Origin of the sequence: Pseudomonas koreensis, from assembly GCF_025447595.1 — a bacterium.
Taxonomy (GTDB): Bacteria; Pseudomonadota; Gammaproteobacteria; order Pseudomonadales; family Pseudomonadaceae; genus Aquipseudomonas; species Aquipseudomonas koreensis_H.
The window spans coordinates 1-55921 of record NZ_JAOEJU010000023.1 but is presented as its reverse complement, the minus strand read 5'-3'; the positions used below and the strand labels follow the sequence as shown (position 1 = coordinate 55921).

56 protein-coding genes and 1 pseudogene (1 of these 57 cut by a window edge) are annotated in these 55921 nt (G+C 56.7%); 35 read left to right on the top strand and 22 right to left on the bottom strand.

What is annotated here, in order from left to right; all coding sequences use genetic code 11:
- The 3 genes in view from N8H71_RS23345 to N8H71_RS23335 are tightly spaced (each overlapping or abutting the next) and all read left to right on the top strand, a layout consistent with a single transcriptional unit that may run on beyond the window.
- Positions 1-5: the final stretch of a hypothetical protein gene (locus N8H71_RS23345; protein ID WP_262195834.1), read on the top strand. Its footprint begins 1675 nt before the window's first position; 5 of the gene's 1680 nt are visible here — the last part of the coding sequence; its start codon lies beyond the left edge, outside the window; it ends in the stop codon at positions 3-5.
- Positions 2-1891: an integrase gene (locus N8H71_RS23340; RefSeq protein ID WP_262195833.1), complete on the top strand. Its 1890-nt coding sequence runs from the start codon at positions 2-4 to the stop codon at positions 1889-1891. Before N8H71_RS23345 ends, N8H71_RS23340 begins: the two co-directional genes overlap by 4 nt.
- A complete protein-coding gene (locus N8H71_RS23335) occupies positions 1888-2316 on the top strand; it encodes a TetR family transcriptional regulator (RefSeq protein ID WP_262195832.1) in 429 nt (142 codons plus the stop codon). The genes N8H71_RS23340 and N8H71_RS23335 overlap by 4 nt, the downstream gene beginning before the upstream one ends.
- Before the next feature lie 436 nt (positions 2317-2752).
- On the opposite strand, the gene N8H71_RS23330 is transcribed toward N8H71_RS23335, so the two are convergent.
- Positions 2753-2968, bottom strand: a complete 216-nt coding sequence (locus N8H71_RS23330) for a hypothetical protein (protein ID WP_262195831.1) — start codon at positions 2966-2968, stop codon at positions 2753-2755.
- Between the two features lie 70 nt (positions 2969-3038).
- Positions 3039-3566, bottom strand: a complete 528-nt coding sequence (locus N8H71_RS23325; RefSeq protein ID WP_262195830.1) for a hypothetical protein — start codon at positions 3564-3566, stop codon at positions 3039-3041.
- A gap of 83 nt (positions 3567-3649) precedes the next feature.
- On the opposite strand from N8H71_RS23325, the gene N8H71_RS23320 reads away from it, so the two are divergent.
- The 3 genes and pseudogenes from N8H71_RS23320 to N8H71_RS23310 all read left to right on the top strand — a co-directional run.
- A complete protein-coding gene (locus N8H71_RS23320; protein ID WP_262195829.1) occupies positions 3650-3934 on the top strand; it encodes a helix-turn-helix domain-containing protein in 285 nt (94 codons plus the stop codon).
- 156 nt (positions 3935-4090) lie between these two features.
- Positions 4091-4534 carry an antitoxin Xre/MbcA/ParS toxin-binding domain-containing protein gene (locus tag N8H71_RS23315; RefSeq protein ID WP_262195828.1) on the top strand — a complete coding sequence of 148 codons (444 nt, stop codon included), beginning with the start codon at positions 4091-4093 and terminating at the stop codon, positions 4532-4534.
- Positions 4533-4688 (top strand): annotated as a pseudogene (locus N8H71_RS23310) (4-hydroxy-2-oxovalerate aldolase); the annotation flags it as partial. The gene N8H71_RS23315 and the pseudogene N8H71_RS23310, both read left to right, overlap by 2 nt.
- A gap of 95 nt (positions 4689-4783) precedes the next feature.
- On the opposite strand, the gene N8H71_RS23305 reads toward N8H71_RS23310, so the two are convergent.
- The 4 genes from N8H71_RS23305 to N8H71_RS23290 all read right to left on the bottom strand — a co-directional run bounded on the left by N8H71_RS23305 (position 4784) and on the right by N8H71_RS23290 (position 9025).
- Positions 4784-5923, bottom strand: coding sequence for a glutathione-independent formaldehyde dehydrogenase (locus tag N8H71_RS23305; RefSeq protein WP_262195827.1), 1140 nt, complete (start codon positions 5921-5923; stop codon positions 4784-4786).
- A gap of 140 nt (positions 5924-6063) precedes the next feature.
- Positions 6064-6789: a DUF72 domain-containing protein gene (locus N8H71_RS23300; protein WP_262195826.1), complete on the bottom strand. Its 726-nt coding sequence runs from the start codon at positions 6787-6789 to the stop codon at positions 6064-6066.
- Entirely contained in the window at positions 6786-7217 is a 432-nt protein-coding gene (locus N8H71_RS23295) for a DNA methylase (RefSeq protein WP_262195825.1), read from the bottom strand. Before N8H71_RS23295 ends, N8H71_RS23300 begins: the two co-directional genes overlap by 4 nt.
- Positions 7218-7237: 20 nt before the next feature.
- A complete protein-coding gene (locus tag N8H71_RS23290) occupies positions 7238-9025 on the bottom strand; it encodes a thiamine pyrophosphate-requiring protein (RefSeq protein ID WP_262195824.1) in 1788 nt (595 codons plus the stop codon).
- Between the two features lie 276 nt (positions 9026-9301).
- On the opposite strand from N8H71_RS23290, the gene N8H71_RS23285 reads away from it, so the two are divergent.
- Both N8H71_RS23285 and N8H71_RS23280 read left to right on the top strand, forming a co-directional pair.
- Complete coding sequence (locus N8H71_RS23285) at positions 9302-9778, top strand: hemerythrin domain-containing protein (protein WP_262195823.1); 477 nt, start codon at positions 9302-9304, stop codon at positions 9776-9778.
- A 50-nt stretch (positions 9779-9828) separates the two neighbouring features.
- The gene (locus N8H71_RS23280; RefSeq protein WP_262195822.1) at positions 9829-10362 is read left to right on the top strand and encodes a cupin domain-containing protein; all 534 of its coding nucleotides are present in this window, start codon (positions 9829-9831) and stop codon (positions 10360-10362) included.
- Here N8H71_RS23280 and cydB read toward each other — a convergent pair.
- The 8 genes from cydB to N8H71_RS23240 all read right to left on the bottom strand — a co-directional run bounded on the left by cydB (position 10344) and on the right by N8H71_RS23240 (position 18726).
- Positions 10344-11345, bottom strand: coding sequence for a cytochrome d ubiquinol oxidase subunit II (gene cydB / locus N8H71_RS23275; protein WP_262195821.1), 1002 nt, complete (start codon positions 11343-11345; stop codon positions 10344-10346). The genes N8H71_RS23280 and cydB overlap by 19 nt on opposite strands.
- 15 nt (positions 11346-11360) lie before the next feature.
- Positions 11361-12734 carry a cytochrome ubiquinol oxidase subunit I gene (locus tag N8H71_RS23270; RefSeq protein WP_262195820.1) on the bottom strand — a complete coding sequence of 458 codons (1374 nt, stop codon included), beginning with the start codon at positions 12732-12734 and terminating at the stop codon, positions 11361-11363.
- 321 nt (positions 12735-13055) lie between these two features.
- On the bottom strand, positions 13056-13433 hold the full coding sequence (locus tag N8H71_RS23265; protein WP_262195819.1) for a Rho termination factor N-terminal domain-containing protein: 378 nt from the start codon (positions 13431-13433) through the stop codon (positions 13056-13058).
- 651 nt (positions 13434-14084) lie between these two features.
- A complete protein-coding gene (locus tag N8H71_RS23260; protein WP_262195818.1) occupies positions 14085-14333 on the bottom strand; it encodes a DUF6555 family protein in 249 nt (82 codons plus the stop codon).
- 410 nt (positions 14334-14743) lie between these two features.
- Positions 14744-15868 (bottom strand): sensor histidine kinase, encoded by a 1125-nt coding sequence (locus N8H71_RS23255; RefSeq protein ID WP_262195817.1) that lies wholly within the window; start codon positions 15866-15868, stop codon positions 14744-14746.
- A 188-nt stretch (positions 15869-16056) separates the two neighbouring features.
- A complete protein-coding gene (locus tag N8H71_RS23250; RefSeq protein ID WP_262195816.1) occupies positions 16057-16281 on the bottom strand; it encodes a hypothetical protein in 225 nt (74 codons plus the stop codon).
- Between the two features lie 119 nt (positions 16282-16400).
- On the bottom strand, positions 16401-17339 hold the full coding sequence (locus tag N8H71_RS23245) for a class I SAM-dependent methyltransferase (protein WP_262195815.1): 939 nt from the start codon (positions 17337-17339) through the stop codon (positions 16401-16403).
- A gap of 16 nt (positions 17340-17355) precedes the next feature.
- Complete coding sequence (locus tag N8H71_RS23240; RefSeq protein WP_262195814.1) at positions 17356-18726, bottom strand: iron-containing redox enzyme family protein; 1371 nt, start codon at positions 18724-18726, stop codon at positions 17356-17358.
- Between the two features lie 190 nt (positions 18727-18916).
- Between N8H71_RS23240 and N8H71_RS23235 the strand changes: the two genes are divergently transcribed.
- A complete protein-coding gene (locus N8H71_RS23235) occupies positions 18917-19441 on the top strand; it encodes a hypothetical protein (RefSeq protein ID WP_262195863.1) in 525 nt (174 codons plus the stop codon).
- 240 nt (positions 19442-19681) lie between these two features.
- Here N8H71_RS23235 and N8H71_RS23230 read toward each other — a convergent pair whose 3' ends face one another.
- Positions 19682-19900 carry a hypothetical protein gene (locus N8H71_RS23230; protein WP_085709514.1) on the bottom strand — a complete coding sequence of 73 codons (219 nt, stop codon included), beginning with the start codon at positions 19898-19900 and terminating at the stop codon, positions 19682-19684.
- Positions 19901-20694: 794 nt separating this feature from the next.
- Here N8H71_RS23230 and N8H71_RS23225 point away from each other — a divergent pair.
- The 3 genes from N8H71_RS23225 to N8H71_RS23215 all read left to right on the top strand — a co-directional run bounded on the left by N8H71_RS23225 (position 20695) and on the right by N8H71_RS23215 (position 22042).
- On the top strand, positions 20695-20880 hold the full coding sequence (locus N8H71_RS23225; protein WP_085709513.1) for a hypothetical protein: 186 nt from the start codon (positions 20695-20697) through the stop codon (positions 20878-20880).
- Between the two features lie 414 nt (positions 20881-21294).
- A complete protein-coding gene (locus N8H71_RS23220; RefSeq protein ID WP_262195813.1) occupies positions 21295-21543 on the top strand; it encodes a DUF6555 family protein in 249 nt (82 codons plus the stop codon).
- Positions 21544-21805: 262 nt separating this feature from the next.
- A complete protein-coding gene (locus N8H71_RS23215; protein ID WP_085709511.1) occupies positions 21806-22042 on the top strand; it encodes a hypothetical protein in 237 nt (78 codons plus the stop codon).
- A gap of 39 nt (positions 22043-22081) precedes the next feature.
- Here the strand turns inward: N8H71_RS23215 and N8H71_RS23210 are convergent, their stop codons facing one another.
- Positions 22082-22369: a hypothetical protein gene (locus N8H71_RS23210; protein WP_262195812.1), complete on the bottom strand. Its 288-nt coding sequence runs from the start codon at positions 22367-22369 to the stop codon at positions 22082-22084.
- A 673-nt stretch (positions 22370-23042) separates the two neighbouring features.
- On the opposite strand from N8H71_RS23210, the gene N8H71_RS23205 reads away from it, so the two are divergent.
- The 4 genes from N8H71_RS23205 (at position 23043) to N8H71_RS23190 (ending at position 28334) form a co-directional block, all read left to right on the top strand.
- Positions 23043-23900 carry an SDR family oxidoreductase gene (locus N8H71_RS23205; protein WP_262195811.1) on the top strand — a complete coding sequence of 286 codons (858 nt, stop codon included), beginning with the start codon at positions 23043-23045 and terminating at the stop codon, positions 23898-23900.
- An 80-nt stretch (positions 23901-23980) separates the two neighbouring features.
- The gene (locus tag N8H71_RS23200; RefSeq protein ID WP_262195810.1) at positions 23981-24298 is read left to right on the top strand and encodes a hypothetical protein; all 318 of its coding nucleotides are present in this window, start codon (positions 23981-23983) and stop codon (positions 24296-24298) included.
- 430 nt (positions 24299-24728) lie between these two features.
- On the top strand, positions 24729-25157 hold the full coding sequence (locus tag N8H71_RS23195; RefSeq protein WP_279309689.1) for a response regulator: 429 nt from the start codon (positions 24729-24731) through the stop codon (positions 25155-25157).
- A 558-nt stretch (positions 25158-25715) separates the two neighbouring features.
- Complete coding sequence (locus N8H71_RS23190) at positions 25716-28334, top strand: SIR2 family protein (protein ID WP_262195809.1); 2619 nt, start codon at positions 25716-25718, stop codon at positions 28332-28334.
- A 164-nt stretch (positions 28335-28498) separates the two neighbouring features.
- On the opposite strand, the gene N8H71_RS23185 is transcribed toward N8H71_RS23190, so the two are convergent.
- Entirely contained in the window at positions 28499-29416 is a 918-nt protein-coding gene (locus N8H71_RS23185; protein ID WP_262195808.1) for a hypothetical protein, read from the bottom strand.
- Between the two features lie 1536 nt (positions 29417-30952).
- On the opposite strand from N8H71_RS23185, the gene N8H71_RS23180 reads away from it, so the two are divergent.
- The 3 genes from N8H71_RS23180 to N8H71_RS23170 are packed head-to-tail and all read left to right on the top strand — an operon-like array spanning position 30953 to position 32158.
- Positions 30953-31429: a YchJ family protein gene (locus tag N8H71_RS23180; protein WP_007955017.1), complete on the top strand. Its 477-nt coding sequence runs from the start codon at positions 30953-30955 to the stop codon at positions 31427-31429.
- 31 nt (positions 31430-31460) lie between these two features.
- Positions 31461-31946 (top strand): LEA type 2 family protein, encoded by a 486-nt coding sequence (locus N8H71_RS23175; protein ID WP_262195807.1) that lies wholly within the window; start codon positions 31461-31463, stop codon positions 31944-31946.
- A gap of 5 nt (positions 31947-31951) precedes the next feature.
- Complete coding sequence (locus N8H71_RS23170; protein ID WP_007955014.1) at positions 31952-32158, top strand: SEC-C metal-binding domain-containing protein; 207 nt, start codon at positions 31952-31954, stop codon at positions 32156-32158.
- 146 nt (positions 32159-32304) lie between these two features.
- Here N8H71_RS23170 and N8H71_RS23165 read toward each other — a convergent pair whose 3' ends face one another.
- A complete protein-coding gene (locus N8H71_RS23165; protein ID WP_262195861.1) occupies positions 32305-32865 on the bottom strand; it encodes a cysteine hydrolase family protein in 561 nt (186 codons plus the stop codon).
- A 147-nt stretch (positions 32866-33012) separates the two neighbouring features.
- On the opposite strand from N8H71_RS23165, the gene N8H71_RS23160 reads away from it, so the two are divergent.
- The 11 genes from N8H71_RS23160 (at position 33013) to pdeM (ending at position 46941) form a co-directional block, all read left to right on the top strand.
- Entirely contained in the window at positions 33013-33657 is a 645-nt protein-coding gene (locus N8H71_RS23160; protein WP_262195806.1) for a glutathione binding-like protein, read from the top strand.
- A gap of 144 nt (positions 33658-33801) precedes the next feature.
- Positions 33802-36252: a penicillin acylase family protein gene (locus N8H71_RS23155; RefSeq protein ID WP_262195805.1), complete on the top strand. Its 2451-nt coding sequence runs from the start codon at positions 33802-33804 to the stop codon at positions 36250-36252.
- A gap of 188 nt (positions 36253-36440) precedes the next feature.
- Positions 36441-37475 (top strand): ligase-associated DNA damage response exonuclease, encoded by a 1035-nt coding sequence (locus tag N8H71_RS23150; protein WP_262195804.1) that lies wholly within the window; start codon positions 36441-36443, stop codon positions 37473-37475.
- Positions 37472-39160 carry an ATP-dependent DNA ligase gene (locus N8H71_RS23145; protein WP_262195803.1) on the top strand — a complete coding sequence of 563 codons (1689 nt, stop codon included), beginning with the start codon at positions 37472-37474 and terminating at the stop codon, positions 39158-39160. The genes N8H71_RS23150 and N8H71_RS23145 overlap by 4 nt, the downstream gene beginning before the upstream one ends.
- 251 nt (positions 39161-39411) lie before the next feature.
- Complete coding sequence (locus N8H71_RS23140) at positions 39412-40194, top strand: transporter substrate-binding domain-containing protein (protein ID WP_007955002.1); 783 nt, start codon at positions 39412-39414, stop codon at positions 40192-40194.
- 56 nt (positions 40195-40250) lie between these two features.
- Positions 40251-40979: an ABC transporter permease gene (locus N8H71_RS23135; RefSeq protein WP_064593908.1), complete on the top strand. Its 729-nt coding sequence runs from the start codon at positions 40251-40253 to the stop codon at positions 40977-40979.
- Entirely contained in the window at positions 40976-41686 is a 711-nt protein-coding gene (locus N8H71_RS23130) for an ABC transporter permease (RefSeq protein WP_085683297.1), read from the top strand. The genes N8H71_RS23135 and N8H71_RS23130 overlap by 4 nt, the downstream gene beginning before the upstream one ends.
- Before the next feature lie 12 nt (positions 41687-41698).
- A complete protein-coding gene (locus tag N8H71_RS23125) occupies positions 41699-42817 on the top strand; it encodes a succinylglutamate desuccinylase/aspartoacylase family protein (protein WP_085605335.1) in 1119 nt (372 codons plus the stop codon).
- Positions 42818-42830: 13 nt separating this feature from the next.
- Positions 42831-43595, top strand: coding sequence for an ABC transporter ATP-binding protein (locus N8H71_RS23120; RefSeq protein WP_007954993.1), 765 nt, complete (start codon positions 42831-42833; stop codon positions 43593-43595).
- Between the two features lie 203 nt (positions 43596-43798).
- A complete protein-coding gene (locus N8H71_RS23115) occupies positions 43799-46285 on the top strand; it encodes a ligase-associated DNA damage response DEXH box helicase (protein ID WP_262195802.1) in 2487 nt (828 codons plus the stop codon).
- A complete protein-coding gene (gene pdeM, locus N8H71_RS23110; protein WP_262195801.1) occupies positions 46285-46941 on the top strand; it encodes a ligase-associated DNA damage response endonuclease PdeM in 657 nt (218 codons plus the stop codon). The genes N8H71_RS23115 and pdeM overlap by 1 nt, the downstream gene beginning before the upstream one ends.
- 39 nt (positions 46942-46980) lie before the next feature.
- On the opposite strand, the gene N8H71_RS23105 is transcribed toward pdeM, so the two are convergent.
- Both N8H71_RS23105 and dcd read right to left on the bottom strand, forming a co-directional pair.
- Positions 46981-47190: a hypothetical protein gene (locus N8H71_RS23105; RefSeq protein WP_085697404.1), complete on the bottom strand. Its 210-nt coding sequence runs from the start codon at positions 47188-47190 to the stop codon at positions 46981-46983.
- Positions 47191-47296: 106 nt separating this feature from the next.
- Positions 47297-47863 (bottom strand): dCTP deaminase, encoded by a 567-nt coding sequence (gene dcd, locus N8H71_RS23100; RefSeq protein ID WP_007954988.1) that lies wholly within the window; start codon positions 47861-47863, stop codon positions 47297-47299.
- Between the two features lie 353 nt (positions 47864-48216).
- On the opposite strand from dcd, the gene N8H71_RS23095 reads away from it, so the two are divergent.
- Positions 48217-48426: a cold-shock protein gene (locus N8H71_RS23095; protein ID WP_002554837.1), complete on the top strand. Its 210-nt coding sequence runs from the start codon at positions 48217-48219 to the stop codon at positions 48424-48426.
- Between the two features lie 119 nt (positions 48427-48545).
- Here N8H71_RS23095 and N8H71_RS23090 read toward each other — a convergent pair whose 3' ends face one another.
- The gene (locus N8H71_RS23090; RefSeq protein WP_085748169.1) at positions 48546-49553 is read right to left on the bottom strand and encodes a DUF481 domain-containing protein; all 1008 of its coding nucleotides are present in this window, start codon (positions 49551-49553) and stop codon (positions 48546-48548) included.
- A gap of 176 nt (positions 49554-49729) precedes the next feature.
- Between N8H71_RS23090 and N8H71_RS23085 the strand changes: the two genes are divergently transcribed.
- The 4 genes from N8H71_RS23085 to N8H71_RS23070 all read left to right on the top strand — a co-directional run bounded on the left by N8H71_RS23085 (position 49730) and on the right by N8H71_RS23070 (position 54476).
- Positions 49730-50071 carry an MGMT family protein gene (locus tag N8H71_RS23085; RefSeq protein WP_262195860.1) on the top strand — a complete coding sequence of 114 codons (342 nt, stop codon included), beginning with the start codon at positions 49730-49732 and terminating at the stop codon, positions 50069-50071.
- A 43-nt stretch (positions 50072-50114) separates the two neighbouring features.
- Positions 50115-51674, top strand: coding sequence for an AmpG family muropeptide MFS transporter (locus N8H71_RS23080; RefSeq protein WP_007954981.1), 1560 nt, complete (start codon positions 50115-50117; stop codon positions 51672-51674).
- A 115-nt stretch (positions 51675-51789) separates the two neighbouring features.
- Positions 51790-53505, top strand: a complete 1716-nt coding sequence (locus N8H71_RS23075) for a proline--tRNA ligase (protein ID WP_115076782.1) — start codon at positions 51790-51792, stop codon at positions 53503-53505.
- Positions 53506-53522: 17 nt separating this feature from the next.
- Positions 53523-54476: a hypothetical protein gene (locus tag N8H71_RS23070; protein WP_207985214.1), complete on the top strand. Its 954-nt coding sequence runs from the start codon at positions 53523-53525 to the stop codon at positions 54474-54476.
- 48 nt (positions 54477-54524) lie between these two features.
- On the opposite strand, the gene dinB is transcribed toward N8H71_RS23070, so the two are convergent.
- Positions 54525-55586, bottom strand: coding sequence for a DNA polymerase IV (gene dinB / locus N8H71_RS23065; RefSeq protein ID WP_262195800.1), 1062 nt, complete (start codon positions 55584-55586; stop codon positions 54525-54527).
- Positions 55587-55921: the final 335 nt, after the last annotated feature.

Sequence of the window (55921 nt, the reverse complement as noted above, 5' to 3'; positions counted from 1 at the left end):
CATGAGCGAGCACACGCTGGTGGCAACAACCTGCGCCATCTTTTCAGCCCAACCAGGTGATGTGCGGGGGCTCTCTGGATCCGAGCGCGACAGCCTAATTGTCAGTACTACTCAGATCGATGGAAAGTGGGTCATCCTTAGCCGCTACGGCGATAATATTTGGCAACTCGATAGGTGTGCCAGCAACGTGGAGATGAGCAAGAAACGGCTGGACTTCAACAAAATACCGTCGGCATTCCAAGAAGTGATGAAGGCAATGTTGTACCGCTATCTACGACGCGGCCTCAGAGGCGGAGTTCGTCCCAAAGGCGGCTCTCTGAGACGCTTATTCCACGATGCACAGCCATTCTTAAGCCATTTGCAGGCGCTTAAGCTTGATCACATTTACGCGGCGACCCCCATGGTCTGCGGGACCTATGTGAACGCAAGCAAGGCGTATCTACAAACCAAGGTATCCAAGGGCAAGCCACTTTCGCAAGGTGCAATAAGCACCCGTTTCAAAGCCGTCGAAGCGCTCTATGAACTCAGTCAATACACCGACGACCAGATGCCGGCGCATCCATGGCCGGAGACGTCAGCAGCGGCATTGGCCGGGCTCACCGGCCGTGGATTTAATTGCGACAGTAAAACGCATCTGATCCCCGATGATGTGTTCTGCATTCTGTTCGAGCGAGCCTACCAGCAAGTTGAACGTGGTCAGTACCTGCTTGACCTCCGCGATGCATTGGATGTTCTAACTACGCACCGAAAAGGACAACCTACCAGTGCCGTCTATGTCGCTATGAATGCTCAACTTGGCGCTCTCGGTTGGGAGGGCGGTCTGAACTCATTTACTAAGGCATTACTCGATCTGCGGACTTCTTGTTATATCATCGTGGCCAGCACCTCCGGCTGTCGCAATCACGAGCTGACCAACCTACAGTCAGGCGCACACCAACGCACCGAGGACGATGAAGGCACTACATACCACTGGATGCGCTCTCGTTCGGAAAAAACCGATACTGGTGTGCATGACTGGATGATCCCCGAAGCCGCTGTGCGCGCCCTGCGCGTGATAGAGCGCTGGGCCGCGCCCTATCAGGCCAAGCTTGCTGCCGAAATCATGCAGCGGAGACGCGCCAACCCATATGATCCACAGATAGCGGAGGCACAGAAACACCGCCGTGCGCTCTTTCTCGCTGTAGATCGAAAAAATAATCTGGTACGCACGCTTAGCAACAAAAATTGGAATGGGCGCCTCAAAGCATTCGCGAAGGATTGCGGTCTGAGTTGGAATCTCACTACCCATCAGTTCCGCCGCAAGTTCGCCAACTACGCCGCACACAGCCGTTTCGGCGACCTGCGCTACCTCAAGGAGCATTTCGCGCACTGGTCGTTGGACATGACGTTGCGCTACGCCATGGATAATACCTGGGGACAACACCTGGACCTTGAACTCTACGACGATATTCAGGGAGAGGTGGAAGACATAAAACTCGGCGTCGTGGACAAATGGCTAGGTGACGCCTCCCTGGCCGGTGGCTATGGCAACGCGCTGAAAAAGTGGCAGCGAGAGCCCCAGAACCTGCTGATTTTCAAGGATCATGCCTCGATGCTGAAGTCCATTAGTGAGAGTACTGCTATCCGCAGCAACGGCCACGCCTGGTGCACGGCGGACAATGACGGTTGCGTAGGCAACTCCCTTGAACGCACCCGCTGCGGCGGCTGCAATCATGCCGTGATTGAACTCGAACATGCGCCCATTTACCAACGACTCTACGATGATCTGAAAGGACTGCTGCATTGCACAGATATTGGCGAAGGCGGCCGACAACGAGTTGAGCGCAACCTAAATCGCTGTCGTGACGTACTGGCACAGTTGGGAATGGACCTGGAGACTCTAATCGCATGAAACCCAAAGATAAGGCGACCAACTACAAGCGTGCCGAGGATCGAGAAAAGGATCTGAGGCTGGCCCTCCTCCGTATCCAAAAGGGTCGCACCCGCACCGGAGAATCCAAGATTACCATCGCGGCAGTTGCGCGCGAGGCCGGTGTATCGACAGCACTAATTCACAACCATTATCCGCAGATTGCCGAGGCTATCCGGGAAGTCCAAGGTCGCTCTAGTCGTGCCATGCGTGATGGGAAACAACAGGACTTAATTGTGGAACGCAAAAAATCCGCAGCGTACCGTCAGGAAATCGAAAAGCTGCAGGCCAATCTCGCCAGCCTTGCTTCCATCAACGAAGTACTGATGGACGAGAATCGTGTTCTCAAAGCTAAGATGAATGACAGCAAAGTGGTCGATCTGGCCTCAAGGAAACAGCAGGGATAGGTAGATTCCATTTTTCTGCTTGGTTCTCCTTACCCCTATCGACTTGTTGCTTGGACTGCTCAATCTGGATTACGGCAATAACCAGCGAGCGCCATCTGGCGTTGCATGAGTAAACTTTTGGTGTTGTTCATCGCGGTAGTCGCTGAATCGCCCTGCAGCGTTGTGACAGATGACTATGGCTATCGGCGGGTCAGAGAACATCTGGGTCGCATCGAGTATGGCGTGTATTGAGCAACACAACCCATTGCGCAGTTGGCCAGCATCCACACTGCAGCCTGCGTATCATCCATGAATTAATTCGCGATCAGCAAGCACGCCGAAGTAAAGTCAGGCGACAGATAGATGAGTAATCACTCGTCGAACGAACTGGAAAGGATGTGCGGAAATCAGCTTGGGCTGGAGGCCTCCTTGATAATGCAAGCTCTTTGATAGCGAGTCAGAACTCGCACTGAGTACTGGATCCGGCAGTAGCAATTTGTGCAGATCCTGCCAACCGTCCAGTGGGCTCCTGATCAATCACCAATGGCGTAACTGCATCTAAGAATCTATGCTTTGCTTTTTTTGAACGATTTGCCATCAAGCTCTTAGCTTCTGCTTCGATCTGCGTCCGCAGGATCCACTTAAGCTCTTTGATTTTACGTCTTCCTTTCATCGTGCCCTCAGTCCGACCAATAGGAATAATCGAGTCCGGGTATTAGTTACGGTGTATGTATTCACAGCGTCTACTGATACTCCGCCGTTTCTACTGACAGATTTACAGCATTCACCATTCGAGTAATGACGGTTGATAGCCAGGTCTGATGGACAGCCAGCTCTGGGTCAGAGACACCGTCTGCACGGGATAACTCGTAGAGGGATCTCCACTCAAAAATATCTGAGGGCTCGACCTTAGCGCTGTCTCTATAAACAGCATTTGTTGCCAATCGATACGCATATGTATCCACACCCTGCGCATCCGCACTAAAAAGCTTGACTCGCGCAAAATCAATAATGGCTTCAGCGATCCATCGCGAAGTGCCATTCAGTTCAGGAGGTATGGCTAACTGGACGCCCACGATAGCTTTATTTGAATCAGGACGATCCACTTCGTGGAATAGGTCAATCAAATCTTGGCCTGAGTAACGTTTGATTATCCCTACCCCCTCCTCTGGCTGGGCAACGTTAGCGACGGCCACAAGCACTATCGTAGAAGGAATGTGCTCGTCACACGTCGTCGAAGGATGACGGACGCTGTTCTGAAGTGCAGACATAACGCTCTCCAAAAATGAACACTATAGATTGTAGCCCTATAGAGTTCAAAAAGGCTTCATCGTTCCTTTTGTGGATAAGCAAAATGGAACTCAGGGAAGCATTTGCCATCGCGTTACGTAGCGCGCGGATTCGCCGTGGTTTGACCCAAGAAGACTTCGGAATCGTCAGCAGCAGGACGTACCTGAGTACACTTGAGCGAGGCCTAAAAAACGTGACCTTAGAAAAGGCATCCGAGCTTGCTCAACGGATGGGTGTACACCCTCTCACCCTCCTGGTTGAGAGTTTTTTGATCCTCGAGCCAGAATCGGATTTAGACTCACTGCTTGAACGTATTCGCGGCGAGTACAACGCGGCCGAAAAAGGCTGATTGAGGCGCGTGCTACCTGCCGTTGACTACCCTCTTCACTTCAGCTGTCAGGCGACTTTAGTTGAACCGGTGGCATTCGGGCTGATCCGAAAGTGCCAGCCAGTAAAACTACTCTGTGCTATACAACAATCGCTACATTCCGAAGGGGGCCTCACCATGATTACTGGCGTGATGCGTGAAGCTACTTATCGGGAGTATCGGCGGCGGTTGGGACTGCTTCTTAATATCCCGATTGACGCTTCAGATCAGGATATTCACGATTACATTGAGGCTGGGTTCTTACCCGATTGCGTCGTAACGCTTTGCAACCTTGGAGCAATCGGCCCATCTGAGCTCAACCAGATAATCTCTCTTAGAGTTCTTAAAACTAGAATGGCGACTCGTCAGCGGCTCTCGTTGCGTGAAAGCGATCGCGTTTTCCGGTTCGCTCACGTCACAGCCTCGACCATTGCGATCTTCGGCAACGAGAACAAGGCGAGGCGTTGGCTCTCAAAGCCGAAGGAGCGCTTTTCAGGAAGGGTTCCATTTGCAATGCTCTCCACCTTTCAAGGCACTCGCTTAGTTGAGGAAATGCTGATGGAGATCGCAGATGCATTTTGATTACGCCGGCGTCTATTCAGGCTTCTTGCGTCATGTCGAAATTGCCGCCGCCAGGTGCGGCCTCAAGACGCTGGTAGAACGGTGCAGGCGTTGTATGGTCGGTAGTCAGGAAGACCTGATCGCTGACGCTGCGCTGGATATGCTCAAGCGTTAGCTATGCGACACTCCCGGAATGAAAGGCGCCTCTAAATCCAGTATTGTCCGAGGCGCCCTGTCGAGTTAGCTTAGCGTCTCTGCGTATGAGCAAAATTACGCGCCCGGTTTCAGTACGACCTTGGTCCAGCCGTTGTCCCGGTCATCAAAATGTTTGTAGGCCTCAGGGCCTTCGGCAAGTGTCAAGCGATGAGAGATAATCTGGGCGGGATTGGCGCGGCCGTGATGAATGAGCTCTGCCAATCGACGGTTGTAGGCTTTGACATTGGCCTGGCCGGTTTTGATCTGTTGGCCCTTGAACCAGAAAGCGCCAAAGTCAAAGGCCATCTTGCCTTCTTTGGCGAGTTCGTTTTCGGCCCCTGGATCTTGCGGTACGAACACGCCGACCACACCGATTCCGCCCGTGGCCTTGGTGGAAGCAACCAGATTGTTCATGGTCAGGTGATTGGCTTCATGGCCATGTCGGTCACAACACTGATAGCCAACACATTCGCAGCCACGATCCGTGCCTTTGCCATGGGTCAGATTCAAAATCTGATCCACAGCCTCTTTCTCCACCGAGTTGATTGGCGTTGCGCCGATCTGGGCGGCGAGTTTCAACCGGTCAGGGTGATTGTCGACGACAAAGACTTGCGACGCCCCTTTGATCATCGCTGAGTGAGCGGCCATCAAACCGACCGGGCCAGCACCATAAATGGCGATACTTTCGCCCGGCAGCAGGCCAGCCAGCTCAGTGGCGTGCCAGCCGGTGGGAAAAATGTCGGACAGCATCACGTAATCGTCTTCCCGCTCCTGGGCATCTTCGGGGAGAACCAGGCAGTTGAAGTCAGCGTAAGGCACACGAAGCAGTTCTGCCTGCCCTCCTTGATACGGCCCCATATCGGCAAAACCATAGGCAGCACCGGCACTGCCGGGGTTGGCCGTGAGGCAGAAACCGGTCAGGCCCCTCTCGCAGTTCTCACAGAAACCGCAACCGATGTTGAAGGGAAGGCAGACTCGATCCCCCACCTTCACCCGCTCCACGGCCGCACCCACTTCAATGACTTCACCCAGATTCTCGTGTCCGAAAACTCGGCCGGTTTCCATTGAAGTCCGCCCTTCGTACATATGCAGATCAGAACCACAGATATTGGTCGTCGTGATCCGAACCAGGACATCGGTCGGCTTTTCAATTTTCGCGTCGGCAACGTTTTGCACTCTGACGTCACGCGGGCCGTTATAGACGATGGCTTTCATGGTGTTCTCCCGTTGGCAAACGAAGTGAAATTTCGTTTGCTCAGTCTTATCTGTCAGAGACAGGCAAAGGGATGTTCAAACATTTGAAGGGCTGAAGTGACGAGTGGCGATATGAAGAGGTTTTTGCCAGAAAGTCTGAATTAATTACTGTCAAGCAGACCTAACAGCGCCAGCGCATCTGCCAGCGCCACACCGTTTGCGGTGTTATCGAAGATGCACCAGAGGCTTTCGGTTTGAACCGTTTGCAGTTGAGTCGCAAGCGCTTCCAGGTAATCAGGACCGTAGGGACTGTGGTAAATCCTTGGAGAGCCGTGCAGGCGCCAATACTTTACGACTGATGCTCCTTGGGGCGTTCTGTCGGTGCTGATTCGCGAGGGATCGACCGCCGCTTGTGCGATTTGATATCTTGCTAACAACTGCCTCGCGTTCACCCACGATTCGTGGCGTGGCTCCAATACGATGGGCTCAGAACACCTCTCCCTCAGCATTCTGAAGAAGTGCTCTGTGACCGTTTGTTCAAAGGCCAGCGACGGGGGAAGTTGAACCAGCAGACACCCTAGACGTTCGCCCAACCCGGAGCACTGCTCAAGGAAAGTCTCGACTTCGGCTTCACATCCGGCCAAGCGTAAATCATGGGTGATGCGTTTCGGTATTTTCACACTGAAACGAAAATCCCGAGGTACGGACTGCGCCCAGCGTTCGTACGTCGTTCTACGATGTGGGCGGTAAAAAGAGCTGTTGACTTCAACGCCTGTCAACTTAAGGGCGTAGCGTTGCAGGTGCGTGCCTTGGGCAGGAAACTGCGCAGCAAAATCACGCCCTATGCTCCATCCCGCGCAACCGATGTAAATGCGCGAATGATTCAAAACAGTACCCTGCCCGCTTCGCGCATGAAGATCTCGACGGTCTTTGGTCCGACTCCATCATAGGCAGACAGGCGTTTTTCGAACTCTTGACGATCGGGATTCGCCTTCAGCATGTTCAATACCTTGCCTGCGTACTCATCGTTGAGTTTTCCGGCAAGTTCCAACAGGCGCGATGCCGTTGATTCGTCGTATCTCACGTAGTGAGCTTCTCCGAGCATTCGTACCAGTTCTCGGTGCGAGCGATGAGCAAGCTTGCGTGGCGTATCGCAACCATGTCGCTCAACGATAACGCGGTAAGCCTCCGCCGCGATCCCGGCCTGGATACGTTTTCCCATCAGGAAACTGGCGATCAGCCACTTGAACAGCCCCTGCTCGTTGGCTGTCACAAGATCAATCTGCAGATCCTGTGCACTGATCAATTTGGGCATGAGGCTGCTCCTGACTGAACTCACTTTTTGCGTGGAAGCACAGCCCCCAACACCTGTTTGGCGGTTTGCACGACAATCCCCGCTTCGTCCGGATCCCCCTTGAGCAACGTGGTGGCGAACTTCTTCGCCTGCTCAAGTTTGATGTGCGGTGGAAGCGGTGGAACGTTGGGGTCGGTCTTGAACTCGATCAGCACGGGACCATCCGAAGCCAGCGCCTGCTCCCACGCAGCGGCTACGTCCTCTTCGCGATCGACGAAGATGCCTTTCAAACCAATGGAAATGGCGAACAGGTGATAAGGAACATCGGGAATGCTTTGCGACGCTTCGAACTTCGGATCCCCCTCCATGACGCGTTGTTCCCAAGTCACCTGATTGAGGTCTTCATTGTTGAAGACGGCGCAGATCCATTTGGGACTTGCCCATTGCCGCCAATATTTGGCCACGGTGATCAGCTCCGCCATGTTGTTCATCTGCATCGCGCCATCCCCCACTAGCGCGATCACCGGACGCTCCGGGAAAGCGAATTTGGCCGCAATCGCATAAGGCACGGCAGCGCCCATCGAAGCCAGGCCGCCGGACAAGGAACACTTCATCCCGCGCCGCACTTTCAGATCGCGGGCGTACCAGTTGGCGCAAGAGCCGGAATCGCTGGTGATGATCGAAAGCTCCGGCAGGCGTGGTGACAGTTCGAATACCACCCGTTGCGGATTGACGGGATCGGCCTTGGCCATGGCGCGTTTTTCCAGGGTTTTCTCCCAGGAAGCTCGCCAGCCTTCGACCTTTTTGCGCCATTTGCGTGAAGTTTTGTGCTCGAGCAACGGCAACAGTGCGGCGAGGGTCTCCCCGGCGTCGCCCACCAGATTGACTTCCATGGGGTAGCGCAGGCTGAGCATGTCGGGTTGCAAATCGATCTGCACCCCGCGTGCCTGGCCTTCCTTTGGCAGAAACTCAGAATATGGAAAACCCGAGCCGATCATCAGCAAGGTGTCGCATTCAGTCATCAGCTTGTAGCTGGGTTCGGTGCCCAACAAACCGATGCTGCCCGTGACCCAAGGCAATTCGTCCGGCAGTACCGCTTTACCGAGAAGCGCCTTGGCGACACCGGCACCGAGTTTTTCCGCCACAGCGATGACCTGGTCGGTTGCCTGCAACGCACCGGCGCCCACCAGAATCGCCACTTTTTCGCCTGCGTTCAGCACCTCGGCGGCGCGTTGCAGATCCGCGTCATAAGGCACGACTTTCGGTTTTGTATAACCCACTCCGGAATGCACGGTGCCATGGGTTCGTCCCGGGGGTTCATATTCGATGTCCTGCAAGTCGTTGGGCAGGATGATCGCCGTCACGCGCCGCTCACCGACAGCCGTGCGTACCGCCCTGTCGATCAAGTGGCGAACCTGTGCCGGGGCTGACGCCTGTTGCACGAAGGCACCGGCCACATCCTTGAACATCGACAGCAGGTCGAGCTCCTGCTGATAGTGTCCGCCGAGTGACGCGCGCGCCTGTTGACCCACGATGGCCAGCACGGGTACGTGATCCATGCGCGCGTCGTAGAGCCCCGTGATCAGGTGCGAGGCACCGGGGCCCGAGGTGGCGATGCACACCCCCAGCTCACCCGTGAACTTGGCATGCGCCGAGGCCATGAACGCGGCCATTTCTTCGTGCCGCGCCTGAATGAATTCGATCTTGCCCTGGGCCCGGCTCAGTGCACCGAAAACGCCATTGATGCCATCGCCCGGATAACCAAAAATCCGTGTCACGCCCCACTCGCTCAGTCGCTCGACCAGAAAATCTCCTACGGTCATCGTCATGTCGTTTCCGCCTTCATTCAGTGCATGTAAAGGACTGGACAGTCCGGCGGACGGCGAAGTTCGTGTGGATGTCGAGCCCATGTGACGCATGGGCTGATTGCAAGGCTGGTAAAGGGTGAATCTTGCAGAGTGCAATCCGGCTTACAGGTTGATCGAGCGTCATCTCGCTGATTTTAAAGACATTTTTATCCGCGATGGAAATGGCACGTGAAATGCGACGACTCCTGAGCACATAACAATGATTCAGCCGCAATCCTTTAACCGGAGACAGCCAAAATGAACGCCATCGATCTTCTGAAAGCTGACCATGAAAAAGTGAAAGGCATCCTGGGCCAGTTGAGCGATTCCACCGAACGGGCCACCAAGAAACGGACAGAGCTTCTGGACAAGCTGGAGATGGAAATCACCATCCATACCCGCCTTGAAGAGGAAATCCTCTACCCGGCCTTCAAGGCAGCGGGCAGCAAGGAACAGGACGTGATGTATTACGAGGCCAAGGAAGAACATCGCACCGTAGATTCACTCGTATTGCCCGACCTCAAGGAAACCGATCCCGGCACCCCGGAATTCGCAGGCCGGGTAAAAGTCGTCAGGGAGCTGCTGGAACACCACATCGAGGAAGAGGAGAAAGAGATGTTTCCTCAAGCCAGGAAGCTGCTCGGCAAAGCCCGGCTTGATGAACTTGGCGAGCAGATGGAAGCCATGAAAAGCGCCTGTAAAAAGGAATGGGCCGCCAGCCATATGGCGGCATGACCAGCCACAGGGCCTGATGGATGATCAGGCCCTTTTTCGGGAGAACAATCATGACCCGAGCTGAATCCGATTCGGTGCACGCCTTGTTGCTACCGCGCAATGGCTGGGTGCCGAACAATCCGCGTCTGCCAGTGTTGGTGTATTCCGGTGTCATTGCCATCCAGGGTGAAGATCCAGCGTCGGCATTCGAGAAAACCTTTGCCGACAACGGTTGGCCGCCACAGTGGCGCTCCACTGTCTTTGACTATCACCACTACCATACCCAAGGCCATGAGGTGCTTGGCATCGCCCGCGGCGAGGCTCGCTTGATGATCGGCGGCCCGGACGGGCAGATACTCATGGTCAGCGCGGGCGATGTCCTGTTGTTGCCGGCAGGCACCGGCCATTGCAGCCTGAATGCCAGCGACGATTTTCTGGTGGTCGGCGCCTACCCGCCCGGCCAGCATCCGGACATTCGCCGGAAATCGCCCAGCGAAGCTCAGTTGCAGCAGATCGAAACACTGCCATTCCCCGCCACCGACCCTGTTCAGGGCCCCTCTGGAGCGTTGACCGAATATTGGACGAGTCAATCTTCGGCGGGATGAATCTTGCCGCTGAACACCCGAAAACTGTAGGTGTTGTAAAACAGCGTCACCGGAATCAGCACCGCGAACCCCGTTAGCATGAACACCTGACTGACCTGGCTCGACGCAGCAGCCTGCAAGGTCAATTGCGGCGGGATGATCAGCGGAAACAGGGCGACAAGCATCAAGGCGAATGCCAGGACGAAAATGCCCAGGGTAGCGAAAAGGGGCAGATAGTCGCGTCGTGTTGCGAAGGCCGCCCGGAATCTGGCCAGCAACAGCGTCAGGGTCGCCATTGTCGGTAGCCAAACCAGTGGATTTCCCAGGCGTCGCGCATATTGCGTGTGAAGGGTCAATGTCCATACAACCAGAATGATCAGCAAGGCCACGGTCAGCATGGCCAACCACTTTGCCTGCCGCCGCGCGCGGATTTGAAGTTCGCCTTCGCATCGCCAATACAGCCAGCCTGCGCCCAGCCATGTGTAGCCGATCACCAGCACCGCGCCGCAAAACAACGGGAACGGGGCCAGCCACTCCCAACCGCTGCCGCTGTATTGGCCATTTTGTTCGGGCACACCTTGTACCAGCGTGCCCAGCACGATTCCCTGACAGCCGCCAGCTACGACCGAACCGAGCATCAATAACCCATCCACCCCGCGTTTGATGCGGTAATCGGGCGCATGATCGCGAAACTCCAGCGCCATCGCCCGGACAATCAACGCCAGAAACATCAGAATGAACGGCAGGTACAGCGCCGGCAGCAGAATGGCGTAAGCCTTGGGGAACATGGCAAGCAAGCCACCGCCGCCGAGCACCAGCCAGGTTTCGTTGGCATCCCAGATCGGCAGGATACTCACGGCCATGGCCCGGCGGTGCTGACGGCTGCGAGTCACGCCCATCAGGATGCCCGTGCCCAGATCCGTGCCGTCCAGCAGCACATAGTTCAGCACGGAGAACCCGACTGCTGCCGCGCAGAGTAGTGTCAGCCATTCAGTACCGAACATGCGCTTCTAGCCTCATCATTTGCCGGTTTCCCGAGCGAGAGCAGGTTGCGGCCCTTCTTCGTGCTCGCAGGGCGGCTGGCGCAACAGGCGCAGCAGCACCCACAGACCGATCCCGAAAGTCGCCAGATAGAACAGCAAAATGGTCCACGTGGCGCTGACGACCTGCGCCCGGGACACGAACGAAAGGCTGTCGGCCGTGCGCAACAGACCATAGACGGTGAACGGCTGACGCCCCACTTCGGTGACCACCCAGCCGCAGAGCATCGCCAGCATTCCCGCCGGCGCCATCCAGACACTGACTCGAAGCATCCAGCGCGCCGCGTACAAGCGACCGCGCCAACGCAGTACCAGGCTGATGACGCCCTGCCCCAGCATCAACAGGCCCAGACCGACCATCGCCCGAAAGGCAAAAAACACGGCCGGCACCGGCGGGATGTCCTGCGCCGGAAATTCATCGAGCGCCGGGATCGTGCTGCTCAAGTCGTGGTGCAAATACAAGGACGCAATGCGCGGGATCGCCACCTCCCAATGATTACGCCGCTGGTCCATGTCAGGGATTGCGAACAGACGCAACGGCTCGCCCGCGCCCTCGGGTGGACGCGTCCATGTGCCCTCGATGGCGGCGACCTTTTGCGGCTGGTACTCGAGGCTGTGTTCGCCATGCAGATCACCGACCACGATCTGCACCGGGATCAGCACTGCAAGTGCCCAGAGCGCCATAGAATAGGTCAGCCGGGCCCTTGGATTCTCGGGTGCATGCAGTAACTGCCAGGCGCTGGCCCCGGCCAGCAGCGTGGCCGTACCCAGCAGCGTGGCCAGGGTCATGTGCGCGAACCGGTATGGAAAGGACGGATTGAAGATGATCGCCCACCAGTCCCGGGCAATGAACCGACCATCGGCAGCTATCGAGTAACCGGCGGGTGTCTGCATCCACGAATTGGCCGACAGAATCCAGAAAGCACTGATCAAAGAGCCCGCCGCAACGGCGCAGGTGGCGAAGAAATGCAGACGCGGGCCAACCTTGTTCAAGCCGAACAGCATGACTCCCAGAAAACCGGCCTCGAGGAAAAAAGCCGCCAGCACCTCGTAGAACATCAAGGGGCCGATGATATCGCCCGCCTGCGTCGACAAGCGCGACCAGTTGAGCCCGAACTGGTACTCCAGAATCAGCCCCGACGCCGTGCCCACCGCCACATTGAGCGCGAAGATTTTCAGCCAGTAGCGGTAGACATCCAGATACACAGCCCTGCCGCTGCGTAACCACAGGGCCTCAAGCACCATCAGGAAACTCGCCAGACCGATGGTCAGCGCCGCCAGGACGATATGGAAACTGATAGTGATCGCAAACTGCGCCCGCGCGACCATCAGGGCGCTATCAATCGCGTTCATGAAACTTGCCGAGGGTATGGGCTGAAATGAGCATGAAGGCGTCCGCTGATGCATTTGCCGGTTGACCTGTTCAGCGGCCCGATGATTCCAATATCTCGACCTTATCCTGAAAAGAGCTACGGGATGTCAGGCCCATTCGCGCCGCTCACCCTACTCGTTTCAAATAACCCTACGCTTTCCGGTTTTAGTATTCAGCCGTTGAGTAAATGCAGTGAAGGGGACTCTGTGGCATAAGCATAAGATGTCGATTCGGCCGAAGTGATCCACACTCTTGTCCACCGGGTCACTCCCTCTCTGCACGCGACGCTCTCTCTTTCAGGCTCAGCCGACTTTGTGCAAAGCTTCGACAAGTTCGCTTTTGCGCATGGTCGAGCGCCCCGCGATGTGATGCTTGCGTGCTCGGTCCATGAGTTCGGCTTTGGTCATATCTTCCAGTTGCTGATTGGGCCGCGGCTCCCCCTTGCGAGTGGCGGCGGCACGTTTGCCAGAAGACTTCCGGGCCTTCTTCTTGATTGACTCGCTGGTCTTTTGTCCAGAGCCACCCTTGCGTTCCCCGCCGCCGGACTGCTTGTTGACTGTGGCCCAGGCGCGTGCCTCAGATTCATCCTTTGAAACGCCCTTGGCCTCGTAGCTCTCCTCGATATGCTCGGCCTTACGCTTCTGCTTGTCGGTGTACTTGTCTTTATCTCCACGCGGCATGATGGTTGACCTCCTCTCGATTGACCGGTTTTTCCATGCATCATCGCTACGCTCACAGAGGCGTGAGCATGTGCCATTGATAACAGATGATTTCAGGCATAGGCGGCCCCAGGCGAGGACGCCGCTATTATTGGCAACGCAGCCTTACCCGAGGCGAGGGATAAGCTGATCTGCTTTAGGAATAGAGTATTCATTGGTTTACTCTGGAGGCTGCATGACGTCAGTGTCGCTATAGGGTGGAGTCCGAGACGGGTCAAAGGTTTGTTTTTTTCGTTGGAGTGGATATACAAATGTTCGACGGTCGCTAACCGACCAATCGTGGCCCACCCATCCCCAACCAATGCATGAGGCTGTCATTGACCGTCATGCGCTCGCACAGAAAAAACAGACCGCACGCTGCCAATATCAATCAGTCCACCATCTGCCGTTTGATACGTATCCAGTCTTGATACGCAGCATTCCTTTTCTCATCAGCTAAAGCTTTGGCTTGAGAAAACCGCTGCCAGATTTCGCTACTGGTTGTGCCGGCGTCGATGATCAGATACGCAGCGTCATCCAAGATATCCGCATCACGAAACACTGCGTGTTGAGTGCCATTTCCGCATCCCAGCTACGGTCAGCGTTTTGCCTGGTCAATGGATGCTTCATGTTCTAAACCTCGTCCCACACGAGTGGAGCAGGTTCTCGCCAGAGGACATCTGTGACCCCGAAGCGCTCAGCCATTGGCTTGGACATGCGCTTCAACGGTGGTTTGCCGGGTTTGGGTATCGGAGCGACTCCTGCATCACAGCACGCCCAGTGCCAAGCATGTGCATTACTCATTTCGCCGGCACGAATTACGAAAGACGTGGGAATGCCATGACACTTGTATTCAACTATCCACGAACTGACTTTGCTCACGACACTCTCCTATGCTCATAAGCAAAGGATCATGGGAGCATGCAAATAATTCAGAACATTTGCTGACCAATTGACATCGTTGAAACAAACGCCAAATTTATTGTACAAACCTCAGGATACTGTACAGATTTCGGAGCAATCCTATGTCGACAGCTGACATGCTTGTTTCGTGGAGCCAACGCTGGACGCTGCGAAACGGGGTGGTGGTTTGCAGGGGATGTGGTGCTTCTCAAGCCGAACGCGATAAAGGTGCTGCCTTTGAGCATGCGCCCACTTGCCCAAACGTCCATACTGGAATGAAACCCTGGGAAGATCTCCACGCGGCAGCGGGTAGTGACAACTCACGTCGATGAGCGGGTTACTTGGTGAGATTAAGCATTAAAACGTGCACGACCTGTGTGCTGCCTACATCAGGCAAGAGGAAGCGTCACAGTGAACGTCGTACCCAGCTCTAATGATGACTCGACACCTATTTCTCCGCCGTGACCTTTCACGACTTCTGCGGCGATAAACAGTCCTAGCCCCAAGCCCGCTGACGGCCCGTTTTCGTTCTCGGCAAACGAAGAGTAACGCCCTTCTGGCGTGAACAGAAAAGGCATTGCGCTTGCGGGGATGGGATCACCAAAATTTTGCACCGTGAAATGCACTTCTCTTGCAGATTTTTTCAGTGATGCTCGAATAGGCTGCTGACGGTCACCATGCTGAACAGCATTGTTCACCAAGTTGGAAAATGCCTGTTCTATCCGCAGCGGATCGAATTGACCTACAACGGTGGCGGCGTCAGTCAGCGCTATTTCAGTATCGGGGAAGCGAGCGGCGACCTCAGCCAGAATGGATTGGCAAACGGCACTAAGGTCAATCTGCTGCTTGTTTACCGGAATTCCATTACCGAGGTTGGACCGCGCAAGATCCAGCAGGTCATCAACAATCTGATTGGCCCGACGCACGCTGACGCCAATTTGGGTCGACAGGTGCGAACGCCGATCGGTGTTTTCGCTGGACCGTTGAAGCAAATCCGCGGACATCATGATGGCACCCAGAGGGCTGCGCAAATCATGACCAAGTACGCCCAATACCATTTTTCGCGTGGTCTCGACGGCTCGACCATAGGAAGCAATGGACTCAACCAATGCCTGATCTATCGCTTCATTAAAACGGATCATGTCCTGCAACTGGTGACTTTCACCCGAAAACACTTCAGCCAACCAAAGCCTTAGTACCGTTGAACGCAGCGCACGATATTCCGAAACCATCTGGTCAAGCGTGAAGCCGTCCATCAATCGCAGTACGGCGTGAGTTTGCGCTGGTGTCTCTTCATCTTCTGGTGGCGCTCGGCCCTGCGATTTATCGATCTGCTCCTGCTCTGTCTGAAACTTACGCATGTCCGATGCAACGCGATGAAGAATCTGCTGAGCGTGATTTCTGAGGCCTTTCTGATCCGAAATTGGCACAGGAGTGACCACCGTCCGAGCGAAATGCTCCCACTCAACGAAGATCGACTCCATGTTCAAAAAAATGAACGTCGAAAGCCTCATGCCGTTCTCCCGCTGCTGAAAGGTCACGCTCGGAGGCGCATCTGCAAGCCTAGGACACTGAGGTTAATAGATAAAGATACGACTAGACCGGATGTGTCTAAGCGTGATGAGCCACAATATCTAGTGGCTCAAAGGAAGATTGTGGACGCTGAATATCTGGATGATCGCTTATGGCCGAATGCGGCCGCTCAGTTCATTTCGCTCTCAAATCTATCTCTCTCGTAGTCAAAAATGGTGCCAGCGTCTCGGATCAGCTGTCTCCACTCCATGGCTGAAACGAGCCCTGCTTCTTCCATTTCGTCAGCCATCTTTAGGAGCTCGTCATACTGTTCCTCAATCGACATTTGAGGCTCGGGATTTCGTGCCAGTTGCAGCCACTCCGTCAGTGCTTTTTTCTTTTTCTCGGCGAACATTTAGAGGTGACCTCTTGAGCTTGTATTTCCAGTTGACGGTGGCACTTTCTCCACGTTCCCATTGAGCGACTAGCGGTTTCCTGAGGAGGGTTGCTGCTCGGCTGACCACTCAGTCTCGTTTAGTTTCGACTGACCGTTAGCAGCGTTACCGCGATGCGCTCGACCTTTTCATATTCGGGTTTTAGAAGTTCTTCTCCAAAGACATCCGGATCGAGTTCAACATAAGTCCAACTGAAGTCACTGCCCAGCATTGATCCGATCATCGCCAGAAAAGGATCCTCGCCAGCGACCATGGCAACGCCGGTGTAAAGCAGAAGCGTCCCCCCCTGACTTAGTCGTGGCAGCGCCTCGCGCACAATACGTACCGACAGCGCTTCACCCAAGGCACCACCGCCGTGGCGGTAGGCGCGCTGCTGTTGGTCGTTCATGTATGGAGGATTGGCCACCACTAGGTCGAACCGCCCTTCGACACTGGCCAGCAGATCACTGTGGTAAATGGCAATATTATCCGTGCCGGCCAGTTCAGCGTTGACCGCTGTCAGCCGCAGCGCTTGCGGATTGATGTCCACCGCGATCACCTGAGCCTGCGGATAAGCTTGGGCAATCAGTACCGCGCCGACGCCGGCGCCACAGCCGATGTCTACCGCATGTTTGACTGGTGTCGCGCGCTGTTGCAGGTAGGCATTGATAGCCCGGGCAAATCGATAGGTGTCCGGCCCAAAAAACACTGCGTCATTTTGTATGGTTGGAAAAGACGAGTGAACGAACAGCAAATCATTCAACGATGACCAGCGAACGGTGCTACGCCAAAGCCCGTCTTGTTGTTCGAGAATTCCCGCGCATTCCAGTGCCTGAAATCGTTCGGTGCCGAAAAGCCCTTGATCGAAGGGCATCGACCAACCAAAAACATCACGCGGATCCTTGGCCAGGCACCTATCCGCCCGTTGCAAGACCCTCTCATGCGTCAACGGTGTCGGGGTGGTGAATCGGTAACCGTCCTGCTGCAAGCGCAAACCCAGCTCGATCAATTCACGGTCAACTCGCTGCTGTACCGACATGAGGCCTCCTGAATATTCAGCGAATGACTTTGCGCAGCTCAATGAAGCGGCGGGTGGCAAAAAGCCCTGCCGGACGCCAATGCCGCTGCGGTGCGAGCCATGGGATCAAGGTTTTCATCTGTTCAACCGGTGACTGCGTTTGCAGAGTCCTCTGCAAGGCTTGGGTTTCGCTATCACTGACTGCTTCAGCCAGTTCAACGACGGCCTTGACTGGCTCTCGCGCGCGTTGTTTAGCGCTCTGCCACCCGTCGGCGATCCAGTCATGCATCAGTTGCTTTTCGTAACTACTGAACACACCGAACATCACAGCAGGGCTACCGTCGATCAACTGCCAGAAACGGCTTTCGACTGGATCCTCACCCCGTTTGATCCAGCCTTTACGGATCAATGCATCAAGAAAGGCCGCCATCTGCCCTGGAGTGGCCAGCCATTGATTGACGGTGCGATTTTCGATCCGGCAGTAGTCGGAATGCATATGTCGGCCGAACACGGCTTTGCGTTCCAGCATTGTCATTACTTCGCGCTGCAGGTCGAAAGCCTGAATGACGGTTGCCGAGCCTGCCCCAAGATCGTTTAAGCGATAGCCCTGGGTTACACGCCTGTAGAACGCGGCCCGCTGTTCCCCCGGCGGCAAGAGGTCGTGCAGCGCCTGGACCGCGCGATGAGCATGCCCCGTGCTGGCATTATCGATGGTCACATGCAGGCGGAAGTAATGTGGGTCGATGCCCAGTTCATGCAGTTCGTAGGCGCTGATCAGCAGGTGTAACGGCAGTTGCTCATAGCCGAGGTTGTAGCCTATGACCTCCGGCAGCATTGAATCGGCGCAACGGCCCAGCGCCAATTGGATCGCGCCTTGCAGAAAGCATTCATTACCCAGGCCAGACAGATCGTCGCAGGCATGCACGGTCAGTAGCTGACGGTAGATCCGGACATGGTTCTGGCTCGGCACGCCATCACCCAACTCCTCGAGATAAATCTCCAGCAAGTGATCGAAGCGTATGTCCTGCACGTGTTGCAGCACCCCCGCCAACCAGGCGCCATCGACCAGTTTCGTTGGGCCGACATGCTGCAAAAAGTACAGGGCATGGGATTTGTTCTGGAAATACTGGCGCCCTGCCTCAATCCGACGTGACCCGAGATAGGACGCATATTGTTCAGCAACGGCGGCGCAACGGCTTTGCGACCATGCATACAATTGTTCCGGATCTTCCGGCAATTCATTGGCAATGGTGTTGGTACTTGCCAGGTGTCGCTGGAGAAACATTGAGGCAACGGCATCTGCCTCAGGCTCTTCCTTCAGCAGCAGTTCATAGACCTCGCGATTAGATCGGGTTAGCCCATCACGAGATGCGACTTGTGTTTCGCTCAGGCACTCTATCGATGTCATGAAGTTCTCCCCCGTAGGAACCGCAGATCGGACGTCATAGACAGGAGAGGAAATGCACGAAGGAAAATTCCTTTTATTTTCGCAGGCACAAGCATGGCGTGAAGAGCACTTCAGGTCAGCGCTCAAAGTGAACCTTTCGCAGACCTATGTCTCCCAATGGTCTGCGAATGCGAATACCAGGACGCTTCTCGTGCCAAGAATACTGACGAGTCAAACCAGTGATAGCGAGCTCACGGAACATAACGCCAAGATGTTCGGCTCGCCGAAAGAACGGCTGGATTTCTACCGCCGGGAGATCCAGTACGAGACCAGCATCCTGGCCAATCGAACCGACGCCTACCTCGCCGCTCAGTCGTTTCTGGTCATTGCCTTCGCCTCCAGCATGGGCAATCTCAATCCAGAGTGGGGCAAGCTGTTCACCCTCGTCGTGCCCCCCTTTCTCGCGCTACTGGGCGTATTGAGTTCACTCAATGCATGGCCCGGCATTCGCGCCGCTTACGACATCATCGACCACTGGTACTACAAGCAGAGCGAGTTGTTACGTAGCGAGCCCTTGATGGGTATGGCCTATGACGAATCGCCACTGTTCTGCGAGCGCGAATCAACGCACAAGGGCTATCGAAAAGCACTGTTGTTCTCGGTCCGTACGCCATGGATTTTTGCGTCATTCTGGGCCCTACTTGGGTCCTGGGGAGTATTTATCCAAGTTGCCTGACTGCAGCGATTGCCTCCTAGCGGGTGAGCTGAACGATACTTTGGAAAGGGCTTTGCTTTGAAACTTCACTCGGAAGAACCATTGCCAGGAATGCCTTCAAAGCATGGCTCAGGCCTTTTTCCAAGAAGTGAGACATTGGGCTCTTAACGGCTAGCACCGTATCGTCCACCTTCGGTCGCGATGAAAGTAAGCAAATGGAACGAATAGAACGGGCGGCTCCCAATATTCTTCTCGTCCGGCTTAGTTATCCTTGCTCCTCGACTTTAGCCTGGCCAGCCCCTGCTTGATGTGACCGGCGTTTTCACCAATCCCCCACAGTGCGCTGCGAACGTTGTCTCCAACGTCCGTAAAGCCTTGCTGTTCAACAAGAAGAGTCAGCTCCATCAGAGCAGCCTCCAGACCGAGTTGATTCTGGTACATCCTTTCCAGAAGGTCGGATAACGAGTATTCGTGGGACATGGCATCGACTCCAGCCGAAAAGACCAAGCATAGTTGGGGGCGCGCATTTGGTCGGCGGTAATCATTCGAACCCTAACAAACTCTCCGGGATTCATTGATGCTATCCACTTATGGTTGAAACGACCGCGGATTGGCTCAGATGAATGATTGCTCGAAATGTTCGACCAAGAGACTGTCTCGCTTTTTTGAGAATTCGAAGGACAGATGAAGCGGTCTACCAACACCCTTCCCGTAATAGCGGCCGAGCTGCATGGACTCGACGATTCAGACAGTTCAAGCAGCGACTTGGGTAGCATTGGTCTGCCCATGAGAAAGCCTGAGTTGTGAAGGTCAATCAGCAACCGACTGTTCATCGGATATCCACCGTTGGCGTTGATTCAAAGGGAACGGACGGCTACGCATAACGATCCGACCTGCCTCGTTTACTGAGGTACACCCCGTGACTTTTAGATATGCGGTCGTTCCGGCAGATCCGTTAAGGTCATGTCCGTCGTATCGTGCGACGGCCTCTTATCGCTCAATCGATCAGCTCAGTTTCAATATCTACGACAACGAAAATAAGTGTCGACTGGGAAACTGTTATGCATCACGCAGCGCGGCCGAAGCCGAGTGCAGGAGACTCAACGGCGAAATATCACAAAGGCTGGTTCCGGAATAGGTGTTGGGCCACGGCGCAAGCTCTCACGGTAAGGTGCGGATCGGTAATCGATAAAGCGAAACCCCACTCATCCGTTTCACTGGAAAATGAAATTCAAGCTACTAGGGTGTAAAGATTGATTAAAAGGAGTGCCGGCATGGAAGAAATGTTCATCGTGCAAAAGAGACCCGCCAACGGCGTTTTGAACGGTTTCTATTATCGTGTCGTCGATGTCCGTACGGGCCAGGCGATCAATCAGAACTTCCTACAAGCTGCACAGGCAGAGAGTCATTGCCAAGAGCTGAATGAGCAACTCAACTGCCCCGAGCAAATCGAAGCATAGGAATGCTGGCTGGGACTCCTCTATTCAGGCGTCCGACCTGGTCGCTTGGCGTCAGTCCCACGGTTCGTGATATTGCGGATGTTCGCCACACTCAGGAAACACCTGGCGACGAGTATCACCGCCGCAGGTGATCCGAATCGCAGCCACGGCACAAGACCGCGCAACTGCACAGAGGTTCTGGCTTGCTGGCTCCTCCACGCAAGCACCAACTCCCGCGTATCTGATTCGTTTGGCATCACAGGGCCTCCCCATCAGGGCACCAGGAAAAAGCCCCGGCGGAAGTAGAGACGCTGCGTAGAGTGAATATCACGCAGGTGTGTGATTCAAATCAGCCAATTATGAATTGTCAGACAATTCTTTGAATCTTTTCCCGCCACAAATATCACTAGCTCATCAGCCAACAGGAGCGGACCTGTGAGCCAAACGGATATTTATGTTATTGAGTACGACCTCTATGGTGTGCCGAAGTCTTTCGTCATTCGAACCAAGCTGATGAACAACGTCGAGGCTTGGCAATGGGCAAGCTGCGACGCCGGCATTGCCCCTATACCGAAGCCTGGGCGCCCTCCTCTCAAACGCTTTTCAAAACCCATGGCGGAACGATTCGGCATCACCGATGTGAAGTGGCGTTCATCCGCCGCCATCACATGGGGAGAAGTCTAGACGGCGCGACAGTGAAGCCGAAATCTCGACCCGATCACACGTTACAAAAATAATCTACACCGCAGAGCAGACCTCCTTTGTCCGACGTTGTCGTCTCTGTAAGGTGTTTCACCGACAGAAAGTCGAACTTCGCTTGGAGAGTCGCCCAGCCGATCGCCCCCAGACCGCAGTTCGAATGGAATCCGCCAATACCCTGAGAGTCCACCCTACAAAGGCGCTCTTCAAATCGACAAGGCGCAACTGACGCGAATACGAGGAACACATGAAATGCAGCTCAATCACTACATCCGACTGGTACGCAGCGACCGACCGCAGTAATGAGCTTTTTCAAGAAGCGGATCGGCTCAATGCAATCGCCTATGAACTGTTGACCCATGCAGCGGAATCACCTGAAGCGATGATCAAGTTTCAGAACGCGAGAAACGCCGCAGACGCCAAGGTTTTGGAGGGTAAAAAGGCCTGGGATGAGGCAAGGGCCAAGCTCAGCAAGCAGAAGTAAACAATTCCCGCGCGCGCGGGGCGAAGGGATGCTTTCGCCTCAGGCGCCTGCTTCAGGATCACTTGCCGGTCCATTGCGTGACTCTTTTTCCCGGTTCTGATCGTCGGCATCCGCTGTACCAGCGTCGCGACCAGATCCAGGGTGCTCGCTTGCCACCGAATTCGCCGCCTCGACGTCGGACATGTCCTCCTCCATTGGCGCTTCGTCATCGGGTGGCATTGGCACCTCGGGCTCATCGCGCGTTGTGGCCTGCCCGGTTTGATTGTCCGTCGTGTGCAGCACGGTCCGCCGCGTTTGTTTACCAAGAGCATTTTCGTCACTGTTCATGATGCCTCTCCGTGTTTCGCGGGTTTGCGTAAGCGTGAGAAACCACCCCGCAAGATGAGTGCCCAGCAGTTGACGAATGGCTGGTAAAAAAGCCCGGCTATCTGCCGGGCTTCTCTTATCTCCTGTCGTCAGATAGCGGCGTCTCTTCATCCGCTTCTGGCGTCACTCGCTCCGCGGGATCCTTCCAATTCTCTGGACGATCATCGGATGGATTCTTCAGAGGGTCGTACTTGTTGGGATCTTGAGGATCAAGTGCCGGCTCATCTGTTCCAGGTTCAGGCTTGGAAGGAACAGAAGCTTGCGTGTGGTCTTCGTAATTCGACTCGGTAAACATAACCACCTCACCAATGAAAACCCAGAAAGACTGGGTCGTATTCGTTGGAAGCTAGGGGCGTCACCGAATGCGTTCGAACAGATGAGCGGGCAATGAAAAATCGACCTGCGGGGCTCTCACTTGCAAGCCTGTCTGCGAAAGATAGGTGCGCCCATCGGCAGGTAGCTTTTGATCAGAAGCGGCCCTTCGGAAGGTCAGCGCGGACCACTCGTCGCGGAAACGGAAACAATTATCAACTTTAACTGCTGCGCCCTTCTCTCAACTCCATGAAGTGTCCTCTCTCCACCGTTAGGCCGGGGGAAGACGAGCCAATGCCAGCCATTCTCGGGAGTTATTCAGATGCCCTCATATCCCCGCCCTCCGTTTCCCCCTCAGCAGCAATCTGTCCCTGGCTCGCAACGGGCCATGGATCCCTACCCTGATAGCGGGGAAGAAAGTTACCGAGGCTCAGGCCGCTTATCCGGCAAAGTGGCGTTGATTACCGGTGCGGACAGTGGCATAGGCCGGGCCGTGGCCATCGCTTTTGCCCGTGAAGGGGCGGACGTGGCACTCGCCTATTTGGATGAGCATGAAGACGCCCAGGAAACTGCACGCTGGGTGGAGCAAGCCGGTCGTCAGTGCGTGTTATTGCCGGGTGATTTGGCAGAGAAGCAGCATTGCCGCGACATCGTCAGTAAAACAGTCGAACAATTTGGACGAATCAACGTGCTGGTAAATAACGCCGCTTACCAGATGACTCATCACGACCTTGCTGACATCTCGGACGATGAGTGGGTCCGGACTTTCGATATCAACATCACTGCGATGTTCCGGATCTGTCAGGCAGCCGTTCCGCACATGTCAGCAGGCAGCTCGATCATCAACACCAGCTCGATAAACTCCGATGCGCCCAAGCCGACTTTGCTGGCTTATGCCACGACCAAAGGAGCCATCGCCAATTTCACAGCGGGTCTCGCACAATTGCTTGGTGAGAAAGGCATCCGCGTCAATAGCGTCGCGCCGGGACCTATTTGGACCCCGCTGATTGTTTCGACCATGCCTCCGGATGAAGTGAGTCATTTTGGCGAACAAACACCGCTAGGCCGCCCGGGCCAACCGGTCGAAGTGGCGCCGATCTATGTGTTACTGGCGAGCGATGAGTCGAGCTACGTTTCCGGCTCGCGATTTGGGGTAACGGGAGGTAAACCGATTCTCTGAACGTCGACATCCTCGCGGGAACGGGTGTAGTGGCTGTTGGCCCGCACCCTCTAAGTAACCAACTCAAAGGAAATCGCTCCATGAAAAGCAGCCTTCAACAGATCCAGGCCCGTGCGTGTCGTAAATTTGCTCTGGAACAAAATGAGCGAATAGTGCGGCAGGCGCACGCGCTGAACGCCCAAGCCCATGATCTGATCAGTCAAGCCCACCCCAATATCGATACTTTTGAGCAATACCACCTCCTGCGCCAAAGGGCAGAGGAAAAATTCCAGGAAGCTACTGAGCATCTTCGATTGGTGAATGAGGACTTTGCGGATGATGCAACGACCGATCACCGCCCCCGACCTTTTCCTGTAGTAACGATGCTCCCAAAGCCTGAACTGCTCGCCGGTCGTTGAGGTGCCCGAACGCCATTCGTCACTCTCAGCATAGAATTACGATCACAATGCTATAACCAGAAGAGAGCGAAGAGTCTAAAACGGTGGCTTATGTCGGCTAGCGATGACCTGATTGAATGGAATACCCGCTGGCGAATTTCGGGTGGTGTCGTGTTTTGCAAGACATGCCAGGCTCGCCAACCGGAGATGAAGCGGATAGAACCCTTCATGCATGATCCCGGGTGCTCGCAGTCTGCTAAGCAGGGGCGGCCTTGGGACGATCTGGAAGTAATTTGTGACGCGCTCAAGCGCCTCTAGAGCTTGAACTCCGCGCATTCCTTGTTCAAGCAATCGTCGCTTCGCTGCCGTAGCGAGCTCGCACAAATGGGTCTAAGCTGATAATTGTCAGCGTTCGTCGCACCTGCGGCCTACCATTCTTGGGGCCATTACGATGAACGCAAATTGGGAAGCGATGCCGCCCATTTCTGGCACTATCTTAGTCGTCGAAGACGATCCAATCATCCGCTTACTGTTGTCCAATATTTTATCGGAGTTAGGTGCGCAATCTGCCAGTTTCGCCACCGCTGACGACGCCTTAACGTACCTTCAAGCGCCTCACGCCTTCTGCCCAATGGTGATCGTGGATTACGGTTTGCCGGGCAAAATTCAAGGCGCTGAATTTCTATCGATGGTTAGAAATCAGTGGCCATGTACGCGCGCGATACTCACCTCGGGTTACGCATTGGACCCTGAGTCTCTCCCTAGTCAAACGGTCTACCTGGAAAAGCCATGGTCGCCAGACCAATTGGTGGCATGCATTGCAGCTGTCCTTCAGCTCCAGCCCAATCACCCGCTCCCTTTGATCGTTCAACCAGACTAGAGGGTGCATGCCATGAGCGACGCTGCTTTTTCCACAATTCATGTGGTACTGACCATTCTGTGGGTCGTTGCAGTTATCTACGTCATCGGGTGGTATTGGTAGGGCGCTCTCAACGAATGAGATTAAGTGACGGCCTGCTTCATCAGAAATGTTGGAAGCGTCTGCTTTTGGCCGATAGCCGAACTTCCCGACTGACCGCTTTCGGCCATAAGCGGACGCTAGTGGCTGCTCAGTTTTCGGCCGAAAGCGATAAGACTTGCCAAGGCAACCAGCGGCAATTAATGCCCAGAAGACTAACTTTATCGTCTTCGCGACCACTGATTCCAAACGGTCATCATTGACCCGCATAGAAACAGAGTCCCTTTTTTTATACCCCGTCATGGTGATTTTTCAGAATGTTATTTCGAAATGAGCTAAGAGCATGTGGACACGAGGGCATCATATAGCCACTATCGGACTGTCTGCTTCGAATCGACAAATTTGAGAAGCGATTGCATAAAACATTTAAATGTAAGTCTCGTGGATCGGAAATTGAGATAAATATAATAAGGAGTAGCAATGAAAGCAGAGGACATTTTTGGAAATAAGGATGGACAGGCTGGCGAGCTTACACATAAGTTAAGGACTGTTACGGACCTTATACGTCACATCAAAACTAAAGAAGAAAGTAGCCCGGCGAATTACAGCATTTTTCTAGGTGCTGGAGCTTCTGTCACCTCCGGCATAAGGACTGCAGGTCAGCTCACCGATGAATGGGCTAATGAGTTATATGAGCGATTCAAAAGAGTCAAGTCGCTAGATGCACATCAGGCAAAGAATTATTTTGAAAAAGAGCATCCTAGCTGGTACAACTCGGACAATCCTTACTCTTCGTTGTTCGAGAAAAAATTTGATCTTCCAACACAAAGACGACGTTTTGTTGAGCAGGAAGTAGATAGCAAATTACCTTCTATCGGTTATTCATACCTGGTCTCGCTGGTCGATTATAACTATTTCAATACGATATTTACAACAAACTTTGACGACTTGATTAATGAAGCCTTTTATGTCTTCTCAAATAAAAGGCCAATTGTATGTGCTCATGACTCTTCAATTAGATCCGTATCAATTACCTCTAAAAGACCGAAGATAGTAAAATTGCATGGGGACTATTTGTTTGATGATATAAAAAGCACTCTCAGAGAAACGGAATCCCTGGAGCAAAATACCAAAGAAAAGTTTGTAGAATTTTGTAAAGAATACGGGCTTATTGTTGTCGGGTATTCTGGGTGTGATCGTTCCATTATGGATGTCTTAGAGTTCTTGGTTAAGCAAGAAAATTATCTAAAAAACGGTATCTACTGGTGTTTACGCCCAGGCGATGAAGTGTGCCATAACTTACGAAATCTCATTTGGAAAGACAAAGTTTATCCGGTATTGATAGATGGATTTGATGAACTGTTTGCGGAGATACATTCGCAAACTATCGGCAAGGAATTGAACCTGAATTCCAGCACAAAACAGTCAAAGTTGGAAATGACAATTCGCCAGATAGTTGATGACAGCTTTGGCTTATCTAGAAATGAAGTTATCGGGAAAGAGATTTTATCTATAAAAGAGGATGGCGACTCGAAAGACATATCAAGTTTCATTAAGCAACTATCACAAACAAACGAGTCGTCTCGTCTTGGCGTGAAGGATGTGCGCAATCTCTTGGAAATACAGTCATTGACCGAGAGCCTTGATCTAGCCAATGCGTTGGAAATGTGCAATGTTCATTATTTAAAGGCGAGCAACGCTGTAGAGAAAAAAATATACATTGAACAATTTATAACGATACATATAAAACTCGGCGACGATCAAAAAGTTACCTATTGGTGCGATAAGCTTATTGAGCTAGACCCCAACAACATCGGCTATCATTTGAAAAAAGCCGCATCAATCAAAAAGCTTGCTGAGCGAGATAGATTTTATAGTGAGCTGGTGCTGAAGTATCCTTACAGTGTATCCGTAAGAAACAATGCCGCCAACACGATAATTCGAATTATTATGCAGGGTGGGGGCGTTGATGAAAAGCTTGTTAAGCTCGCAAGAGAACACCTGGAAAAAAGTCTGACTATCGATCCCAGCCTGGATAACTCTGCCTGGGATAAAACTATGGATCTTTTCTCGTTGCTTTACCATCGTTCAAAGGATGTAGAGGAAAGGAAACGCATTAAGGAAGAAGTAGCAGATTTAATTAAGCTTGCTAGAACGCGGCATCCTGAACATCAACAAACTATCGAATTACTTGAGGCGCAACTTGATTTCGGCTGCAAAAAAGCTGAGCTGTCCGGTTTGTTAGATCTGTTTGTTGAGCTAATGAACAAGTCTTCATTGAACAAAAAAAGCAGTGTGGGAGTTGTTATTGCTAAGGCTTTTGAACATGTGTACGGAATTGATGAAAACAAGGATCTTAAAGAAAAAATACGGAAATTTTTTCAAGCCTACACACCTGACGCTCATCAGCACGTTAAAATTAGCCTTGCAAAGATAAGGTACTTATTTTCAATTGAAAATGATGAGGCACTTGCAAGAAAAGGCTTAGAGTCCTTGCTAACTCAGAGAGAGCTAGGTGCGTATATAGGTGATATCTTAGAACTACCTATAGAGTTTAACTCAGAAGAAATTAGCACGTTAAGAACAAAGCTTGAGACAGAAAGATACGAGCTGATAAATAGTTATTACTATGAAACACTGAGTGAAATTTATACGCTTGAAGGCGAATTTGAATTAGCGAGCCAAAGTTTGGAGCGTGCATTCGCAGACGGTGCGACTCTTGAGAATTATCTCACTAAACGGACATATTTACTGCTGAAGTCTGAGGACTATAGAGCCGTTATAGCTCTTGCCAGTCAATACACTGATCAACTGAAAGACTTTGACTCGGAAGCTTTTGTAATAAACTTGCAAGTCGCTGCAAAGAAATTGTCACACCCTACACTTAATCTTGTTGCGCTCAGAAACTTGGCTGGATTGAGCGAGTCGGACGAAGTTAAACTTTGTGCATTTTCCATTCTTGATCAATATGCGGATGCTAAAAGGCTCATGAAAAAACAGCTTGAAAAGGATCCGGGGCTTATTAAGAAATACAAAGACTGGCCTGCTATTTCAGCGGAGTGTTTTCCTGATATGACAGCTGACAATCGAGTTGCGTAGGCCCGCTGAATGACGGTCATTAACTGTTTTAAATAATAATGTAAAGAAGCCTTCTAATTCGATGTTGATTTAGGAGGCTTTTTGGCCGATGCCTGCCAGTTACCAGTGGCAGGCAGCTATAGACCCATAACAGCCGTTCTTGCGGGATATATAAACAACTGAATCTAGAAGTCTGACCGCATATCAGTCGCGTCGAGAGGCTCGGGATCCTGAAAGGTATCTATTGTAGGGGCGCTCCATTCATCCTCATGATCGTGCCAGTCACCCGTGTCTACCATCAACGAGTCTTCGACGAACTCAAGCGCCTCAGGATCTGGATTTGCCGCTTCACAGGTCAATTCGCAAGTGTATTCGAAGGATTCATCCAGTTCGGCTCCGTCGCCCCTTCTGAGATCAGAGTTGGAACCCCACTGGAGTGTCACGCCTAGGCTACCGCTTACTTTGATATGTACGGTCTCCGAGGTGATACAGGTCACCTCATGCGAATCCACATAGATTTGCTCGAGAGAATAGTGCGTGGCTAGCTCATCTACAGCGTCCAAGCTTTCCCCGACAATCTGCTGGACTGTTGCATCACTGATCGCACTTGATAACCGATCTCCAACGGCGGCTCTGCATTCCTGAATGCATGCCATAAGAACGGCGACGGCTTCGGTTGTTTCCAGTGCGAGGTGCTCGATATCGTCGTCTTCCAACTGGAAAACTTCAGGTGTGATGTGGACGTAACCGTTCAAACGGATTACGGCATCTCGAAGTTCATTGAACTCTTGAGCGAAGTCAAGCCGCAGCTTCGTCCGCACGTAGTGATTGGAAAGTCCGCCCTGCGTTGCATACACACACCGTTCGACTCGAGTTACCTGCGGGACAACACCTTCTGCCTTTTCCTGCCACCATATGCACTTTCTCACCTCAGCATCTGGAGCAAGTCGCTTCAGCGTGTGACCCACCAACTCGCGCATAGCGAATGCGAAGTTATGAAACCGCAGCTTGTTCCTGCGGTCTTCCAGGTTCAATGTCGCGGCTTCGTAGAGCTCACGCTCGAACTGAGCATCTCCAATTAGCTGCAAAATCCTCTCGTCCACGTTCTTCTCCACGTCTCCGACCATTTAGGATCATCTATCAGAACAGAGATAAAAGTCACCTGAAAGCTAAGTAGAAGCATGTTGACGTTCCATGCGGGTCACCCCGGTTGGTATCCCGCGGCAGCCTTGGGTCGCTTGCTGCCCTCAGCCGCAAACAGCAGCCGGCCAGACGAGGAGCTCGATCAATGGCTGCTTCTGGCCGACAGCGGTCGCTCCAGAACGTCCGCTTTTGGCCGTAAGCGGTCGGTCATGATTGTCAGCTTCTGGCCGTTCTCTGCAGGTCATGTCTCCACAAATCTTGCGGGTCAAATACGGTGCACATGACTGGTCAGGTCGAAAGCAAATCGGGGGCAACCTCGTGCAATTACTCAACTGTGAGCTGAATATGGCCGAGAGCAAAATTCTCATGCTCTGATGAATCCATTCAAAGCATCTGGTCACGTCCCATGCAAACAGCTGGTCAGATCCAATGCAAATGGGGGGTCATATACAGCGCAAACGGGTGGTCAAGCAGGGGGCAATTTCCCAGGTACGAGCCACCTGGGCCCGAACAGGGAGGTTGACCGCTCAAGGCTCGGTCGGGGGGCACGGTAATTTCACCGCCTAGGGACAAATTTGCTAAGAGAGGTTCAGTAGTGATTACTGCGAAGGTGTATCTGTACAATCTTTTGGCGGCGACTTGCTTTGAGAGGAAGACAACGCTGGGTCTGTTCTAATACGACCCTGAGTTCGTCAAGACGGAAATCGAGATCTCCCCCATCCATTTGCCACTGGCAGCAGATCAAACCTATGCCTTTCTTAGCCTGAACCGGGAAAACATTGCGGCAAATGCTGGATGAGAAGCGCGAACTGGAGATGGAAAATCGTGAGTTGGCTCTGAACCTCCAGAGCAAAGACCGGGTTATCGCGCCGCGCGACCGTTCGAAAGCACGCACGGTAAAATTGTTGCTCGCCATCATTGGAGGGTTATGTCTGGCCCTTCTGTGGCTGATGCGAACAAGCCTCTTAGTAATCAGCACCTCCCGGCGCCATTCCACCGGATTTTTTGAACCGGTTTTTGGTTTGCGCCGGACAACCAGCGAGTCAAACTGTAGCCCCTTACAGAGGCCCTCAGTTATGTGCCCATACTGGTTTACGTCCTTTCCTTTCATCTTGCCGGGTACCCTTCTGCTGGTTTTCTTCGCCGTAGACCGTACAGCGATAAACCTTGCGAAGTTTTTAACTGTCGCGTACGGCTCCCTTCTTAGCTCCTGGGTCAAATGCATTGGAATCGGGTTGATTAGCACTGTAGGACTAAAAACGCCGTTATCTGAAACGAGGAGTTTGAATGTAATGCCCTTGACGATTCCGTATAGCATGATCCTCATAGACTAAGCTTCACCTCTGACAAACACTCGATGAGGCTGCCGTGGAGTTGCAATGAGGCTGATGGCTCATTTGCTACATGAGCTGAACAAGTGAAAAAAGTTAATTTCGGTAAGTGACTGATTTATGGAAAATAAAACACATATAACAGTTAGCAAGGCTCCGGATCGAATGAGTACAGCCATTTGCCCTTGCGGCAGCGGCAATCTGCTGGATGCCTGCTGCGGTCACTATCACGCCGGCCATCCGGCCCCGTGTGCCGAAGCCCTGATGCGCTCGCGCTATAGCGCCTATGTGCTGGGCCTGATCGATTACCTGGTGGCGACCACTTTGCCCGCCCAGCAAGCGGGGCTGGACCGCCAGTCGATCAGCGACTGGAGCGCCCAAAGCACCTGGCTCGGCCTGGACGTGGAAAGCTCGGAAGTCCTCGGGGGCCAGCCGGAACACGCCTTCGTGACTTTCACCGCACGCTGGCATGACGGTCAGGGCGAACACAGCCACCGCGAGCGCTCGTCGTTCGTGCAGAACACCGGGCGCTGGTACTTCATCGACCCGACCGTACAACTGAAACTGGGCCGCAACGACGCCTGCCCGTGCGCCAGCGGCCAGAAGTTCAAGAAATGCTGCGCGGGGTATTTCGGCAGCTGAAGCTAGACTGGGCGGCAAAGGGAGTTAAACCATGCTCGGTCATTGGCGCACATTCCAGATCTTCTCACTGCTCGTGTTTCTGGGGCTCGGCGGCTGCGCGTCCTGGTTTACCGACGATTCCCTCGACCCCGCCGTGCACCTGGTGAAAGTCGAAGTGGTGCGCGCCAAGTTGCTGGAACAGAAATTCATCCTGCATTTTCGTATCGATAACCCCAATGACAGCGACCTGACCGTGCGCGGCCTGGAATACCGTGTGCATCTGGCCGACATGCTGCTGGCCGACGGCGAGCATGAACACTGGATCACTGTCAGCCCCAAAAGCAGCAAATTTTATAAGGTGCCGATCCGTACCAACCTGTGGCCGAAGGTGAAGGAGGTGGTGAAGATGCTGAAAAACCCGAACCAGCAGATTCCCTATCGACTGGAGGGCGAGATGGAAACCGGTTTATTCATCGCTCACTACGTGCACCTGGCGCGCAATGGCGTGATAATCCCCGCCGATTTGATTACGGAGTGACCCCGATGACCCAGCAACCTCATGTCCATGGCCCTGACTGCAACCACGATCATGACCATCACCACCATGATCACGACCATGGCCATGTCCACGGCCCGAACTGCGGCCATGCCCACCAGGAACCGGTGCGCAACGCCCTGAAAGACGTTGGCCGCAACGACCCTTGCCCATGCGGTAACGGCAAGAAATTCAAGAAATGCCACGGCGCTTGATGTTTCGGGCGAAGACTTTCTTCGCCTGATCGATCGTCATCGCGAGCAGGCTCGCTCCCACATTGGGATCCGGTTCCTTCAGATGGAATGCACTCCACTGTGGGAGCTGGCCTGCCAGCGATGGCGATAGCACATATAACAAATCCCTATCGGACGACCCCGAGAATCTCGGCACTGCTGACCACCGTCGCATACTCCCCGTGCAAGTTCCCCAGCGACATCGCATGCACCTCCTCTGCCGAGCGCAACGTGCCGAAATAATCGGCCTTGTCGAAGGTAAAGCACGCATCCTCCGCCACCCACGCGTCAAACCCCAGATTGCCCGCCGTGCGTGCCGTGGATTCCACCGAGTTGTTCGTCGCCACGCCGACGATGACCAATTGCCCGATCCCCGCCTCACGCAATTTCGCTTCAAGCCCCGTCGCACAAAACGCATCCGGTACCTGTTTCTGGATCAGCCATTCGCCGTCCTGCGGCAAAAACCTGTCCTGAAATTCCACACCTGACTGCTCGGGCCAGAACACTGATTCCGGCGAGCGCGAGAGGTGCTGCACGTGGATCACCGGCCGCCCACTGCGTCGCCAGAAGCCCAGCAAATCAAGAATCCGCTCTTCGGCCGACGGATTATTCCGCCGCCCCAGACGCGGCTCCAGAATGCCCTTTTGCTGGTCGATGATGATCAGTGCAGCGTTGGCCTTGAGCTCCATGGCGATTTTTCTCACGCGGGGTCATTGAATTTCCCGTACTTGAGCATCACCTCCTGTACCTAAGCAAGCTATCGAACGCACACGGGACAACCTGAAGCCGGCGTTTGCTGTCCGCACGTAAGCCATTTTCCTGATTTGGAGCTTTCCATGATCGACCTGTATTACTGGACCACGCCCAACGGCCACAAGATTTCCCTGTTCCTCGAAGAAGCGGGCTTGCGCTACAACGTGCACCCGATCAACATCAGCCAGGGCGAGCAGTTCCAGCCGCACTTTCTGAAAATCGCGCCAAACAATCGCATCCCGGCCATCGTCGATCATGAGCCGGCCGATGGCGGCGAGCCGTTGTCGCTGTTCGAGTCCGGGGCGATCCTGCTGTACCTCGCCGAAAAGACCGGCAAGTTCCTGCCCAAGGATCTGCGTGGCCGCCAGGTGGCGCTGCAATGGCTATTCTGGCAAATGGGCGGGCTGGGGCCGATGGCCGGGCAAAACCATCATTTCAGCCAGTTCGCCCCGGAAAAAATCCCCTACGCGATCAAGCGCTACATCGATGAAACCGCGCGCCTGTACGGGGTGCTGGACAAGCAACTGGCCAACAACGAGTTCGTCGCCGGCAGCGAATACAGCATCGCCGACATGGCGATCTACCCATGGATCGTCTCGCACAAGTGGCAGAGCCAGAACCTGGAAGACTTCCCGAACGTGCAGCGCTGGTTCAACCACATCAAAGACCGCCCGGCGACCGTGAAGGCCTATGCGCTGGTGCAGAAGATCAATCCGCCGAAGGCTTGAGTCACCCGGCCTGATCGTTCCCGTGCGCGGGAACGATCAACGGGAAGAAATAACCGCTCGCCCCGCTTGCGCGGCCCCCTCCTGCTCACTAACGTAGCGGCTTTATTGCGCCCCCAGCCTCTACACCCCCGCAGGAGCTTTGCCATGGCCTCGCCAGCCCTTTCACATTTTCTTCCCCGGTTCGGCGTTGCCGCAGCAGTGGCCGGTGTTCTGAGCCTGACCGGTTGTCAGACCTGGAACGCCCAGGACACCCTCCCGCCGACCTCCGGTGTGCAGCCGCTCAAGGGCCTGGCGCAGAACGTTTCGGTACGCCGCAATGCCATGGGCATGCCGCTGATTGAAAGCAACAGCTTCCACGACGCACTGTTCGCCCTCGGTTACGTGCATGCCAGCGACCGGATCAATCAGATGGTCACCCTGCGCCTGCTGGCCCAAGGTCGTCTGGCGGAAATGTCCGGTGCGTCGATGCTCGACGCCGACCGCTACATGCGCGCCGTCAACCTGAAGAAAAGCGCCGGCGAGCTGTACAAGGCTTCGTCGCCACGGCTCAAGCGTTTCTTCGAAGTCTATGCCCGGGGCGTCAACGCCTACCTGTTCCGCTACGCCGACAAACTGCCGGGGGATCTGGCTTCCAGCGGCTACAAGCCTGAATACTGGAAACCGGAAGATTCGGCGCTGATCTTCTGCCTGCTGAACTTCAGCCAGTCGGCGAACCTGCCGGAAGAAATTGCCTCGCTGGTGCTGGCGCAGACCGTTACCAACGACAAACTCGCGTGGCTGACCCCGTCCGCTCCCGACGAAAACCTGCCGCTGGCCGAAGCCGACAAGCTGCAAGGCATCAAGCTCAACGGGCAGATTCCGGGGCTGACGGAGCTGAGCAACGCCAGCGAACAACTGGCCGCCATCAACCTGCTGGGCAGTCAGTCGTCGAACAACTGGGCCATCGCCCCGCAACGCAGCCGCAGCGGCAAGAGCCTGCTGGCCAGCGACAGCCATGGCCCGCTGGCCGCGCCGTCGCTGTGGAGTTTCGTGCAGATCCGCGCTCCGAAATACCAGGCCGCCGGCGTGACCGTGGCCGGTCTGCCGATGGTGCTCGGCGGTTTCAACGGCAAGGTGGCGTGGAGCCTGACCAGCGTGCTCGGCGATAACCAGGACCTGTTCCTGGAAAAAATCCGTCGTCAGGGCAGCAGCCTGACCTACGAGGTCAACGGCAAATGGCAACCGGTCGCCGTGCGCAACGAAACCTACTTCGTCAAAGGCCAGCGGCCGATTCGCGAAGCGGTGTACGAAACCCGCCATGGCGCGCTGCTCAACAGCACCCAGGCTGCCGCTCAGGGCGCGGGTTTCGGCCTGGCCTTGCAGACGCCGAGCTTCACCGATGACAAATCCCTCGATGCGTTTTTCGACCTGAGCCGCGCCCAGAACGTTGAACGTGCCTCGGACGCCAGCCGGGAAATCCGCGCCATCGCGCTGAATCTGGTGTTTGCCGACGCCAGCAACATTGGCTGGCAAGTTACCGGACGATTCCCGAACCGTCGTGAAGGTGAAGGTCTGTTGCCGTCGCCGGGCTGGGAAGGTCGCTATGACTGGGACGGTTACGCCGACCCGATGCTGCACCCGTACGATCAGGACCCGGCCCAAGGCTGGCTCGGCACCGCCAACCAGCGGGTCATTCCTCACGGCTACGGCATGCAACTGTCCAATTCCTGGGCAGCCCCGGAGCGTGGCGAGCGCTTGGCAGAACTGGCTGGCAGCGGCAAGCATGACGGTCGCAGTGTGATCGCCATGCAGTACGACCAGACCACCACCTTCGCCGCCAAGCTGAAGAAAATGTTCGAAGCACCGGGCATGGCGCAGCCGCTGAAACAGGCGATCGACGCACTGCCGGAAGCCGAGCGTAGTAAGGCGCGCGAAGCCTATACACGTCTGATGACGTTCGACGGCAAGCTCAGCCCGACCTCCGCCGACGCGGTGATCTACGAGTTGTTCCTGCAGGAAAGCATGAAGCAGATCTTCCTCGACGAGCTAGGCCCGCAGGGCAGCCCGGCGTGGAAAGCGTTTATCGCCAGTGGCGATTTGTCCTACGCCGCCCAGGCCGATCATTTGCTGGGCCGCGAAGACAGTCCTTTCTGGGACGACGCCCGTACCCCGCAAAAAGAAGACAAACCGGCGATCCTCGCCCGCAGTCTGGCGGCAGCGATCAGCGCTGGCGACAGTCAGTTGGGTGGTGATCGCCGAGCCTGGCAATGGGGCAAACTGCACCGTTACGAGTGGAAGAATGCCAATGGTCAGACCGTTCGCGGGCCAATCGCGGCGGGCGGCGACCACACCACCCTCAACACGGCGGCGTTTGCCTGGGGCCAGGACTTCAACACCACGCGTGCGCCGTCGATGCGTTTCATCGTCGACTTCGGTCAGAGCGAACCGTTGATGGGGCAGAACGGGACGGGGCAATCCGGGAATCCGGTGAGTCCGAACTACCTGAACGGCATCGATCCGTGGCTCAAGGGCCAGTACATTGGTCTACCGATGCAGCCGCAGAACTTTGACCGGGTGTATGGCAAGACGCGGTTGACCCTGACTCCCGGAAAATAAGCGCGACTCCCCTGTGGGAACCAGCCTGCTGGCGATAGCGGTGGCACATCGAAGATGAGGTGTCAGACAAACCGCCATCGCCAGCAGGCGGGCTCCCACATTGATTTTGTGTAACCCCGAAAAATCAATAGAACTTCTGACTTCGCGCCAACCTCATAGCTAACAAGCCCCTCCATTCCGGTAACGCCATGGACCTTGTTATCGCTCGCCCCGAGGGCCTCTACTGCCCCGCCGGGGACTTCTACATTGACCCATGGCGGCCCGTCGAGCGCTCGGTGATCACCCATGCCCATGGCGATCATGCCCGTGGCGGCAACCAGCATTACCTGGCCGCCAGCGCCGGCGAAGGGATTCTGCGCGCGCGTCTGGGCGCGGACATCAACCTGCAAACCCTCGATTACGGCCAGCGCCTGACCCACCACGGCGTCACCCTGAGCTTTCATCCCGCCGGCCATGTGCTCGGCTCGGCCCAGGTGCGGCTGGAATACGGCGGCGAAGTCTGGGTCGCGTCCGGCGACTACAAGATCGAACCCGACGGCACCTGCGCGCCGTTCGAACCGGTGCGCTGCCACACCTTCATCACCGAATCGACCTTCGGCCTGCCGATCTACCGCTGGCAGCCGCAAGCCCAGGTGTTCGCCGAGATCAATCAGTGGTGGCAGGGCAACATCGAGGCCGGCAAGGCCAGCGTGCTGTTCTGCTATTCGTTCGGCAAGGCCCAACGGATTCTCCACGGCATCGACGAAACCCTCGGGCCGATCCTCAGTCACGGTGCGGTCGAGCCGCTGAACCGGGTGTACCGCGAGGCCGGCGTGTATCTGCCGCCAACGATCTACGCCGGCGAGGTGAAAAAGAATGACCCGATGATGCGTCAGGCGCTGGTCATCGCCCCGCCGTCGGCCGGCGGAAGCAGCTGGATGCGCCGGTTCGGCGATTACAGCGACAGCTTCGCCAGCGGCTGGATGCGCCTGCGCGGCACCCGTCGGCGGCGCGGGGTCGATCGCGGTTTCGTGCTGTCGGATCACGCCGACTGGCCCGGCCTGTTGTGGGCCATCGAACAGACCGGCGCCGAGCGAGTGATGGTCACCCACGGCTCGATTGGGGTGCTGGTGCGCCACCTGCGCGAGCAGGGGCTGGACGCACAAGGTTTCAACACTGAATACGGTGACGACGAAGAAGAGCTTTCCACCGCCACGCCCGCCGTTGCCGAGGTGCAACCATGAAAGACTTCGCCGGGTTGTACGCCGAACTAGACGCCACCACCTCCAGCAACGCCAAACTGGCGGCCATGCAAACCTACTTCGCCCAGGCGCAACCGCAGGATGCCGCGTGGGCGGTGTACTTTTTGTCCGGCGGGCGACCTCGGCAACTGGTGCCGGTGCGGATCCTGCGGGAACTCGCGGTCGAGGTGTCCGGGCTTTCGCCGTGGCTGTTCGAGGAGAGCTATCAAGCGGTCGGCGATCTGGCGGAAACCATCTCGCTGGTGCTGCCGGAACACCCGCACACCTCCGAGGCCGGGCTCGCCGAATGGATCGAAGACAAACTGCTGCCCCTGCGCGGTGAAACCCCGGAATACCTCGCTCACCAACTGCCGGCGCTGTGGGCGCAACTGGATCGGCCGAGCCTGATGCTGTGCATCAAACTGATCACCGGCAGCTTCCGGGTCGGTGTTTCCAAACTGCTGGTAACCCGTGCCCTGGCTTCCATGGCCGGGCTGGACAGCAAGCGCGTGGCGCAACGATTGGTGGGTTATACCGACCTGTCCAATCGGCCGAACGCCGCCAGTTACCTGAAACTGATCGCTCCCGAATCCAGCGATGAACACGCCCAGCGCGGTGGCCAGCCCTACCCATTCTTCCTCGCCCACGCGCTGGCGCAACCGGTGGAAACCTTCGACGCGCTGCTCGGGCCGGCCAGCCACTGGCAGGTGGAATGGAAGTGGGATGGCATTCGCGCGCAGGTGGTCAAGCGCGACGGGAAATTGTGGATCTGGTCCCGGGGCGAAGAACTGGTCACCGAACGCTTTCCCGAACTCGATACGCTGGTGCACGGTTTGCCCGACGGGACGGTGATCGACGGCGAAATCGTGGTCTGGAAGAACCAGCGCCCGGTCACCGAAGATGCGTTCGATCCGCAATCGACGGAAGCCCCAGCAGTGCAACCGTTCGCGCTGTTGCAACAGCGGATCGGCCGCAAGTCGCTGGACCGGAAAATCCTTGAAGACGCGCCGGTGGTGGTACTCGCCTACGACCTGCTCGAATGGCAGGGCGAAGACTGGCGCAACCAGCCACAGGCCAGGCGTCGTGAGCAAATGGAGCAGGTCATCGCCAAATGCAACAACCCGGTGCTGCTGCCTTCACCGATCCTGACGGGTGACGACTGGTTCGACCTCGCCCGCCAGCGCGAGGCCTCCAGGCGCCTGGGGGTCGAAGGCATGATGCTCAAGGCCCGGGACGCGATGTACGGCGTCGGCCGCACCAAGGACATGGGCGTGTGGTGGAAATGGAAGGTCGATCCGTTCAGCGTCGACGCGGTACTCATCTACGCCCAGCGCGGCCACGGTCGCCGCGCCAGTCTCTACAGCGATTACACCTTTGCGGTGTGGGACGGCCCGCCCGGCTCCAGTGCGCGAGCGCTGGTACCGTTCGCCAAGGCCTATTCCGGGCTGACCGACGCGGAAATGCGCGAAGTCGACAGCATCGTGCGCAAAACCACCGTGGAAAAATTCGGCCCGGTCAGCAGCGTGAAACCGAGCCTGGTGTTCGAGCTGGGCTTCGAAGGCATCGCCCTCTCCCGCAGACACAAGAGCGGCATCGCCGTGCGCTTCCCGCGCATGTTGCGCTGGCGCCAGGACAAGACCGTAGACGAGGCCGACAGCCTTGCGACCTTGCAAAACCTGCTGGTCTGACCCCTTCCCCCACTCCTCCCCCGATCGTTCCCACGCTCCGCGTGGGAATGATCCCCCGAACCATCCTGGTGCAGCTTTTCCGGCGCGCCCATTTTCGTGCACCGACCGGCCCCGGCATGCACTTCCTACACCTTTTAAAACACTTGTTCGGGACTCTGGTTCGGAAATTGCTACTTTCTATAAGTCGTAAGCGCTCCAGTAACAATCATTCCGCGCCACAAGCGCTCATATTGGTTCTTAGGGATTGAATAATGAAAAAAGCATTGCTGACCCTTTCTGCACTGGCGTTGTGCATGGCCGCCGGCTCCGCGCTGGCCAAGGAATACAAAGAACTGCGGTTTGGCGTTGACCCTTCCTACGCACCGTTCGAGTCGAAAGCGGCAGACGGCAGCCTGGTTGGCTTCGACATCGATCTGGGCAACGCGATCTGCGCCGAGCTGAAGGTCAAGTGCAAATGGGTCGAAAGTGACTTCGACGGCATGATTCCGGGCCTCAAGGCCAATAAATTCGACGGTGTGATCTCGTCGATGACCGTTACCGAAGCCCGCGAAAAAGTCATCGACTTCTCCAGCGAGCTGTTCTCCGGCCCGACGGCCTACGTGTCGAAAAAAGGTTCGGGCATCACCGACGACGTCGCCTCGCTGAAAGGCAAAACCGTCGGCTACGAGCAAGGCACCATCCAGGAAGCCTATGCCAAAGCCGTGCTGGACAAGGCTGGCGTGAAAACCCAGGCCTATCAGAATCAGGACCAGGTGTATTCCGACCTGACTTCCGGCCGTCTCGATGCGGGCATTCAGGACATGTTGCAGGCCGAACTGGGCTTTCTGAAGTCGCCACAGGGTGCCGACTACGCCGTCAGCGAACCGGTCGACAACCACTTGCTGCCAGCCAAGACCGCTGTCGGTATTAAGAAAGGTAACACCGAGCTGAAAGCGCTTTTGGATAAAGGTATCAAAGCGTTACACGATGATGGCAAATACGCCGAGATTCAAAAGAAACACTTTGGCGATCTGAATCTGTACAGCGGCAAATAATGCCCCGGCGCCCATCCTCGATGGGCGCCTTTTTCATTCAGTCAGGTTGCTGATTTATGTTCGAAAACCTCTTACAAAATCTGGGGCTCTCCGCCTTCAGCCTCAAGGGCTTCGGTCCTTTGCTGTTGGAAGGCACCTGGATGACCATCAAATTGTCGGCGTTGTCGCTGCTGGTGGCCGTGTTGCTCGGCCTGCTCGGCGCCAGTGCCAAGCTGTCAAAAGTCAAACTGCTGCGCCTGCCCGCCCAGCTCTACACCACGCTGATTCGCGGGGTGCCGGACCTGGTGCTGATGCTGCTGATCTTCTACAGCCTGCAAACCTGGCTGACGACGCTCACCGATTACCTGGAATGGGAATACATCGAGATCGACCCATTCAGCGCCGGGGTCCTGACCTTGGGCTTCATTTATGGCGCGTACTTCACTGAAACCTTTCGCGGGGCGATTCTCGCCGTACCGCGCGGTCAGGTCGAAGCTGCCACCGCCTATGGCCTCAAGCGCGGCCAGCGCTTTCGTTTCGTGGTGTTCCCGCAAATGATGCGCTTCGCCCTGCCGGGCATCGGCAACAACTGGATGGTGATGCTCAAGGCCACCGCGCTGGTTTCGATCATCGGCCTGGCCGATCTGGTCAAGGCCGCGCAGGACGCCGGTAAAAGCACCTATCAACTGTTTTACTTCCTGGTCCTCGCCGCGTTGATCTACCTGCTGATCACCAGTGCCTCGAATTTCATCCTACGCTGGCTCGAACGCCGTTACGCCGCCGGTGCCCGGGAGGCCGTACGATGATCGAACTCCTGCAGGAATACTGGAAAGCCTTCCTCTATACCGACGGCCAGAACATCACTGGCCTTGCGATGACGATGTGGCTGCTCAGCGCCTCGATCTTCTTCGGTTTCATCGTGTCGATTCCGCTGTCGATCGCTCGCGTCTCGCCGCACTTCTACATTCGCTGGCCGGTGCAGTTCTATACCTACCTGTTCCGTGGCACGCCGCTCTATATCCAGTTGCTGATCTGCTACACCGGGATCTACAGCCTGGCCGCCGTGCGAGCGCAACCGGTGCTCGACAGTTTCTTTCGCGATGCGATGAACTGCACGATCCTGGCCTTCGCCCTGAACACCTGCGCCTATACCACGGAGATTTTCGCCGGGGCGATCCGCAGCATGAACCACGGCGAAGTCGAAGCGGCCAAGGCCTACGGCCTGACCGGCTGGAAGCTGTATGCCTACGTAATCATGCCGTCGGCGCTGCGCCGTTCGTTGCCGTACTACAGCAACGAAGTGATCCTGATGCTGCACTCGACCACCGTGGCTTTCACCGCGACCATCCCCGACATCCTGAAAGTCGCGCGGGACGCCAACTCGGCGACCTTCCTGACCTTCCAGTCGTTCGGCATCGCCGCGCTGATCTACCTGACCATCACCTTTGCGCTGGTCGGCCTGTTCCGCCTTGCCGAACGCCGATGGCTGGCCTTCCTTGGCCCGACCCACTAGGACCCTTTTGAGATGCGCCACCAGATACACGACCTGCTGGCCCCGCTGCCGGGGACCGCACGACAGATCCACAGCTTTCACTTCGGCCCGGACAAGGCCCAGGGCAAGATCTACATCCAGTCCTCGCTGCACGCCGACGAACTGCCCGGCATGCTCGTGGCCTGGCACCTCAAGCAGCGTCTGGCGGAGCTGGAAGCCGCCGGCCGCCTGCGCAGCGAAATCGTGCTGGTGCCGGTGGCCAATCCGGTCGGCCTCGAACAGGTGCTGATGGATGTACCGCTGGGCCGCTACGAGCTGGAGAGCGGGCAGAATTTCAACCGCTGGTTCGTCGACCTCAGCGAAGAAATCGGCAACGAAATCGAAGCGCAACTGAGCGACGACCCGCAGCGCAACCTCGAACTGATCCGGTCCAGCCTGCGCAACGCCCTCGCTCGCCACACCGCCACGACTCAGTTGCAATCCCAACGCCTGACCCTGCAACGGCTGGCCTGCGATGCGGACATGGTTCTGGACCTGCACTGCGACTTCGAATCCGTGGTTCACCTCTACACCACACCCGAGGCCTGGCCGCAGGTCGAGCCGCTGGCACGTTATATCGAATCCCAGGCGAGCCTGCTGGCCACCGACTCCGGCGGCCAGTCGTTCGACGAGTGCTTCACCCTGCTGTGGTGGCAATTGAAGGAGCGCTTCGGCGAACACTTCGAGATTCCGCTCGGCAGTTTCTCGGTCACCGTCGAGTTGCGTGGCCAAGGGGATGTCACCCATCCGCTGGCCAGTCGCGATTGCCAAGCGCTGATCGATTACCTGATCCATTTCGGCGCCATCGTCGGCGAGCCCAAAGCCTTGCCGGCGCTGCCACATCCCGCCACACCGCTGGCCGGCGTGGAACCGGTGGCCACCCCTGTCGGCGGGCTGCTGGTGTACAGCGCCACACCCGGCCAGTGGCTGGAAGCCGGGCAGAAAATCGCCGAAATCATCGACCCGATCAGCGACCGGGTCACGCCAGTCCATTGCACCGCTTCCGGTCTGCTCTATGCCCGCTCGCTGCGGCGCATGGCGACGGCCGGGATGGTGATCGCCCACGTCGCGGGCGCCGAAGCCTATCGCAGCGGCTATCTACTTTCGCCTTGAGGATGCCTGTCCCATGTACAAATTGACCGTTGAAGGCCTGCACAAAAGCTATGGCGACCATCAGGTGCTCAAAGGCGTCTCGCTCAAGGCCAAGACCGGCGACGTGATCAGCCTGATCGGCGCCAGCGGCTCGGGCAAAAGCACCTTTTTGCGCTGCATCAACTTTCTCGAACAACCCAACGACGGCGCGATGAGCCTCGATGGCCAGGCGATCCGCATGGTCACCGACCGCCACGGCATGCACGTGGCCGACGCCGATGAACTGCAACGCCTGCGCACCCGGCTGGCGATGGTGTTCCAGCACTTCAACCTGTGGAGCCACATGACCGTGCTGGAAAACATCACCATGGCCCCGCGCCGGGTGCTGGGCTGCAGCAAACAGGAAGCCGACGACCGCGCCCGCCGTTATCTGGAAAAGGTCGGTCTGCCGGCGCGGGTGGCGGATCAATACCCGGCGTTCCTATCCGGCGGCCAGCAACAACGGGTGGCGATTGCCCGCGCGTTGGCCATGGAGCCGGAAGTCATGCTGTTCGACGAACCGACGTCGGCGCTGGACCCGGAGCTGGTCGGCGAAGTGCTCAAGGTGATTCAGGGCCTGGCCGAAGAAGGCCGGACCATGATCATGGTCACCCATGAAATGAGCTTTGCGCGCAAGGTCTCGAGCCAGGTGCTGTTCCTGCATCAGGGGCTGGTGGAAGAAGAAGGCGCGCCCGAAGAAGTGCTGGGCAATCCGAAAAGCGAACGCCTGAAGCAATTCCTCAGCGGCAATCTCAAATAACGGCTTGCACCAAACCCTGTGGGAGCGAGCTTGCTCGCGAAGGCGGACATTCAGTTACACATCTTTTGAATGTCCAGACGCTTTCGTCGGATCGCCGCCCGGACCAAGCTCGCTCCCACATTGGTTTGTGCTTGTACAAAATTAAACTTGTCCTTTACCGGCGCGGTCACTGAAGGAACACCTTCAGAGCACACGTCGCCGGCATGGGCACTTCCACCGACTTCGCCAAACACTGGTTCAGCGCCCGCGACTGGAAGCCGTTCGCCTTTCAGAAACAGGTGTGGACGGCGGTCAAACGTGGCGAATCCGGCCTGCTGCACGCCAGCACCGGTGCCGGTAAAACCTACGCGGTGTGGTTTGCCGCGCTCAATCGGTTTGCCCGCTCCGGGCCTGTTGCTGAAACCACTCGCAAACGCCAGCCGCCTGCCGAACCGCTCACCGTGTTGTGGATCACGCCGATGCGCGCGCTGGCCGCCGACACCGCGCGTGCCCTGCAAGCGCCGCTGGACGATCTGCAGATTCCCTGGAGCGTCGGCCTGCGTACCGGCGACACCGGCAGCAGCGAGCGCGCCCGGCAGAACCGACGCCTGCCGACCACGCTGATCACCACCCCGGAAAGCCTGACCCTGATGCTCGCCCGCGCCGACGCACAAACGGCGTTGTCGACGCTACGCATGGTCGTGGTGGATGAATGGCACGAATTGCTCGGCAACAAACGCGGCGTGCAATTGCAACTGGCCCTCGCCCGGTTGCGCCGCTGGCATCCGCAACTGATTGTCTGGGGTGTTTCCGCGACGCTTGGCAGTCAATCCCACGCCGAACAGGTGTTGATCCCACAGGGCGGTGGCGTAAGTGTTCAGGGTCAAAGCGATAAAACGCTGCGTGTCGATACCCTGCTCCCACCGCAGATCGAGCGTTTTCCCTGGGCCGGGCATATCGGTCTGAAGATGTTGCCGCAGGTGGTCGCCGAACTGGAGGTGTGCGCCAGCAGCCTGGTGTTCACCAACACGCGGGCGCAGTCGGAAATCTGGTATCAGGCGTTGCTGGAGGCGCGGCCGGACTGGGCCGGCTTGATCGCCCTGCACCACAGTTCGCTGTCCCGCGACACCCGCGACTGGGTCGAGCAGGCGCTGAAGAACGGCCAACTCAAAGCCGTGGTCTGCACCTCAAGTCTGGATCTGGGGGTGGATTTCCTGCCGGTGGAGCGCGTTCTGCAAATAGGGTCGGCCAAAGGTGTGGCGCGGCTGATGCAGCGTGCCGGGCGTTCGGGCCATGCGCCCGGTCGAACATCGCGGGTAACTCTGGTGCCGACGCACAGCCTGGAGCTGATCGAAGCCGCTGCCGCCCGCGATGCCGTGTCGCAGCAGCGGATCGAGCCGCGACTGTCACCGCACAAACCGCTGGATGTACTGGTTCAGCACCTGGTCAGCATGGCGCTGGGCGGTGGCTTTATTCCTGAGGATTTGTACGAAGAAGTCCGCAGCGCCTGGGCCTATCGCGACCTGACGCTCGCGGACTGGGCCTGGGCGCTGGCGTTCGTACGCCACGGCGGGATGTCGCTGACCGCGTACCCGGATTACCGCCGGGTCGAGCCGGATGAGCACGGGATCTGGCGCGTCCCCGATGCCCGGTTGGCGCGCCGCCATCGGATGAGCATCGGTACCATCGTCAGCGACGCCGCAATCCATTTGAAATTCTGGAGCAAGGGCGGTGGCGGCAAACAGCTGGGCAGCGTTGAAGAAGGCTTTATCGCCCGTCTCAAGCCCGGCGACGGCTTCCTGTTCGCCGGACGCCTGCTGGAACTGGTGCGGGTGGAAAACATGACCGCCTATGTCAAACGCAGCACGGCAAAAAAAGCCGCCGTACCGCGATGGAATGGCGGGCGTATGCCGCTGTCCAGCGAACTCGCTGAAGCCGTAGTCACTCGATTCAGCGCTGCGGCACACGGTGAGTTTGCCGGCCCGGAAATGCAGGCCTTGAGACCCTTGCTGGAAACACAGATGCGCTGGTCCGGTTTGCCGACAGCCGACAGTTTGCTGGCCGAAGTGTTGAAGTCCCGCGAAGGCTGGCACCTTTTCCTCTACCCGTTTGCCGGACGTCAGGTGCATCTGGGATTGGCCAGTCTGCTGGCGTGGCGGGTCAGTCAGCGCCTGCCTGTGACCTTCTCGATTGCGGTCAACGATTACGGACTGGAATTGCTCAGCGCCACGCCCGTTGACTGGTCTGTGCAACTGGACGCCGCCCTGCTCAGTCCCGAGGACTTATTGAGGGATGTGCTGGCCAGCCTCAACGCGGGCGAACTGGCGTTGCGCAGGTTTCGGGAAATCGCCCGGATTGCGGGCTTGGTGTTCGCCGGTTACCCCGGCGCGCCAAAAAGTACCCGTCAGGTGCAGGCCTCCAGCGGACTGTTTTTCGAGGTATTCAAACAATACGACGCCGACAATCTGTTGCTGGCGCAGGCCGGGGAAGAAGTCTTACGAGAAGAACTGGATATTCGTCGACTGGAACAGACGCTGGAGCGAATCAACCGGATGAAACTGGACATGCACCTGATCAAACGTCCTACACCGCTCGGCTTCCCGCTGCTGGTGGAGCGCATGCGCGAAAGCATGAGTTCGGAAAAACTCGCCGACCGGATCCGGCGAATGGTTGGCGATCTGGAGAAAACCGCTGACAAGGGCCAATCCTGATGAACGCGCCCTACCCCGTGCGTCTGGCAGGCGAAGACCTCTGGTTGTTGCCGGAAAAAGCCCTGTACTGGCCGGCGCAACAGGCGCTACTGATTGCCGATGTACATTTCGGCAAGGCTGCCGCCTACCGTCGCCTGGGGCAACCGGTGCCGCAGGGCACCACGGCGAGCAACATCGCCGTGATCGAGCAGTTGCTGGCGAAACTGCCGTGTCGGCAACTGATCTTTCTTGGGGATTTTCTGCACGGGCCGGGTTCGCATGCCTTGGGCACTTTGAGTGTTTTGGCTGAGTGGCGCTCACGCCACGCCGATCTGCCGATCACACTGATTCGCGGCAATCACGATAAACGTGCCGGTGATCCGCCGCAGTCGCTGAACATTCGGGTGGTGCCGGAGCCGTTGCTGCTCGGGCCCTTCGCGTTACAACACGAGCCCGATCCGCACCCCGAACGCCACGTGCTTGCAGGCCACGTCCACCCGGTTTATCGATTGAACGGCAAGGGGCGTCAGCGTTTGCGGCTGGCGTGTTTCAGGCAGGGGGAACGCATCAGCCTGTTGCCGGCGTTTGGCGCCTTCACCGGCGGTTATCCGGTGGAGAAGGAAGACAGCTGTCGGATCTTTGTCATCGGCGACAACGAAATATGGCCCGTCGGCTGAAGTCCTGTTCAGGATTCAGCCGACGGGCCATGCATTCAATCAAGCGACGGGCGCAGGTGGCGGTTTGTCCGGCAACGTCGGTTCGCCGGGCTCGGTCGGTTCTTCATTGGGGGTATCGGGATCGGGCTGGTGAGGAATTCCGCCAGCCATGGCGATGGGCGGGTGTGCCAACAAGGACCAGGCCAATACGCCAACCTGATTGGGCTCGAGCCTTGCCAGTTCGGCAGTGATTTGCGGATCGATCTTCATGGAGCACTCCTCGGCGAAGGCCCGTTTCGCTGTCCGCGAATCGGGCAGTACACCCCATAGAGTGTCTACCCGCCGAAGAATTCCCGGTAACTGCCGGATGGACGGATCAGGTGCGCGGCAGGGTCACGCCACGCTGGCCCTGGTACTTGCCGGCGCGATCCTTGTAGGAGACTTCGCATTCTTCGTCGGATTCGAGGAACAGCATCTGCGCCACGCCTTCGTTGGCGTAGATTTTCGCCGGCAGGTTGGTGGTGTTCGAGAACTCCAGGGTCACCTGGCCTTCCCACTCGGGCTCGAGCGGGGTGACGTTGACGATAATGCCGCAGCGGGCGTAGGTGCTTTTGCCCAGGCAGATGGTCAGGACGTTGCGTGGAATACGGAAGTATTCAACGGTCGTGGCCAGGGCGAAGGAGTTCGGTGGAATGATGCAGACGTCGCTGTGGACGTCGACGAAGCTGCCGGCGTCGAAGTTTTTCGGATCGACGATGGCCGAATTGATGTTGGTGAACACCTTGAAATGATTGGTGCAACGCACATCGTAGCCGTAGCTCGACACACCGTAGGAGATCACACGGCTGTCGTCGCTGCCACGTACCTGGCGCTCGACGAACGGCTCGATCATGCCGTGTTCCTGCGCCATGCGGCGAATCCACTTGTCCGATTTGATGCTCATGGCGGGTGTCCTGAATAGCGAGGTGGAAAAAATCTGTCCGGCATCTTACCGGGCGCGCCGCCGGGTTCAAAGTCCGGGCTGCAAATCTCGCCGAACGTGCAGGAATTACGCGGCCTGGCGACGAACCGTCACACCGCCGATCCTTAAAACAGAGAAACCTTCGCAAGAAGCATTGGCACGTTCCGGAAAAAGGGTTAAGGTGGCGCCACTGTGCTGCTTGTGTCACTGAGAATCTCTACACGATATGTTGAATTTCGATCCAACCATCTACAAGAATTTTTCCTGCTCTTTGCACTCAGTCTCGGCCAGGGTTCTTCCTGAGTCGCAGTTATCTTTGTCCAAGGAGTTACACCATGTCTAATCGCCAAACCGGTACCGTTAAGTGGTTCAACGATGAAAAAGGCTTCGGCTTCATCACTCCACAATCCGGTGACGACCTGTTCGTTCACTTCAAAGCTATCCAATCCGACGGCTTCAAAAGCCTGAAAGAAGGCCAACAGGTTTCTTTCATCGCTACCCGCGGTCAGAAAGGCATGCAAGCTGAAGAAGTACAAGTTATCTAACTTGTAGCTTCTTTAGTAAAAGGCCCCGCCCTCAAAAGCGGGGCTTTTTTGTGGGCGTCTGTTTTTCCGGACGCAAAAAAAAGATCGCAGCCTGCGAAGGCTGCGATCTTTTTTGTTGTTTACCAGGCGACGCCGAAGCCGGCGGTGTAGCGGGTCTTGCTCAGATCCGCATCCTCGGTGCCGCTGATGATGTCGCGCTCAGCCTTGAGGTTCAGCGAAGCCCAGTCAGTGACCTTGTAGCGCAAGCCCATTTCCGCATCCAGCGCATAGTCGGCCACACCGGACAGCGGCTTGCCGACTTCGCCATTGGTGAAGAACTCGACCTTCTTGCCAATCAGGTAGCGGTTGTAGTCCCACTTCATGGCAACCGAATAGAAGTTGTCTTTGCTGCCATCGCGATACTGGTAGTCGGTGCGGTTAAGCAACGAGCCCAGGGAGAACGCCCCCAACTCATCGTCCCAGAACTGGTAGCCCGGACCCGTACCGACCACGCGCTGGCGCGCCAGCTCTTCGATGTGGTCGCGCTTGTAGTTCAGGCGGCCCTGCCAGAACCACTTGTCCGTCAGGAAGCGGTCGAGGGCGTACTCGGCGCGCCAGTTGTCGGTGGTGGTCACGTCGTCCTGCACTTCGCGGTTGTACTCGCCTTCGGCGGTGTGCCGCCAGCGACCATGGCGGGCGGACGTCTTGAAGCCGATGTCGTAGTCGTCGGTGTCCTTTTCCGCACGCTGGTAATCCAGCGCCAGGTCGACGTTACCCTTCCACACCAGATCCTCGACCACCGGTTTGGGCTTGAGAATCTGCTGAATGCTCGCCAGCTCCACGGTTTTCGGCGCTTCGCCATTGGCCAGGATGACCTTGCCATCTTCGGCAGCAGTCAGCGACTTGGCCTTCTCGCCGTTGTAGGCATCCTGCTTGACCAGCAACTCCTGATCGCTCTCCAGAGTCTTGACCTGCTTCCAGTCAATGGTCACGGCCCCCGCATACTGGGTCTGGACCAGCAACTTGCCACCGTCGAACAGCGTGATTTTGCCGCTCAGCTTGTCACCGTTCTTCAACCAGACGGTATCGGCAAGCAAGGGTGTGGACGCACTGAAGACAGCAAGGCACAGCAGGGTTCTGGACAACATAAGCGAATCGGGGACTCAAGTTTGCGAAAAAGGGTCGGCATTATCCGTAGGAATAATTCCCTGACAAGGAGTGACCCGGCTATTTCTGTTGAGTTCATTTCTCAATTGCCCCTTCACCGATTACGCTTAAAGACATAACGCGATCAAGTTCAGGAACCGCGCCCGTGACAGACCCGATGCATGCCTGCGAAAACGATCCGCAAATCCGACGCACGGCACTCTATTCCACCCTCGCCCAAGTGCCCGAGGGCAAAGTCGTCAGCTATGGTCAGTTGGCCGAACTGGCGGGGTTGGGGCGCGCCGCTCGCTGGGTCGGCCGGACTTTGAGCCAACTGCCGGGCGACACCAAGCTGCCATGGCACCGTGTACTCGGCGCCGGCGGTCGGATCAGCCTGCCAGTGGGCAGCCCTTCAGGTGATGAACAGCGGGCACGATTGCGCATGGAAGGCGTCACCATCCTGAACAATCGTGTGGATATTCAGCGCCATGGCTGGCGCCCGGTAGAGCACAGCGGTTAGAGTGCGCGCTTTGTTTTCGCAATTTTGAGGCAGACTTCAGCCCATGCCCCGTAAAACCTGGCGCGCCGCGCTCGCCGCCTATGCCAGTCCTTCGACGCTCGTGCTGTTGTTGCTGGGTTTCGCCGCCGGCCTGCCGTACATGCTGGTGTTCTCGACACTTTCGGTCTGGCTGCGTGAAGCCGGTGTGGCCCGTGAGACGATCGGCTACGCCAGCCTGATCGGTCTGGCCTACGCCTTCAAATGGGTCTGGTCGCCCCTGCTCGACCAATGGCGCCTGCCGTTGCTGGGCAAGTTGGGGCGCCGCCGTTCGTGGCTGGTGCTCTCACAGACGCTGGTGATCCTCGGCCTGATCGGCATGGGTTTTTGTGACCCGCAGAAACACCTGTCCTGGCTGATCGCCATCGCGGTGGTCGTTGCATTCGCCTCCGCCACCCAGGACATCGCCGTCGACGCCTATCGCCTGGAAATCGCCGAAGACAACCGTCAGGCCGCTCTGGCCGCCAGTTACATGTCTGGTTACCGGGTTGCCGCCCTGCTGGCGACGGCCGGTGCACTGTTCTTCGCCGAAGGCTTCGGCTCCACCGGTTTCAACTACCAGCACTCTGCCTGGACCGGCACCTACGTGCTGTTCGGCGCTTTGATGGTCCCCGCCCTGCTCACCACCCTGCTGATGCGCGAGCCGCCGGTGCCGTTGCGCACCCAGTTGCAGGCCGGGCGCTACACCTTCATGCATCAGTTGATGTCGGTGTTCGTGTTGATCATTTTGCTGGTCTCCGTACCGGCGATGTTTACCCAGCTCTACAACACCGATTTCGCCAGTGTGCTGTTCGGCGACATGAGCCCGCTGGACCTGCTGCTGGAAGACCGGGCGTTCCTGCGCGCGATTCTCTACACCACGCTGACCTGCCTGTGCCTCTCGGCCATGGGTCGTCGCGGTCTGGCGCCGGTGCTGACGCCGGTCAACGACTTCATCCTGCGCTACCGCTGGCAGGCACTGCTGCTGCTCGGTCTGATCGCCACCTATCGGATGTCCGACACGGTGATGGGCGTGATGGCCAACGTGTTCTACATCGACCAGGGCTTCACCAAGGATCAGATCGCCAGCGTCAGCAAAATCTTCGGTCTGATCATGACCCTGGTCGGCGCCGGCATGGGCGGCCTGCTGATCGTGCGCTTCGGCATCCTGCCGATCCTGTTCATCGGCGGCGCCGCGTCGGCGGCCACCAACCTGCTGTTCCTGATGCTGGCCGACATGGGCCCGAACCTGCAGATGCTGGTGGTGACGATCTCCCTCGACAATTTCAGTTCAGGCCTGGCAACCTCGGCGTTCGTCGCCTACCTGTCGAGCCTGACCAACCTGAAGTTCTCCGCCACCCAGTACGCCCTGCTCAGCTCGATCATGCTCCTGCTGCCACGCCTGATAGGCGGCTACTCCGGGGTAATGGTGGAGAAATTCGGTTACCACAACTTCTTCCTGATCACCGCGCTGCTCGGCGTTCCGACGCTGGTGCTGATCGCCCTGCACTGGTTCCAGGAAAGCCGCCGCGAAGGCCCGACGCCGACGCCGGAGCCTGCACCGACCTCCGTCGTGGAAGAATCGTAAGACATCTCGCACCCGGCGAGAGGGTTTGCGCCGGGGCTGCACTTCTGTACGTCGGCGGATCTCGCCGTTACACTGCTCCGTCATTTCCAGTCATAGCAACCGACAACGGCCAACCATGCGCACCAGTCAATTTTTGCTCGCCACACAGAAAGAAACGCCTTCCGACGCGGTCGTGATCAGCCATCAGCTGATGCTGCGCGCCGGCATGATCCGCAAACTCGCCTCGGGCCTGTACACCTGGCTGCCGATGGGCTTGCGAGTGATGCGCAAGGTGGAAGCCATCGTTCGCGAAGAAATGAACGCCGCCGGCTCTCTGGAAGTGTTGATGCCGAGCACCCAACCGGCCGAGCTGTGGCAGGAATCGGGACGCTGGGAAGAATACGGCCCTGAGCTGCTGCGCATCAAAGACCGCCACGGTCGTGATTTCTGCGCGGGCCCGACCCACGAAGAAGTGATCACCGATCTGATGCGCAACGAGTTGAGCAGCTACAAACAGCTGCCGATCAACCTGTACCAGATCCAGACCAAATTCCGTGACGAAATCCGTCCACGCTTCGGCCTGATGCGCGGTCGCGAATTCATCATGAAGGACTCGTACTCCTTCCATGCGGATCAGGCGTCTCTGCAGATCACCTATGACCGCATGCACGAAGCGTACTGCAATATCTTCACCCGTCTGGGCCTGAAGTTCCGTCCGGTGGAAGCCGACAACGGTTCGATCGGCGGCGCCGGTTCCCACGAATTCCACGTGCTGGCCGAGTCCGGCGAAGACGATATCGTCTTCAGCAACGGTTCCGACTACGCGGCGAACATCGAGAAGGCCGAAGCCGTGCCGCGTGAAACCTCGCGCGCCGCACCAAGCGAAGAGCTGCGCCTGGTCGACACGCCAGACACCAAGACCATCGCGGCCCTGGTGGAGAAATTCAATCTGCCGATTGAAAAGACCATCAAGACCCTGATCGTGCACGCCGAAGAAGAAGGCAAGCTGATCGCGCTGATCATCCGTGGCGACCACGAGCTGAACGAAATCAAGGCTGCCAACCAGCCAGGCGTTGCCAGCCCGCTGGTCATGGCCTCCGATGCCGAACTGCGTGACGCCATTGGCGCTGGCGCCGGTTCCCTCGGCCCGCTGAACCTGCCGCTGCCGATCATCATCGACCGCTCGGTCGAGCTGATGAGCGACTTCGGCATTGGTGCCAACATCGACGACAAGCACTACTTCGGCGTGAACTGGGAGCGTGACCTGCCGGTTCCAACCGTGGCCGACCTGCGCAATGTCGTGGCCGGCGACCCAAGCCCGGACGGCAAGGGCACCCTGGAAATCAAGCGCGGCATCGAAGTCGGGCACATCTTCCAGCTGGGCAACAAGTACAGCAAGGCGATGAAGTGCGAAGTGCTGGGCGAGAACGGCAAGCCGGTAACCCTGGAAATGGGTTGCTACGGTATCGGTGTTTCCCGCGTGGTGGCTGCCGCCATCGAGCAGAACAACGACGAGAACGGCATCATCTGGAGCGACACCCTGGCGCCGTTCCAGATCGCCCTGGTGCCGCTGCGCTATGAAACCGAGCTGGTGCGCGAAGCCACCGACAAGCTGTACGCGGAACTGACCGCGGCCGGCTTCGAAGTGCTGCTGGACGACCGCGACAAGAAAACCAGCCCGGGCATCAAGTTCGCGGACATGGAGCTGATCGGCATTCCGCACCGGATCGTGGTCAGCGATCGCGGCCTCGCCGAAGGCAACCTGGAATACAAGAGCCGTACCGAAGGCCAGGCGCAAGCACTGCCGGTTGCCGACGTGCTGTCCTTCCTTCAGGCCCGTATCCGCCGCTGAAACCAGATAGAGACGTCATGTTCAAGCGAAACACCTTAGGCCTCGGTGGTGCCGCCCTGTGCGGCACCCTGCTGGTCAGCGGCTGTGCCAATCACATGTCACAACGCAGCGAGCACGAGGAACGTGTCGAGCGCAAACTGCTCGATCACAGCCTGCAGATCGATGTCGGCGAGCCCAAGGTGCTTGAGCTGCCGCAACGGCGTGTGAAGATCAACGAACAGAAGACTTTCGAAGTCACCGAGTTCGAGGTCACGCGCCATTACGACCGTTACACGCCTTACCAGCCATGGCGGGAGATCTACGAGATTCCGTTGGGCGCGGTGGCGGTGGTCGGCGGCGTCGGCGCGAACGTGGTCAACGTTTTCGCCCTCGGAAATCTGCCCGACAGCGTGACACGAGACTGGCTCAGCTACGGTTTCGCCGGGCTCAACCCGTTCATGAACGTGCAATCCAACGGTCGCGCGCAACAGAACCTGGCCGGTATCGACGAAGTCCAGCGCGACAAGCGCACCGAGTATTCGAGCCTGCCCTGGAGCGAGCGCCCGGTTCAGGTCAAGGCCGGTAAACAGACCTTCGACATGACCACCGATCGTAACGGCGTGCTGCGTCTGAACCTGCTGGACAGCCCGTTCGCCGAAAACGATTTGAATCATGTAGGAAAACTGCAGATCAGCGTCGAAGACAGCAACGATGACGTGCATTCCGATTCTTCTTTGGCGATCAGCACTCACCTGCGCGGCAAGCTGCTGGAAGCTCACGGGCTGATCTACGACGATCTGGAAGACGACGAAGTGAGCCAGTGGGTGCACCGGGTCAAGCGTCTGTCGGAACTGGGTCTGGAAGAAGAAGCCAGTGAACTGGAACAAAGCCTGATCGAACTGACCCGCAACGATCCTGAGTTGCAGGCCGAATTCCTCAAATCCCTGACCCGGGATGCGGGGCGTCTGGTAGCGGATCCGGGGCCGAACTGAAAACCCTGAAAAAATGCCCGAACCTGCTTCGGGTATTTTTTTGTCCGTCTATCGCTCGAACAGCTCCATTTGTTCGAACCCGCCGCGCAAATCCTCGAGCCGCACGCCCACTCCTAATAGCCGCACCGGTTTGCCACCGCGGTTGAACGCCTGCGTGAGCATCAACTGGTAACTGCCCAGATCCCGCCCTGCCCCGGCCTGCTCCAGTGTGGTCTGGGTGAAATCGTGAAACTTCACTTTGACGAACGGCTTGCCCGGCCGGTAACTGCTGTCGATCCGAGCCATGCGGGTTTTCAAGGTTTCGAGCAGTTCCGGGAGCTTGTCGAGGCAACTGCGCAGGTCCGGCAGATCGACGTCGTAGGTGTTTTCGACACTGATCGACTGACGGCGGCTGTCGTTGTGCACCAACCGCTCATCGATCCCACGGGCCAGACTCCACAAGCGCTCGCCGAAACTGCCGAATTCCCGCACCAGCGCCAGCTTGTCCCACTCGCGCAATTGCAGACAGTCACTGATACCGAACTTGCTCAACTTGTCGGCCGTGACCTTGCCCACCCCGTGCAACTTGCTCACCGGCAGGCCACTGACAAAGTCTTCGACCTGATCCGGAGTAATCACGAACAAGCCGTTGGGCTTTTTCCAGTCGCTGGCAATCTTGGCCAGAAACTTGTTCGGCGCCACGCCGGCGGAGACGGTGATGTGCAATTGGTTGGAAACCCGACGGCGAATATCCTGGGCGATCCGCGTGGCGCTGCCGCCGAAATGCGCGCTGTCCGAGACGTCGAGATAGGCCTCGTCCAGCGAAAGGGGCTCGATCAGGTCGGTGTAATCGCTGAAGATCGTGTGAATTTCCTTCGACGCCTCGCGATAGGCGTCCATTCGCGGTTTGACGATGGTCAGGTCCGGGCACAGCTTCAAGGCATGTCCGGACGACATCGCCGAGCGAACCCCGTAAGCCCGCGCCTCATAATTGCAGGTGGCGATCACCCCGCGCCTGTCCGCCGAGCCACCCACCGCCAACGGCTTGCCGGCGAGGCTCGGGTCATCCCGCATCTCGATGGCGGCGTAGAAACAGTCACAGTCGACGTGGATGATTTTTCGCTGAGTCATGACAGAAAAGGAAACATGGCGAGCCGGACCGGCAGTATCTCACTGACACCTGTATATAGCACCAGTGGTATGAATGTTCTTTTCAGTTTGTAGGAAACGGACTTTGAATTTATTTTCTCAATCGAAAACCAACCTCCAATAGAGCTGAAACCCTTGCTGCGCCTGACCTGCAGCCTCTGAAAAGACCGTTCGTCAGCGCTAACCGATTGAAGCTGAAGAGGTTTTATCCAAATTGAAGGTTGACACCCCAGCGTTCCTCTGTAGAATGCCGCCACACAGACGCGGGATGGAGCAGTCTGGTAGCTCGTCGGGCTCATAACCCGAAGGTCGTCGGT

Excerpts from the sequence above, each read along its gene's own strand:
- N8H71_RS23340 (WP_262195833.1), top strand. The coding sequence starts at position 2 with ATGAGCGAGCACACGCTGGTGGCAACAACCTGCGCCATCTTTTCAGCC.
- N8H71_RS23335 (WP_262195832.1), top strand. The coding sequence starts at position 1,888 with ATGAAACCCAAAGATAAGGCGACCAACTACAAGCGTGCCGAGGATCGA.
- N8H71_RS23330 (WP_262195831.1), bottom strand. The coding sequence starts at position 2,968 with ATGAAAGGAAGACGTAAAATCAAAGAGCTTAAGTGGATCCTGCGGACG.
- N8H71_RS23325 (WP_262195830.1), bottom strand. The coding sequence starts at position 3,566 with ATGTCTGCACTTCAGAACAGCGTCCGTCATCCTTCGACGACGTGTGAC.
- N8H71_RS23320 (WP_262195829.1), top strand. The coding sequence starts at position 3,650 with ATGGAACTCAGGGAAGCATTTGCCATCGCGTTACGTAGCGCGCGGATT.
- N8H71_RS23315 (WP_262195828.1), top strand. The coding sequence starts at position 4,091 with ATGATTACTGGCGTGATGCGTGAAGCTACTTATCGGGAGTATCGGCGG.
- N8H71_RS23305 (WP_262195827.1), bottom strand. The coding sequence starts at position 5,923 with ATGAAAGCCATCGTCTATAACGGCCCGCGTGACGTCAGAGTGCAAAAC.
- N8H71_RS23295 (WP_262195825.1), bottom strand. The coding sequence starts at position 7,217 with ATGCCCAAATTGATCAGTGCACAGGATCTGCAGATTGATCTTGTGACA.
- N8H71_RS23290 (WP_262195824.1), bottom strand. The coding sequence starts at position 9,025 with ATGACGATGACCGTAGGAGATTTTCTGGTCGAGCGACTGAGCGAGTGG.
- N8H71_RS23285 (WP_262195823.1), top strand. The coding sequence starts at position 9,302 with ATGAACGCCATCGATCTTCTGAAAGCTGACCATGAAAAAGTGAAAGGC.
- N8H71_RS23280 (WP_262195822.1), top strand. The coding sequence starts at position 9,829 with ATGACCCGAGCTGAATCCGATTCGGTGCACGCCTTGTTGCTACCGCGC.
- cydB (WP_262195821.1), bottom strand. The coding sequence starts at position 11,345 with ATGTTCGGTACTGAATGGCTGACACTACTCTGCGCGGCAGCAGTCGGG.
- N8H71_RS23270 (WP_262195820.1), bottom strand. The coding sequence starts at position 12,734 with ATGAACGCGATTGATAGCGCCCTGATGGTCGCGCGGGCGCAGTTTGCG.
- N8H71_RS23265 (WP_262195819.1), bottom strand. The coding sequence starts at position 13,433 with ATGCCGCGTGGAGATAAAGACAAGTACACCGACAAGCAGAAGCGTAAG.
- N8H71_RS23255 (WP_262195817.1), bottom strand. The coding sequence starts at position 15,868 with ATGAGGCTTTCGACGTTCATTTTTTTGAACATGGAGTCGATCTTCGTT.
- N8H71_RS23250 (WP_262195816.1), bottom strand. The coding sequence starts at position 16,281 with ATGTTCGCCGAGAAAAAGAAAAAAGCACTGACGGAGTGGCTGCAACTG.
- N8H71_RS23245 (WP_262195815.1), bottom strand. The coding sequence starts at position 17,339 with ATGTCGGTACAGCAGCGAGTTGACCGTGAATTGATCGAGCTGGGTTTG.
- N8H71_RS23240 (WP_262195814.1), bottom strand. The coding sequence starts at position 18,726 with ATGACATCGATAGAGTGCCTGAGCGAAACACAAGTCGCATCTCGTGAT.
- N8H71_RS23230 (WP_085709514.1), bottom strand. The coding sequence starts at position 19,900 with ATGTCCCACGAATACTCGTTATCCGACCTTCTGGAAAGGATGTACCAG.
- N8H71_RS23225 (WP_085709513.1), top strand. The coding sequence starts at position 20,695 with ATGGAAGAAATGTTCATCGTGCAAAAGAGACCCGCCAACGGCGTTTTG.
- N8H71_RS23215 (WP_085709511.1), top strand. The coding sequence starts at position 21,806 with ATGAAATGCAGCTCAATCACTACATCCGACTGGTACGCAGCGACCGAC.
- N8H71_RS23210 (WP_262195812.1), bottom strand. The coding sequence starts at position 22,369 with ATGAACAGTGACGAAAATGCTCTTGGTAAACAAACGCGGCGGACCGTG.
- N8H71_RS23205 (WP_262195811.1), top strand. The coding sequence starts at position 23,043 with ATGCCCTCATATCCCCGCCCTCCGTTTCCCCCTCAGCAGCAATCTGTC.
- N8H71_RS23200 (WP_262195810.1), top strand. The coding sequence starts at position 23,981 with ATGAAAAGCAGCCTTCAACAGATCCAGGCCCGTGCGTGTCGTAAATTT.
- N8H71_RS23195 (WP_279309689.1), top strand. The coding sequence starts at position 24,729 with ATGAACGCAAATTGGGAAGCGATGCCGCCCATTTCTGGCACTATCTTA.
- N8H71_RS23190 (WP_262195809.1), top strand. The coding sequence starts at position 25,716 with ATGAAAGCAGAGGACATTTTTGGAAATAAGGATGGACAGGCTGGCGAG.
- N8H71_RS23180 (WP_007955017.1), top strand. The coding sequence starts at position 30,953 with ATGAGTACAGCCATTTGCCCTTGCGGCAGCGGCAATCTGCTGGATGCC.
- N8H71_RS23175 (WP_262195807.1), top strand. The coding sequence starts at position 31,461 with ATGCTCGGTCATTGGCGCACATTCCAGATCTTCTCACTGCTCGTGTTT.
- N8H71_RS23170 (WP_007955014.1), top strand. The coding sequence starts at position 31,952 with ATGACCCAGCAACCTCATGTCCATGGCCCTGACTGCAACCACGATCAT.
- N8H71_RS23165 (WP_262195861.1), bottom strand. The coding sequence starts at position 32,865 with ATGGAGCTCAAGGCCAACGCTGCACTGATCATCATCGACCAGCAAAAG.
- N8H71_RS23160 (WP_262195806.1), top strand. The coding sequence starts at position 33,013 with ATGATCGACCTGTATTACTGGACCACGCCCAACGGCCACAAGATTTCC.
- N8H71_RS23155 (WP_262195805.1), top strand. The coding sequence starts at position 33,802 with ATGGCCTCGCCAGCCCTTTCACATTTTCTTCCCCGGTTCGGCGTTGCC.
- N8H71_RS23150 (WP_262195804.1), top strand. The coding sequence starts at position 36,441 with ATGGACCTTGTTATCGCTCGCCCCGAGGGCCTCTACTGCCCCGCCGGG.
- N8H71_RS23145 (WP_262195803.1), top strand. The coding sequence starts at position 37,472 with ATGAAAGACTTCGCCGGGTTGTACGCCGAACTAGACGCCACCACCTCC.
- N8H71_RS23140 (WP_007955002.1), top strand. The coding sequence starts at position 39,412 with ATGAAAAAAGCATTGCTGACCCTTTCTGCACTGGCGTTGTGCATGGCC.
- N8H71_RS23135 (WP_064593908.1), top strand. The coding sequence starts at position 40,251 with ATGTTCGAAAACCTCTTACAAAATCTGGGGCTCTCCGCCTTCAGCCTC.
- N8H71_RS23130 (WP_085683297.1), top strand. The coding sequence starts at position 40,976 with ATGATCGAACTCCTGCAGGAATACTGGAAAGCCTTCCTCTATACCGAC.
- N8H71_RS23125 (WP_085605335.1), top strand. The coding sequence starts at position 41,699 with ATGCGCCACCAGATACACGACCTGCTGGCCCCGCTGCCGGGGACCGCA.
- N8H71_RS23120 (WP_007954993.1), top strand. The coding sequence starts at position 42,831 with ATGTACAAATTGACCGTTGAAGGCCTGCACAAAAGCTATGGCGACCAT.
- N8H71_RS23115 (WP_262195802.1), top strand. The coding sequence starts at position 43,799 with ATGGGCACTTCCACCGACTTCGCCAAACACTGGTTCAGCGCCCGCGAC.
- pdeM (WP_262195801.1), top strand. The coding sequence starts at position 46,285 with ATGAACGCGCCCTACCCCGTGCGTCTGGCAGGCGAAGACCTCTGGTTG.
- N8H71_RS23105 (WP_085697404.1), bottom strand. The coding sequence starts at position 47,190 with ATGAAGATCGATCCGCAAATCACTGCCGAACTGGCAAGGCTCGAGCCC.
- dcd (WP_007954988.1), bottom strand. The coding sequence starts at position 47,863 with ATGAGCATCAAATCGGACAAGTGGATTCGCCGCATGGCGCAGGAACAC.
- N8H71_RS23095 (WP_002554837.1), top strand. The coding sequence starts at position 48,217 with ATGTCTAATCGCCAAACCGGTACCGTTAAGTGGTTCAACGATGAAAAA.
- N8H71_RS23090 (WP_085748169.1), bottom strand. The coding sequence starts at position 49,553 with ATGTTGTCCAGAACCCTGCTGTGCCTTGCTGTCTTCAGTGCGTCCACA.
- N8H71_RS23085 (WP_262195860.1), top strand. The coding sequence starts at position 49,730 with ATGCATGCCTGCGAAAACGATCCGCAAATCCGACGCACGGCACTCTAT.
- N8H71_RS23080 (WP_007954981.1), top strand. The coding sequence starts at position 50,115 with ATGCCCCGTAAAACCTGGCGCGCCGCGCTCGCCGCCTATGCCAGTCCT.
- N8H71_RS23075 (WP_115076782.1), top strand. The coding sequence starts at position 51,790 with ATGCGCACCAGTCAATTTTTGCTCGCCACACAGAAAGAAACGCCTTCC.
- N8H71_RS23070 (WP_207985214.1), top strand. The coding sequence starts at position 53,523 with ATGTTCAAGCGAAACACCTTAGGCCTCGGTGGTGCCGCCCTGTGCGGC.
- dinB (WP_262195800.1), bottom strand. The coding sequence starts at position 55,586 with ATGACTCAGCGAAAAATCATCCACGTCGACTGTGACTGTTTCTACGCC.